This window comes from Caldalkalibacillus uzonensis (assembly GCF_030814135.1).
Taxonomy (GTDB): Bacteria; Bacillota; Bacilli; order Caldalkalibacillales; family Caldalkalibacillaceae; genus Caldalkalibacillus; species Caldalkalibacillus uzonensis.
Map to the genome: position 1 here is coordinate 115,343 of NZ_JAUSUQ010000010.1, position 45,913 is coordinate 161,255.

The window sequence follows — 45,913 nt, forward strand, 5'->3', positions numbered from 1 at the left end:
GGACCGGGTGGAGAATATCCGCCGCATCGGTGAAGTGGCTAAGTTGTTTGTCGATGCCGGCATCATCGCCTTGACGGCCTTTATCTCCCCTTATAGGGCTGACCGGGAGCAGGTCAGGTCGCTGGTGGAAGACGGGGAGTTTATCGAAGTGTATGTCAAATGTCCCTTGTCCGAATGTGAACAACGGGATCCTAAAGGGTTGTACAAAAAGGCACGGGCAGGAGAGATCCCTGAGTTTACCGGGATCAGTTCGCCTTATGAGGAACCTGAACAACCGGAGATCATCATTGAAACAGACCGGCTGTCCGTGAAGGAAGCCGTGGAGCAGTTGCTCAGGCTTTTGAAAGATTGTCAGATTATCTCCTAAACTTATGCCATTTTTTTAAAAAAACATTGGATGGTTGAAATAACTTGGGTGAGGAGGATTAATCATGGCTTATACCAAGGTGTGGGCAGATGATCCCAACTTGAACGAAATGGAGAAAAAGAAACTCCAAAAAGATGGACTGGACATTTTAAATGATATTGAACGCTATGCCCAAGAAGGTTTTGCCTCAATTCCCAAGGATCAATGGGATTATTTCAAGTGGGCCGGCTTGTACTTACAGCGGCCAAAAGAGGACGGCTATTTCATGATGAGGGTTAATATTCCCTCCGGTATTCTTACTTATGCCCAGGCCGAGGTGTTGGCCGGCATCGGGCGTGATTACGGACGAAACCTGGTGGACATTACTACCCGCCAGGCGGTCCAGTTTCACTGGCTGGAGATTGAACACATCCCGGATATTTTCAAACGTTTGGCAAGCGTAGGTCTGTCTTCTGTTGGGGCTTGCGGTGATATTTTGCGTACCATTGTGGGTAACCCTCTGGCAGGCATAGATCCCCATGAGCTGCTAGATACGACGGAGATTGTTCAAGAGGTCTATCACTTTTTCCAGCGCAATTATGATTTTTCTAATCTTCCCCGCAAGTATAAAATGTCCATCTCAGCCAATGTGCACAATGCGGCTAATGCCCATATTCATTGTGTTTCCTTTGTTCCAGCCACCAAGGTCATCGATGGGGAAGAGGTTGTCGGTTTCCACCTGTGGGTCGGAGGGGGACTTTCGGCAAAACCTTACCTGGCTCAGGAACTGGATGTGTTTATCCGTCCGGAACAGGTAAAAGCAGCAGCGATTGCGGTAACCACAATCTTTCGGGATTACGGTTATCGTCACAAACGTCACCGGGCCCGTCTCAAGTTCCTGGTCGCTGACTGGGGAGCAGAGAAGTTTAAGGACAAACTGGTGGAACTGATGGGTGAGTTGCCATCAAAAGGCACGACGCAGTTGAAGGAGTGGAATGCCGGTTACTTCTACGGTGTTCATCCGCAAAAGCAGGAAGGTCTCAATTATATCGGCTTTAATGTGCCAGTCGGGCGCTTGAGTGCGGATGAGTTGTGGGAGCTGGCCCGTATTTCCAAAACGTATGGCCAAGGGGAAATCCGTACCTGCAATTCGCAAAATGTGGTGATCCCCCACATTCCTGATGATCAGGTGGACAAGTTGTTAAAAGAGCCGATCTTTAAGCGTATCACCATTGATCCGCCTTCGTTTACAGCTTATTCCGTCTCCTGTACAGGGATTGAATACTGCAATCTGGCTCTCGTGGAAACGAAGGAGCGCATGAAGCAAGTAGCTGAATATCTGGACAGGGAAGTGGAGCTGGATATTCCTGTTCGTCTGCATATGACAGGCTGTCCCAACTCCTGCGGCCAGCGCCAGATTGCCGATATTGGTTTGCAAGGCGTGCTGATGAAGGGCGAGTCAGGCATGGTGGAAGCCTTTGATATCTATGTGGGCGGTACTTTGGAAGTGGAGCATGCCCAGTTTAACCAAAAGTTAAAAGGACGCATATTAGCTGAAGATGTGGCTCCTGTGCTTAAACAATTGCTGCTGTACTTTAAGGAAAACCGGAAATCACACGAAACGTTTTTCGATTTTGTGCAGCGTATCGGCTTGGAGCAATTGCAGAAAGTCTATGATGAAATCTTGGAGAAAGTGGCGTAAAGATGAGTGCGGAGTACTATCTGTACCGCTTGGAAATGAAAGTGGATGGTCAGCCTGTTGAAGTGATTGTAGCTGCTGAGAATCATGAGCGGGCCTTTGCCATTGCCGAAATTGAGGTGGAGAAAATGTATTTGCGTCTGCCACAGCTTGAAGAAATGGCCATTGTGGAAAAGAAAAAAATCGGCCGTGGCAGCGGATATGTGGTGGCGGACGGTCGTAACCAATAACGATCATAGTGGCCTTAGTGGGTTGAGAAGATGAGGGGGTGGGAATGATGCAACAGTGGATTAAGGAAGTGGCCCGTGGCAAAAAAGGGGCCCGTAATTTGACAGCAAACGAAGCGCTTGCGGCAGCCAAGGCTATTGTTGAAGGCAAGGCTACAGATGCTCAACTTGCCGCTTTTCTGGTCGCTCAGCGTCTCAAGGGTGAAACAGCTGAAGAACTGCTGGCTTTTGTGGATACTCTTCGCAAGGCTGCTCCGACCATTAAACTTCCTGAACTCCTGAGAACAAAGCTGATTGACCTGGCCGGACCGTATAACGGGAGAAACACTTTTGCTGCCACGGTTCCCGTCGCCCTGCTGTTGGCCGATCAGGGCTTGCCGGTCTTGTTACACAGCAGCGACGCTTTGCCTCCCAAGAAGGGAACATCGGTTAAAACCATTGTGCACCGGTTAGGGATTCAGGTGGATCAGTCCACCAGCCAGATTGCCCACACTTTGACCGGGGTCAATATTGGCTTTGCGTGGACGGAGAAATTATGTCCTCCTCTCCAGGCTGTCAGAAGGGTAAGGGAAGAGATTGGGGTACGTACACTGCTCAACACGGTGGAAAAAATACTAAACTTGGCCCAAGCTCAAGCCGTTATGGTTGGTGTTTTTCACAAAACGGTGGTGGAAACCAATGCCGCTGTCCTCCGGGCCATGGGTTACAAACAAGCTTATATTGTGCAAGGGGCGGAAGGTTCGGAAGATTTGCCTGTTCATCGCACCAGTTTCGTGTACGAGGTTGGAGAAGAAGGAATTGAACGTTTCGAGCTCGATCCAGCAGCCTATGGTTTAAAACATCGCAAGGATAACGATAAGGAAAAGTTGAGTGCGGATCAACAAGTGGACATTATTCGTCGCCTTCTTAAGGGAGAACAAAGTGAAGAATTGGCCTATTATCGGGATCAAGTTCTGTGGAATGCCGGTGTCCGCTATTACTTGTTTAGCCACCTTCCCTCAATTGAGGAAGGCATTGAGTTGGCCCGCAAGCAGTTGGCTGAGGGTCGGGGAGAGAAGCGTCTCGCTATCTGGCAGGATCAATTGGCTGCATTACAAATATAGTCTGTGCAATGCGTAAGATTAACACCCAGGTGAGGAGGAGGAATGTACAATGCAAGAGGCGGGAAAAGTGTATTTGGTAGGTGCAGGACCGGGTGACCCTGAACTGATTACAGTCAAGGGAGCGAAGCTGCTGCAGTTGGCAGACGTGATCGTTTACGACCGTCTGGTTAACATGGAACTTTTACGTTATGCCAAACCTGGCACAGAGCTGATTTTCTGTGGCAAATCCCCTGAGCGTCATACCATGCCTCAAGAAGAGATTAACAGAGTGTTAGTTTTTCATGCTCAGCAGGGAAAAACGGTCGTGCGTTTAAAAGGTGGTGATCCCAGCATTTTTGGCCGTGTGGGTGAAGAAGCGGCTTACTGTGCCAAACATGGGATAAGTTTTGAAATTGTGCCTGGGATCACGTCCGGTGTGGCTGCTCCCGCCTATGCTGGCATTCCTCTCACTCACCGTGACCTTAGCTCCAGTGTGGCCATTGTGACCGGTCACAAACGGGTGGATGGTGAAGGGGACCCTGTTCGCTGGGACCAGCTGGCCACCAGTGTGCAAACCTTGGTGATTTATATGGGTGTAGGCAACTTGCCGTTTATACGGGAACAATTGCTGGCCCATGGCCGCCCGTCCGATACCCCGGTGGCATTGGTCCGCTGGGGAACGCTGGCCAAACAAGAGACATTGGTGGGGACCTTGGACAATATTGTTGAACAAGTGCAGAAAGCGAAGTTTAAATCTCCTGCCATTATTGTTGTCGGTGAAGTGGTGCGGTTAAGAGAGCAATTGGCTTGGTTTGAATCCAAACAGACAGCAGGTGAAAGGACTGAACAAACAGAAGACGGTCTGCCTGCACTGAAGACAGTTGTTGTGTAAAGAGACAGCCCTGCATTACAGCAGGCATGACGTATTTATATACAACAGGCGTTGTTCAGCCGCGGAAAAGGAGGACTGAAGGTGCCGGACACAGGTGTATTGGTGCTGGCCCATGGTTCGAGAGACAACAGATGGGTGGCCGAAATTGACCGGGTCGTGCAAGCATTGCCCCTTGACGCACCCGTCACCGTTGGCTTCTTAGAAATGGTGGAGGAACGCAGTATAACAAGAGGCGTACAAGGACTGGAAAAGAAAGGTGTACGTGACATTGTGGCACTGCCATTGTTTGTCTGTTCCGGCAGTACACATCTGGACGAGATTCAGTATGCCTTAGGGCTGAAAAAAGCGCCTGCCGTGGAAACAGACCTTGTGCCGATTCCCAGGTGGGCCAACATAAACTGGTTGTCTCCTATGGATGACCATCCTGTTGTGGCCCGGATCATCACTGAACGGATCACAGCCCTCTCCCTGTTCCCGCCTGAAGAGGTGGTGCTTTTGGTCGCTCATGGCAGTGACAAACCTGGCTTTCAAGAACAGTGGCAACGCACATTAACCTCCCTGTCCCGTTCCATACAAGGGGCTTGCCAATTTAAACGGGTAGAGTATGCCACCGTCCACCCCTATACCATAAGACCTCAGGCTGAAAGGCTGGTGCAGGTAAGCAAGAGAATGATTGTGATCCCCTTGTTTATCAGTGAAGGTTATTACACTAAGACATATATTCCAGCTCAACTCTCCGGTTTAGATTATGTCTATGACGGGAGAACCTACCTTCCTCATCCGTTAGTGAGCCGCTGGATGGAGGAACAAATCAAACAAACTGGGCGATTGCAAGCTCTTTAGGCTTGTGGTTGATGGGGAAGAGAGGGGAGAGCAGGTGCTCCCCTCTTGATTATTCAATGATAGCAGTTGTGCCCACAGACACCTGTTTAAATAACCATTCCACATCAGCGTTGTGCAGGCGGATACACCCCTTGCTGACACTTTGGCCTATGGAAGAAGGGTTGTTCGTGCCGTGAATGCCATAGGTGTAGCCGTTCGTGCCGGGAACGGAGAGGCCCAGCCAACGGGAGCCTAGCGGGTTTGCAGGGTCCCCACCCGGAATATTGTCCGGGAGATACCAGGGGTTTTTCACTTTATTAACGATGGTAAATGTGCCCTGTGGCGTTGACCCGTTTTTTCCTATGGCGATAGGAAAAGTACGCACAAGCTTTCCGTCTTGATACAAGGTAAGAGTCCGTTTTGTCAGCTCAATGTGTATATAATCCCCGGTGTGGGCGGGTTCATTGGGCACGTGTGAGTGATCATCGGGGATGTTCAAGGTTTCTATGATGTGTCGGTCAGGTATGTACAGATTCGTGCCCGCCTTCAACCCCTTGTCTGCGTCGGCCAACTCGTTAAAGTGAGCCAGGAGGGTTTGAAACCGGCCAAGTTGGTAGTAAGCATGACTAATTTGATATAATGTATCTCCGGGCTCTACCTGATGGATGCGGATATAAGGGTGGTAGAGGGACAAAACTTGACCTGCTTTAAGCTCCTTTTCAGGCTCAGTAATGCTATTCCACCGGGCGATATGCTCCTGATAGCGACCCGATTGATAATACTTCAAGGAAATGCTGTACAGTGTCTCCCCTTGTTGAACCGTATGTTCCCACGTCAGAGGGGTGGGAATACGGATGACTTGGCCTGCTAATAATCCTTGAGAAGGGTTAGTCAGCCCGTTAAAGCGGCTGATCAGATCATAAAACCGGCTCGTTTGATAGTAGCTGACAGCCAGTTGGTGCAAGGTTTCTCCCGGTTGAACTTTGTGTGCAAGTGCCCATTGTTCTCCTTTGTGCAGTATGTATTGTCTGATGGTCAGCCTGTTTTCTTGCTTGTTGTGAGGTTGTTTTTGGTCAGCAGCCGGTGATTTTTTCTCCGGAAAGGTGAGTTCTTGCTGATCATTCTGTCTGGCAGATAACGCTCCCTGATCCGCTGCAGGAGGTTTGTGCTGTTGTCCGGCTGGTGATGTTTCCGCAGAAGCGGGAGTTTCCTTGTCCGCATCTGTATCCCTGTCCGTATCGGTGTCTGCTGGATCGTGTTCTGCTTTGGTATCCTCTTGCTTCAATTGATCTTGCAGTTGATTGATATGTCCCATTAGCTCATGATGTTCATCGTGGAGAAACTCCGGCCCCGGGTGTAAGAGACGGTCGGCTGGATTTTTCTCTGGTACAGATGGCGCAAAGGACTGTTCCGCAGGAGTGTCCTCCAACTCCGGTGTGCTGTCTGTTAACAGATGTTGTGTCCATAATGTGCCTGCCCAGTGCAGGAGGTGGAAGGGCTGAAAATCGCCCATGCTCCACCATACTAGAGACAGGCCCGCCACAATGGCAACAAGTAAAAGCAGGATCCAGCGCTTCAGTCTCTTCCGGCGCAAAGCCCGGTATTTTTCCTTTCGTGACAGCGGGGAATGCTGGCTGTTCACAAGCGATTCACTCCTTTATCTTACAAACCACCAGCCTATACATTCCCTGTAACTTTGGAAAATCCTTCTTTTTTGTCGAACAAAGAAGAAAATTGAATCTATTGACCCGGCCGCAAAAAAGGTGGCCAAGTCTTTTGGCATAGCCTGCTGCCTGGTGATGGAAGATTGCTTATTAAGAAAGTAATGAGCCGAAGGGACTAGTCGATTAAGTTGAGTCTTGAGGAGGAAAGAGGAGTTGAACGGTTCGTTATTAAACCTCTTAAGAGTAACTGTCATATGTATTATGATGATCCTCCCGTTCATTACAGCATGTCATTCTGAAGAGGTAGTAGCTGGAGTAGAAAAAATTGAAAAAGAACAACTTTTAACCAAATCTTCGTTAGAGGAGCAAGCATTAAATGAGGATTTGGAAATCATTGATATGCTTCTGCCAGCACAGAATTCCAGACCACGGACCGAGGCAATCACCCATGTCATCATTCACTTTATGAGCAACGTCTCCAGGAAACCCCATGATCCGTACAATATGGAAGACATATATTCTATTTTTGAAGAATATGGATTTTCTGCCCATTACGTGATCGGCAGGGATGGGGAGATTTACCGTCTTGTTCCGGAAGATCGAGTTGCATTTCATGCAGGTTCCGGAAATCTGCCTGATTTCCCGGAATACAAAAATAAGCTCAACGATTATTCCATAGGTATTGAACTTCTTGCTATCGGAACCCGGGAAGAAATGTCTGCTATGATATCAGGAGATACATATGATTCAATTGATCCTTCTTTCATAGGATTTACCGAAGCACAATATGAATCGCTAAATGCCTTATTGGACGAGATTATCGAACGGGATCCGTCGGTAATTAGAGACAGGAAACATATTGTTGGGCACGATGAATATACACCAGGAAGAAAAACTGATCCAGGTTCCTGGTTTGACTGGTCAAAAATCGGATTTTAGAGCATTGCTTTTGGCGACATAATTGCCACTGTTGAGCACTGGTTTTTGCAGTACCGGTGCTCATTTTTATTATTTAAAGATCTCAGTGCTTTACGTTGGTAACAGGCTGTGTTTAGATTCTTTTGTCAAAATACTGTCATAGGTATCCCCCGGTGAGAGGTTCAATGTGCTGTATAATGGGTTAAGATAGAAATGTGCGTACATTTAAGGAGGCTGCAATGATCATGCTAAAAAATAACAAAATGAAAATGCTTTTGCTGACCATCATTGCGGTAAGTGTGATAGCGCTTTCTGCACTCATTTATATTAACCGGGCCAATACCCACACACTGGATGTTTTTGATTCCATCGAACCGTTTAGTCTGGAAAGCACGACAGGGGAGACCTATCATTCAGACAACGGAAAAATTAAATTGATCTCCTTTATTCTGATTAACTGTCCAGATGGGGTTTGTCCCATGACGATGTGGGACTTTTCTCTCTTACAAGATGAATTGAAACAGAAGGGCTGGTTTGGTGAGGAAGTGGAACTCTTGGCCATTACCTTTGATCCTGCACGGGATGATTTGAACGCTTTAAAGGAGTACAGCCAGTACTTTAATGCCGATCCCCGCGGTTGGCACTTTCTGCGTGGGGAAGAAGAGGAAATTGCCGCTATTGCTGACCAATTGCGCTATGTCTATGCCGTACGGAAAGATGGTTCAGCGATGCATGCCACTACCATGTATTTGCTGGACGGGGAGCATCGCATCAGAGCTTATCACAAAATGACCACACCAACTGATGAGATGGATAAGGAGAGCGTCTTGCGGGATATTGAATCTTTAATCAAAGAAAGGTAATGAAAATTGACGAACTATCATGAAGGAGGAACAAAACGGTGCAAAAACGATCCATAATTCTGTTGTTGCTGTCAGTGATGTTGATCTTAGCAGGATGTCAAGATAACCAGAATGCACAAGATGAGCCGTACGTGCCTGGAGCTCCCATTGAAGTTCATTTTGGCACTGATCCCGAGACACCTCACCCAGCTGGACAGCCTCTGATCCTTTATGTGGAAGTGACGCAGGAGGGAGAAGCGGTGGAGGATGCCGATGAGGTGCTGTTTGAAATCTGGAGTGAGGCAAGTGAAGACGATAACCACGGGGATGATCACAGTAACGGAGTGGCTGAACACGGAGTCGGTCATCAGGATCAGCAGGAGGCAGATCAAGAGCAGCAGGATTCTCCAGCCGGGCATGAGCATCAGATGATGAAAGATTATCAAACTGAACATGACATGCTTGAAGCTGAACATGCCGGAGGCGGTATCTATCAGCTGGAGATCAGCTTTGATGAGCCGGGTACCTATTATGTGATGTATCATGTGACCGCGCGAGGTTATCATGACATGGTCACTCATGAACTTGAGATTATTGAATAATAGGCATGAATGATAGTGACGGCGGCTGAGACTAGGGGCGTGACCACAATGATGAAGACAAAGAGAATAGTAAACTGGATCTTGGTGATGATGCTGTTTGCCGTTACTTTGGCTGCTCAGGCGGCGGGCACTGTCCCACATGTGGCTGCGGAGGATAGCGTACCAACGGTTTGGCCAGCGGCTGAAGATGTATGGCAAACGGTTTGGGAGCACCCTTTGTCCCCCTGGTTACGCACGGCTGATCTTGTGGGACTGGGACTGGCCGGTGGCTGGTTGTTTGCCCGGCTTTTTTTCCGATCAGGCCGCTCTCATTTCACATGGTCAGCTTCCGCCCAGCATTTTCTCCAATTAACTGTGTATGGTTTGTCCGCTTTGTTAATCATCATGGCTGCAGCAGGCCAAACTGTGCTGCTCAGTACAGTTGTGGCCCCTGACAGTGCAACCGGGTGGCGGGAGCTGCTTCTGGCCACTTTCAGCATGGCTGCTGGGTGGGCCACGCTCATCTGGTTAAAACCGCTGCTTATGTTGGGCTTACTTTTCTCCTCCTTCTCCCGTCATCCCTTGGGCATACTGAAGTCCGCTTTTGTGTCAGGGGTGTTGGTGTGCATCGTCTTGAGCGGAAGGTATGGTTACTCAACTCTGTTTGTCTCTCAGCTTATTCACATCCTGGCGTCCATCCTTTGGCTGGGAGGGGCGCTGGGCTTTTTTATCTACAGCTATATACTGAAAGACAACGAGACAGCCTATCACTTTATATTTAACAAAGTGTACACGTTTGTCACCCTCAGTTTGGCCATCATGTTCATGCTGGCGGTTTCCGGTGTACTGCTTAGCATTTCTCTGCTGGAGGCATGGTACGATGTGTTGCGTACCGATTTTGGTTTGAAGCTGCTGTTGAAGTTCTTGCTCTTTTTTATACTGGCCGGCGTTATGGTTTGGTTGCGGTGGGAATGGCTGGCTGGCACTGCAGCTCAACCTGCTCATCAGCCAAGACTGTTTTACACCGCTGTGCGGCGAATGTTTGCCATCCAAGCGATTGTACTCTGCACAGGGTTCATTTTGACAGGACTTATGTCTGGGGTAGCGCCGCCTGAACAGGTGGACCCCCACCATGCGCGAGGGGAAGTTCAGTTCCATTTTACCTCTGCCCAGAGTGGCCAGGGAGAGTACAACCTGGTGGCTTACGTGATGCAAGACAGGCAACGAGTGAGTGGTGCTGACGTCTATTTTGACCTGTGGAAAAAAACAGATGACGGTCATGTCCGCAGGCTGTATGACTATATTTGTATTGATTTGGAGCTAGGGCTGGATGCCTGGCGAGATGAGCTGGTGAGGCAGGGATATTTAACCAGTGTTAAAGCTGAAGAAAAGGAAGAGCATGTCTATATCGGTTCAGCTCTACTGGAAGCAGGCAGTTGGTACGTGAGAGTGCATGCTCAAAAAATGGAGGAGGAGATAGATGCGTATCAGGACTATCAGCTGGAGGTGCGCTGATACGCTTCTCACTCCTCCCCTTTTTTACATGAGCCAATTAATCACCACGACGGGCAATAGCTTCGGCAATCTTGGGACCGTGAAAACGGCCGTTTTCAATAAAGATCTCGTTGGCATTGTTTCCGGCGGCAATGACGCCGGCCACAAACAGGTTAGGAACATTGGTTTCCATGGTGTCTTCGTTATAAAAGGGTCTGCCGGTAGCCTGATCGATCTTGACCCCTATGCGGGTTAAAAAGGAATGGTCTGGATGATAGCCCGTCATGGCAAAAACGAAGTCGTTTTTGATTGTCTTCAGCTGGTCTCCAACTTGATAAACCACCTCATGAGGGCGGATTTCCTTTACTTCTGCATTAAACTCCATCGTAATTTTACCATGGCGGATCAAGGAGAGGAACTCGGGCAACACCCAAGGCTTAACGTCCTGAGAAAACTCTGATCCCCGGTATAGCACCGTGACGCGGGCTCCTGCTTTCTCCAGCTGGAGGGTGGCGTCAACAGCACTGTTTTTGCCGCCGATCACCACAACGTCCTGGTCATAGAAGGGATGCGCTTCTTTAAAATAATGAAACACTTTATCAAGATCAGCACCAGGCACATCGAGCAGGTTGGGATGATCGTAATACCCCGTGGCCACGATCACATACTTAGTCGTATAGTGCTTTTTCTCTCCGCTTTTGCCTCTGCTTTCCACGATAAAGCTGCCGTCCGTTTGGCGAATCACTTCTTCTACTTTTTCATAACTGTTGATGCGCACTTGTTTCAAGCGGGCCACTTCCCGGTAGTAGGCCAAAGCCTGACTGCGGCGGGGCTTACGCTCTTCTATGATAAAAGGTACGTTACCTATCTCCAGTTTCTCCGGTGTGGAAAAGAAAGTTTGGTGGGTGGGGTAACGGTAAATAGAATGGACTACATTTCCTTTTTCGATGACAAGGGGATTGAATCCTTTGTCCTGCAAAGCAATAGCAGCAGCAAGCCCGCAGGGGCCAGCTCCCACGATGATGGCATCTTCTGTCATTTATGCTTCACTCCCATAAACTCAGGATGTCATACCGAATGGTTTCATAGATTCGTCTCTATTCTACTATATTTATGCCTCACTTAAAAAAGATTTGCAGTAATTGTCAAACCGTAGCCAAGGTTTTTAGGTTATAATGTAAGAGATTTAGAAATTAATCTGTGAAAAAAGAGGATTTTTTAGGATAGATGTCGAATATACTACATGCCAAAATAATGGAGTGACACCCCATGATTGAATTGCAAGATGTATCCAAAGTATATCCTAACGGAGTAAAGGCGTTACATAATGTGTCGGTTAAGATCGAGAAGAGTCAGTTTGTATATCTCGTGGGTCCCAGTGGAGCTGGTAAATCAACGTTTATTAAATTGATGTACAGGGAGGAAAAGCCGACCTCAGGTGATATCTATATCAATGGTCAAAATATTACCCGTATTAAGAACCGGCATACGCCCTATTTGCGCCGGTCTGTTGGGGTTGTCTTTCAAGATTATAAACTGTTGCCCCGGCTGACATCTTATGAAAATGTCGCCTTTGCTCTGGAAGTGACAGAACGTCCAGCACGTGAAATTAAAAAGCGTGTGATGGAAGTACTCGACCTGGTTAATTTGAAACACAAAGCCCGTTCCTATCCTCACGAGTTGTCAGGAGGGGAGCAGCAGCGGGTGGCCATTGCCCGTGCATTGGTGAACAAGCCGAACATATTAATTGCGGACGAGCCTACTGGCAACCTTGATCCCGACACCTCGTGGGAGATTATGCAGCTTTTTGAGAGAATCAATCTGAACGGAACGACAGTTGTTATGGCCACGCATGACAAAGAAATTGTCAACGCCATGAAAAAACGCGTGATTGCCATAGAGGGTGGACAAATCGTTCGAGATCAGCTTAGAGGGGATTACGGTTATGAAGATTAGAACACTCGGACGGCATATCCGCGAAGGTGTTAAGAATGTTGGCCGCAATGGATGGATGACTGTGGCTTCCATCATTTCAGTCTCCATTACACTTTTGGTCTTGGGCACCTTACTGATTTTGGCTTTTAACATTAATCATATGGCTGGCAATATTGAAAGTGAGGCGGAGATACGGGTACTGCTTGAGTTGGAAGCTTCTGATGAAGAGGTTCAAAGGATAGAGGGTGCCATCAAGCAGATTCCCGAGGTTGAGAGTGTCACCTTCATCTCCGGTGAAGAAGCTTTGGATGAACTGATTGAAAACATGGGCGAAGAAGGGCGGCATTTTGAGGAGTTTAAGGGTGAAAATGTATTGCCTCACACCTTTGTGGTTCGCACGACCAACCCGCAAGATGTTCATCAGGTTGCCGCTGATATAAAAGGTATGGAGGCGGTCTACAAAGTGAACGATGGTGGAGAAACCACTAGGACATTATTCAGTGTCACCCAAACGATCCGCAATGTGGGGCTGGTTTTCATCATTGGCTTGGCCTTTACCGCCATGTTGTTGATTGCCAATACCATTAAAATGACCATTACCATGCGCAAACCGGAAATCGAAATTATGAAATTGGTAGGGGCTACCAATGCTTTTGTCCGCTGGCCATTCTTTGTTGAAGGGCTGATTTTGGGGATAATTGGTGCTTTGATTCCCATTGTGATTTTGACTTTTGGTTACTATCAATTGCTTGAGAGAGCCTACCAGACACTGAAGCTGCCATTTTTTGAGCTGTTGCCGCTTGTGCCGTTGATCTATCAAATTGCCTCGATTTTGTTGGGGATCGGTGCTTTTATCGGTATTTGGGGCAGTATGATTTCCGTGCGCCGCTTCTTAAACGTTTAGGTTAATAGGGATAAACATAGAGAACATAGAGGTTGATAGAGGAAAATGAGAGTCTGCCATAAGGGGTCATTACGCCTGTCTTTTCATGTTAAGCACGACTAACCCGGGCTTAACTGGACAAAGGGATGGAGGAGAGGAGGACAACGACGTGCACAGCAAAGTGAGGACGATCACACTAATGGCGATGCTGGTGAGCGTGGCCCTGGTCATAACCAGCATCGCGGGGGAAACAAACCTGATTACCCCTGTGGCCCATGCTTCAACAGATGCTGAAATCAAGAGGCTGAAAGAGGAAATCAAGCAGATTGAACAAAATGAACAAGATGCTGAGCAGAAGCGCCAAGAGCTGCAGCAGCAACTGAAAGATCTGGAGACGCGCCAGGCTAAGGAAGAGCAGGCACTGAAAGAAATTGAAAGCCGCATCAGCCGCACCGAAGAACGGATCAGACAGAAAGAGAAAGAAGTGGAAGCAACAAAGGAAAAAGCCCACCAGACCGCTTTGGAGCTAAAAGAAGCTGAAGAGCGCGTGGAGGAGCGGCGGGAATTATTGAAAACCCGTTTGCGTTCCATATATGAATCTGGTGGAACAGTTTCCTATCTTGATGTGCTCATGGGTGCGGGCAGTATCGGTGATTTCCTTCAGCGCCTGGACTTGCTTAGCATTATTATGGAAACAGACCAGCAAATCTTGACAGAGTTTATTGAGGAGCAAAAACGGATTGAACAAAAGAAACAAGAGCTGGACCAGCTTTTGGCACAGTTGGACGAGCAGCTGACCGAACTGGCAGCCTTGCAGAGCCGTCTGAGAGCGGAGAAAAAGGAACAGGAGGTTAAGATTGCCTCCCTCCGTGAGGAACAGGAACAAGTAAAAGAATATGATGAAAAAGAACAGCAGAGATTATTGGAGTTGGCGAACCAGAAATCCCGCTTGATTCGGGAGAAACATGCTGCTGAACTCAAGAAAATGGAAGAAGAGAGAAAACGACAAGAGGAAGAGAGAAGGCGCCAACAACAGGCAGCAAGTGGTGCGTCTCCGGCAAATAACTCCGGTTCATCAGCCAGCGGCAATCAAGCGGCAACTGGTGGAGGACAACTGGCCTGGCCTGTATCGCCCTACTATCCGATCAACTCCGGTTACCGTCCGCCGCATCGCCCCAACCATAACGGTGTTGATATGGCTGCTCCACGGGGCACCAATATTGTCGCTGCTGAAGCCGGTATCGTCTCCCATGTTGTCAGCGGCTGCCGGGAAGGCGACAGCAGTTGCGGAGGGGGATTTGGCAACTACGTTGTCATTGCTCATCCAAATGGTATAAACACTCTGTATGCCCATGCTTCAAGCATCCTCGTTTCCGTAGGCGATCCAGTCTCCCGTGGCCAGGTGATTGCCAAAGTGGGAAATACTGGTCGTTCTACTGGACCGCACTTGCACTTTGAAGTGCATAAAAATGGTCAACGTGTCAACCCCACCCCATATCTGTGGTAAAAATAAGCATAGTGCGTACAGGCTTATCATACACATAAACAGAGGCTTCACACATGGACAGTGTGTCCTGTGCAGAAGCCTCTTACTCAATCTGGCCAAGGGTGGTGGGAACAATGCATTTTAGAGGTCGTACAGTACTGATGATGATCATTCTAACCATCATTGCCAGTAGTTCGGTCACGATGCTGGTGGCCGGAGGGAATGGAGAACAAGCTGCCCCTCCTGAAGAACAGGCTGGCGACATAGGAGGCGTTCATAACACACAGTATGACCTGGATAAAATATACGAAGCCTTTGAAAAAATCCAGGAAAATTATGTTCTGGAAGTAGATGAAGAAGAATTAATTGAAGGTGCCATAGAAGGCATGCTGAACAAGCTGGGTGATCCTTACTCCGTTTACATGGACGAGGAAGCTGCACGCCAATTGCATGAGAATCTAAGCTCCTCTTTTGAAGGAATTGGGGCTGAGGTGACTATCAAAGATGGAAGGGTCACCATCATTGCTCCTTTTAAAGATTCACCGGCGGAAAAAGCAGGACTTAGACCTCTTGATCAGATCATCAGTGTCAATGGTGAAAATATTGAGGGGATGGATCTCTATCAGGCCGTGTTGAAAATCCGCGGCCCCAAGGGCACGGAAGCAAAATTGGAGATTGTCAGGTCTGGGGTGTCCGAACCTTTTACCGTAACGGTCATCCGTGATGAGATTCCCCTTGAGACCGTGTATACACAAAAAATTACAGCTCAGGGAAAAACATTCGGCAAAATCCAGATTACATCCTTTGGACAAGATACAGCCGAACGCTTTAAAGAAGAGCTGGACCGCTTCGAACAGGAAAACATTGACGGTCTGATTATTGATGTGCGTGGCAACCCGGGCGGTTATTTAGATACCGTGCGGCAAATCGGCCAATTGATTGTTCCTTACGAGAGTATCATTACGGAGATCATGGACCGTTCTGGCGAAAAAATGGTTTATCGCTCCACATTAGACAATCCTAAGCCGTACCCCATTACCATTTTAGTGGATGAAGGCAGTGCCAGTGCCTCCGAAATTTTAGCTGCAGCCTTGCAAGAGGCAGGAAATTACAAAGTGATTGGCGAACCTACCTTTGGAAAAGGAACTGTACAGAGTACCATTGACCTGGAGGATGACAGCCAGATCAAACTGACCATTGCCAAATGGTTAACCCCTAATGAAAATTGGATCAACGAAACAGGAGTACAACCTGATGTACAGGTTTCCCAGCCAGAGTTTTTCAGAGCGGCCTACATTACAGCTGATCCGGAATTGAAACGGGATATGAATAATGAACAAGTACGCAACTTGCAAATCATGCTTGAAGGTCTGGGATATCATCCGGGACGTAAGGACGGATATTTTAACTTGGAAACCGAACAAGCGGTCAGAAGCTTTCAAGCTGATCATGATCTCTCTGTGACAGGGGTTGTCGATGAAAAGACAGCTCAAGTGATCCATGAACAGATTTTTGAGCTGGTCCGGGATCCGCGTTATGACCGGCAATTGCAGAAAGCGGTTGAAGTTTTGCTGGAAGAGCTTGGGGATAAAAAGTAGAAGAGACCATCTTAGTAAACAGTGCCAGAAGAGGAGGGGGGATGGAGATGATAGCAGACTGGGGGATAGCTATTGTTCAGGCAGTTCCGGCGCTCGTGCTCAACCCTTTTACCTATTTGCTTATTTTCTTAATTGTGATGCAGTGGAGAAGGCAAATTGCCATTGAACGGAAATTGTTTGGTACTAAACTTCATGCTTGGGGAGAAGAGCTTCTCTTTGCTGTGGGTATGGGCGTGCTGGGAGGACTGCTGATCTCCCTTCCCCTCCTGATTCTGGGGGTTGTTCTGCCCCTGGACGCTTTTGTTTATCTGTGGCTGATTGCCCTCCTGCTGATGGCCGTGCGGGTGCGATACCTTTGTTTTGCCTATGCAGGCAGTGTGTTGGCTCTGTTCAGTTTGGCAGCGCGGTGGTTCCCTGCTCCCGGCAGTGGGTGGATCGCTTCAGTTTGGGACAACTTGCAAGCGCTCCCCCTTCCTGCATTGTTTGCCATGGTAGCCTTACTGCACCTGGCCGAAGCACTTTTAATTTATCTCAGCCGCTTCAGAGCAGCCACTCCTATTTTTGTCCGCAGTAAACGGGGCCGGATAGTTGGTGGCTATGAGTTGCGCCACCTCTGGTTTGTACCTTTATTCTTGGTGACGGAAAGTGGACAAGGCACCTTAACGCCATTGTTTCACAGCTGGCCCATATTCGCGCCGGATGCCTCACTTTCCTTTGGATTGGTGTTACTGCCCGCTGTGCTTGGATATTCGGAACAGGCGGTCGCCTCCACACCTGAACAAAAAATGCGTTTTTCCGCCCGGTGGCTCATGTTGTATGCCTTGACTCTACAGGGGTTAAGCTTGGCCGCGGTATACATGGAATGGTTTATTTGGTTAGCTATATTGTTCGCTTTTATGGGTCATGAAGCTCCCATTGTGTACAGCCGTTACAGGGAAGAGAGCCGGGCACCTATCCATGTCCATCCCCGCCGGGGGTTAAAAATATTGGCCGTGATTCCCTACTCACCTGCCGCTAAGATGGGGCTTAGGGCAGGCGAAGTGATTATTAAAGTGAATGGAAAAGTTGTCAATAGACGGCAGGATTTGTATGAGGCGTTGATTGGCAACAAAGCCTTCTGTAAATTGGAGCTGCTCAACACGGAGGGGGAAGTGAAATTTGCTCAATCTTCCATTTATGAGCATGATCATCACCAATTGGGCATTATATTAGCTCCCGATGAAGAGGTGCCATATTACATAGATTATCTGGATATCAACTTGCTCCGTCTGCTCAAAATAAAGTTCAAACGCAACACCCAGTTCGTCCCAACATTGCGAGAGGAGCAGGAACATGCCTAAATTGTTAATTGCCGACCGTGATGCCACAGAGCGTACCGGGATTAAATGGTTTGTGGCTTCCCATCATTTGCCCTTTACCCAGGTAGATGAGGCGGCTGATGTGGATCAGTTGATCCAATATGTTGAAACATATTGCCCTGATGTGGTTGTTCTGGAGTTGGAGATGATCCCAGATGCGGCTCTTGCTCAAGTCACCCATTTATTGAAGACCTATGTGCAGACGGTGATTTGCCTGACCACGGAATCCGTTTTTGAGCGGGCCTTGCAAGCGATTGAGTTGCAGGCCGCTTCATTATTAGTGAAGCCTCTCGAGCTTGGGCGTCTGCAACAGGCCCTTCGACAAGCATGTGTTGAGCGCTCGACTGACGTTTCCATTCTCCGTCAAACAGCAGTGCAGAATGATGCTTTAGCCCATCAAGAAGCATTAACTTCTACTGCTTTGTTCATCGACCATGCCTTGGAATATTCCCCTGCATGTCTACTCGTTCAACCGGAAAAAGCAGCGTATAACAAGGAGCTGTATCACTGGCTGCAAACGTTCCATTTTCCCGTGCAAACTTTTGTTTATCCGCTAAGTGACATGGTGGCCTGTGTACTTTCATTCTCAGCAGAAGATGAGCACAAGGAAAATGAACAAGAACTATTGCAGCAGGAAGGACAACGGCTGTTGCAGCAATGGTGGGAGCATCATCAGTCACGGGTGAGCATCGCCATTCATCCCTCTTACTTGCCTGCTGCCAGTTTGCATCAGATTTATTTACGCACCAAGGAGGCCCTAAAACTGCAGTTTTATAAAGGCCATCAGCAGTTGTTTTGGGTGGATGAGCAGCCCCCTTTCATCACCATTGATCCTTTCTTGACCCCAGATGAGCAACGGACGTGGATTCAGCATTTGGAACAAGGCAGTAAGCAAGAGATTAAGCGTTGGCTGTATGCTGCCTTTACCCAGTTTTCCCATGGTTTGCCCGAACCGGATTTGCTGCGCATTCGCCTGACCAGTATTCTGGCCCAGTTGCGCCGCTTTATGCAAACGTATCATCTGGATCAAGACCCATCTCTGGACACCGCCTATCACAGTGTCTTTCAATCCATCTTGTACGCTCCAATATTATTTAGTATTGTACAGGATATGCTGCTGTTCTGTTTTGACCTCATTGACGGAGCAGCCCGTCACAAACAAAGCCAAACTTATGATGTTGTGGAGAAGGCATTACAAGTCATTGAAAGTCGTTATGGTGAACATGATTTAAGCTTGCAAGCAGTAGCCAAAGAGGTTGAGCGCAGCCCTGGTTATCTCAGTGCCCTATTAACCCGGCGCAAAGGCAAAACATTCCGGCAGCTCCTGACCGAACTGCGTATGGAAAAAGCCAAGCGGCTATTGGCAGAAACTGATCTTTCTGTACGGGATATCAGCGAACAGGTCGGTTACGGGGACCCCAACTATTTCAGCAGGGCTTTCAAACAACACCTGGGTCTGTCTCCGCGTGCTTTCCGTTTTTGGAGGTGTGATAAATGAAGAAAACAACTACAACCATCATAACTCTATTGTGCAGTTTCCTTTTATTTGCTTTTGGAATATATAGAATATTAACCGGAACACTTTCGTCAACTCCTTTAATAGTGGCGTATATTTTCGCTATTACAGGTTTTTTTGGAATAGTAGTAAATATTGTCAAGCTGAGAAAAATACGAGCGACTTAAAAACTCGTGGAGTAGAACTTTTTGTTTCAAAATCGTGAAAAATATAAGCTAACATATCTGAGACATAAAGAAAAGTAAGTTTGGAAGGGCTTACTTTTCTTTTTTGTCTATTTCACCTTTGATAAGTCCAGTTTTTTGTGGGGCTGCTTTCTGTTTTTAGAGCCGCTTTCCACCTAAAATGAAGTTAAGCAATGATCTGAACTTGAAAGGGAGAGAGCGGAATGGAGCTTGATTTAAAGCAGATTAAAGCACCAAGAGGGAACACATTACGGACGAAGGGCTGGATTCAGGAAGCTGCATTGCGCATGCTGCTGAATAACCTGGATCCGCAAGTAGCCGAACGACCAGAAGATTTGGTGGTATACGGGGGAATCGGTAAGGCCGCCCGCAACCGTCAATGTTTTGAACGCATCGTGCAAACATTGCAAGAGCTGGAGTCTGACGAAACATTGCTCGTCCAGTCCGGCAAACCTGTGGCTGTCTTTAAATCCCATCCCGACGCGCCGCGGGTGCTGTTGGCCAATTCCAATCTTGTTCCGGCTTGGGCCAATTGGAAACACTTTAATGAGTTGGAGAAGAAAGGTTTGATCATGTACGGGCAGATGACGGCTGGCAGCTGGATCTATATCGGCAGCCAGGGGATTGTGCAGGGCACCTATGAAACGTTTGCTGAATGTGCCCGTCAACATTTTGGCGGCACACTAAAAGGCACCGTTACCGTCACGGCAGGTTTAGGAGGGATGGGTGGCGCTCAACCGTTGGCTGTCACCATGAACGGCGGGGTTGTCATTGCCATCGAGGTGGATGAGACCCGCATCAAGCGCCGGCTGGATACCAAGTATTGTGATACCATGTGCACAGATCTGGATCAGGCCATCGACATGGCTGAACAAGCCAAACGGGAAGGCAAAGCATTGTCCATAGCTTTACTGGGCAACGCGGCTGAAATTTTACCGCAAATGATTACGAAAGGGTTTATCCCTGATATTGTCACCGACCAGACCTCAGCCCATGACCCATTAAACGGCTATCTGCCGGCCGGCATGAGTTTGGCAGAAGCTCATGAACTGCGGCAAAAGGATCCTGATGCCTTGGAGCAAAAGGCCAAAGAAAGCATTGCGGTGCATGTAAAGGCCATGCTCCAGATGCAAAAACAGGGGGCCATCGCCTTTGACTATGGCAACAACATTCGTCAGGTAGCAAAAGATATGGGGGTTGAGAACGCCTTTGATTTCCCCGGTTTTGTCCCGGCCTATATCCGGCCCCAGTTCTGCGAAGGAAAAGGTCCCTTCCGCTGGGTGGCTTTATCTGGGGATCCGGAGGACATTTACAAAACAGATGAGGTCATTTTGCGTGAATTCAGTTACAATGAAGGATTGTGCCGCTGGATCAAAATGGCCCGGGAAAAAATCACCTTCCAGGGGCTTCCGGCCCGCATCTGCTGGCTGGGCTATGGAGAACGGGCTCGCTTTGCCAAATTGATCAATGACATGGTAGCCAGTGGTGAACTGAAAGCCCCTATCGTCATCGGTCGCGATCATCTTGATTCAGGCTCAGTGGCATCTCCCAACCGGGAGACAGAAGCCATGAAGGACGGCAGTGATGCCATTGCCGACTGGCCCATCCTCAATGCCTTGATCAATGCCGTCGGGGGCGCCAGCTGGGTATCCGTTCACCATGGCGGAGGCGTAGGTATGGGATATTCCCTGCATGCCGGCATGGTCATTGTGGCTGATGGAACGCAGGAGGCCGAACAGCGTTTGCAGCGCGTTTTGACCACTGATCCTGGCATGGGTGTGGTCCGCCATGCGGATGCCGGGTATGAACTGGCCATTGAAACAGCCAAACAAAAAGGGATCAAAATGCCCATGTTGGACTAGGGGGATACACTTTATGGATGGTCAATTTTAGTGAAGGAGGCGGTGGGAGATGACCCGTCAGCACACCAAACAACCGAAACCGCTCTTGATTCGCCGGGCTGGACAGCTGGTCACCTTAAAGGGAAGCTCAGAGCGGCCGCTGATTAAGGGACAGATGCGGGAATTGGGGATTGTGGAGAACGGTTCGGTCTGGATTGAGGACGGTAAAATCATCATGGCTGATACGGATGAAGCGGTGCTGAACCGTTTTGGCGACCGCCTGTCTGAAGCAACTGTGATCGAGGCGAACGGCAGGCTGGTCACACCTGGGTTAGTGGACCCCCATACCCATTTGGTCTTTGTTGGCAGCCGGGAAGATGAGTTTGAAATGCGGCTGAATGGGGCGACATATATGGAAATTATGGCGGCGGGGGGCGGCATCCACCGCACCACCCGGGCCACCCAGGCTGCTGGCGAAGAAGAACTGTATAGAGAAAGTTACAAGCGTCTGGATCAATTCTTAAAACATGGCGTGACGACCATTGAAGCCAAAAGCGGCTATGGCTTGACTGTGGAACATGAACTGAAGCAATTGCGCGTGGCCAGTCAATTGAACAAGGATCATCCTGTGGATATTGTCTCCACGTTTATGGGGGCGCATGCTGTTCCGCTGGAATACAGGGACAACCCAGATGAGTTTGTGCGTATCGTTATTGAGGAGATGTTGCCTGCTGTGGCAGAAACAGGCCTGGCTGAATTTAATGATGTGTTCTGTGAAAAAGGGGTCTTTACCCCTGAACAGTCAGAACGCATTTTGGAGGCGGGCAAACGCTACGGACTGAAGCCCAAAATTCATGCCGATGAGATTGAGCCCTATCAAGGGGCTGAAGTGGCCGCCAGAGTGGGAGCCGTCTCTGCTGACCATCTCCTGCGGGTTTCTGATGAAGGCATCCGTCAGATGGCGGACAAAGGGGTTGTGGGTGTGCTCTTGCCTGGCACCGCATTTTTCCTGATGGCTGAGTTTGCCAATGCCCGCAAAATGATTGACGCTGGTGTGCCTGTGGCTTTGTCCACGGACCGCAACCCGGGCTCCAGCCCCACTGAATCGCTGCCCTTGATCATGAACCTGGGCTGTTTAAAAATGGGCATGACACCGGCGGAAGTTCTGGCCGCTGCCACGATCAATGCGGCCCACGCCATCAGCCGCGGGCATGAAATCGGCAGCCTGGAGCCGGGCAAACAGGCTGATGTTGTCATCTGGGATGCGCCCAACTATGCCTATCTGCAATACCATTTCGGAGTCAATCTGGTGGATACCGTCATTAAACGGGGCCAGGTGGTGGTGAAAGGAGGCCAACGGGTATGACCTATCCCTATCCCCAGCTTAATCCCCCACCGTTCCGCTGGATGGCACGAAATACCACTGAGCCTAAAGTGCATGAATGGATCCGCACCATCGATCCCGAGCAGGCAGCTGAGTATGACTGGAGCCAAGTGGACGTGACGATTGTGGGTATCCCCTTATCCCGTTCTTCCATCAGCGCTTCAGCGGCCAGTGAGAATCCGGAAGCCATGCGGCAGGCTTGGAAAAGTTTTGTGCCCTACTCCATTGATGAAGATGTGGATCTCACGCCCTTGCATGTGGTCGATGTGGGGGATGTGCGCCAGCATGTGACAGATATCCCTTACTGCCACCGGCAAATCAAAGAGGCGATGATCAGCATGCGCCGCACCCATCCCCATGCTTTGCCCATCATGCTGGGAGGCGATCATTCCGTCACCGCCATGTTGGTCAAGGGCTGGAAGGAGGCCCATCCCGAGCAGCGTATCGGGTTGTTGCAGTTTGACACCCACTTTGATTTGCGTTCGGTAGTAGAACTGGGCCCAGCGAACGGAACCCCTGTCCGCCAGCTGATTGAGAGCGGAACCGTCAGGGGGGAAGATGTATGGAACATTGGCCTGCATGGCTACTTTAATGCCCTGTCCTTAAAAAAATATGCCGATGAACATGGTGTAAACTATGTCACCTTAAAAAAAGCGAGACAGCAAGGCCTGCAGGCCACTTTGCAGGAAGCACTGGCTGATCTGGAGCGTAAGGTGGATGTGATCTACCTGACCGTGGATATGGATGTGCTGGATATGGCCGATGCGCCCGGCGCTCCGGCTGCCACCCCGGGGGGCATGCGCACGGATGAGCTGTTTGAACTGGTGCTTCAGGCCGGACAGCATGATAAAGTACAGGCGATGGATATCGTTTGCCTGGATCCCCACAAGGATGTGCGCCAGGTGACGGTGAAAGCCGGGGTGTATGTTATGTTGACGTTTTTAACAGGATTTATGCTGAGGAAACAACACAACAGGATATGACAAAAATAACATAGCATCCATTTTAAGCCACATGAACCGAACAGAGCCATTTGCTCTGTTCAGCAACAAAAATGTCTGAAAAATACCAAAACTCATAACAGGAGGTTGAAACGAAGATGGCGATGAATGAAATGAATGTAGGCCAGGAGCATAAGCCCCTTCAGCCTGCTCAACAAACGGCACGGCTCAAGTTCTGGATCACTTTTTTGCTGGGCATGTTTTTCTTCCTGATCCCTTTGAAAGTGTCCGGCAATTGGACCATTGCCTTTGATGTGGTGGTCAGCTGGATACGTACCAACGCACCGGGGTTAGTCGCCCTGTATTGTCTGCTCATCATCTGTATTTCGGCGCTGTTAAGTGTGTTGGCTGTTTTACAGCAACAGCAAAAAATCCGTTTAAGCATGGATTTATCGTATTTTGCCACCAAACCTGCATTTTTGGGCTTTCGTGTGCTGGGGGCCGTGTTTGCTGCTCTGATCTATTTCACCATTGGACCTGACTGGTTCTTGTCTCCGGGGGCGGGAGGACTGATGTTTAACACTTTGGTTGCTTCTGTTGCCATGATTGTGCCCATTGGAGCGATATTTATCACTTTGTTTGTTGCGTTTGGCGGATTGGAGTTTATCGGTACTCTGGCCCGTCCGCTGATGCGGCCGCTGTTTAAAGTGCCGGGACGTTCAGCGTTGGATGCCGTTGCATCTTTTGTGGGCAGCTACTCCGTGGGCATCTATGTAACTAATAAAATGTATCTGCAGGGACGTTATTCGGCCAGGGAAGCGACCATTATCGCCACTTGCTTTTCAACGGTCAGCATCGGCTTTTTTGCTGTAGTGGCCAACACGCTAGAGTTATTGGGTCATTTTCCACTGATCTTTTTCTCGACTTTGTTGGTCAGTGCCATTTTAGCTTTTATTCTGGTGCGCATTCCGCCTCTATCGCGCCTTCCAGATGAATATGTGGGAGAACCAAAGCCGGAAGAGGAGCGTACTGAACAGTCTATTCTTAAACAAGCGGTAGAAGCCGGAGTGAAGCAGGCGGCCCAATCAAGCGCCGTGCATAAAGAATTGGCACAGGGATTTGTGGATGGCTTGAAATTGTCTATGGTCATTCTTCCTTCTATTTTGTCTATTGGCTTACTGGCCATTTTGCTGGCCAATCATACCCCCTTGTTTACTTGGCTGGGAAAGCCCATGGAACCGCTTCTGGCCCTGTTGGGCTTGCCTGATGTGCATATTTTGGCTCCGGCCACGTTAATCGGCATCACGGAAATGTTCTTGCCAGCTTTGCTTGTCACAGAAGCGGCTGTAGCCGGCAAGTTTTTTATCGCTGTTTTGTCGCTCAGTCAGATTTTGTTCTTCTCAGCTGTTATCCCTTTGTTGCTAGAGGTGGATATTCCAATTAAATTGCGTCATATATTGGTTTTGTTTGTGCTGAGAACCTTGATTGCTATGCCGATTATTGCCGCCATTACCCACCTGTTCTTTTAAAATATTCACGCGCGGCTGTCTCATCTGGATGAGGCAGCCCTTTTTGTAAGCTGACATGGGTGCACTCCAAGTAAATTAGAAATTAGAATGTCCAGTCTTTTGTTCGCGTTTTAAAATCGCTTGAATTCGTCAGCATTCGTCCCCATTGGCGTCTTGATTTCGTGTAAACTGATATAATAAAAATAAAGAGGTGATTTAAGATGGCAGTCGATCCATCCACATTCAATGTTTCTTTACCGAAAGAATTAAAAGATTTTATTGAATACACGGATGCTGGAGAAGACCTTGAGGAAAAGGTGAAAATTTCGCTAGTCATTGGGTTGTGGGCCAGTAAAAAAATAACCTTGGCTCGTGCAGCTCAGTTAGCAGGAAAAACATTAAGTGATTTTATTGACATCCTCCGCGCCAATGATTTGCACTGGATGAACTATTCGGAAACTGAATGGCGAGAAGATGAGCGAGTCATTCGAGAACTAACCAAGGACGATGAGGAACGGGCATGAAACAAATAGTGGCAAACGCAACACCTATCATCGCATTATCCATGATTGGCAAACTAGATTTGCTTGGTGAGTTGTTTGATGAAATCATCGTCCCCCAAGCGGTTTATGATGAAATCATGGCCGGAAAGGGGCACCGTGCCTATGGAAAAGCGGAACTTAAATACGCTATAGATCATTGCAACATAAAGATTTATCAAGTGAAAAACCAAACTATGGTGCAGGAAATGTTTGGCCGACTTCATAAAGGTGAACTTGAAACAATTGTGAGTGCAAAAGAGTTGAAAATACCCTATGTACTGATTGATGAGCCTGATGCGAGAAAATTAGCTAACACCTTGCTTCTGAAACCGATAGGGACCGTTGGATTTCTGTCTCTTGCCAAGCAAAAAGGTAAAATGCAAGTATTAAAACCTTGCCTTGATGAATTAATAGCTAAGGGCTTTAGACTTTCAAAGCCATTATATAAAAAGGTACTGAATAGTGTTGGAGAATCTGTATATGGTCAATAGTTTAGCTCTCATTTGCTGATGCCATGTTGGTTGGCTGGAAGAAAGCCTGTAAGATGTAAAACTATCCAGGGCTGTTTCACCCGCTTGAGGCAGCCCTGTTTTTCTAGTTATCTTTTGTTCTGGTAAAGGTTCCAGACGAATGCCTGTGGAAAAAACTACATCATTGTATATAAAAAATACCCGGCGTACACCCGAGCAACTTATCAATCCCCCTTTAAAAATTTCCAATGCTATCACAGTTTCATCCCCATAAATATCCCCGTAGATGATTTTGGCCAAACGTTCTTCTTCCCATGAAGTTTTCATTTCTTCGTCCATATCCCATTCTTCATTGATGTGCTGTTCAATCTGTTGCGCCTCAGATAAGCCTGGGCTACAGCCCGCTTCGAGACCAAATAGGAGTATTACTTTACAAGTTAATAATTTCGTCATGCTAACCCACCCACCTCTTTTAGAGGGGTGACTTAACCAACCACAGGTTCTGGCTGCGTATCCAGGCACATTTATGTTAGCATATTTATTAAAATTTTGTTAGTGATAGTTGCAGGGATTTGAGTACCAGATTCGTCTGTATAAACAGAAACCCATACTAGAAATGTTCAGGTGCATCTTGCTGAGCACTAAGCAGAACGGGCAGTGATGCATTGACAGGGTGGCCGAAAGCGTTTACGATTAAGATAGAAATGTTTGATGAGAGGTAAGGAAGCGAGCCAATGAAAGAGGAGTCGCATGAGCTTAAACGCAGGTAGAAGAATCGGTAAATATGCCCTGCAGCTTGTTTTACTGGAGGGCGATGAACAGTCCCTCTTGATTGACCGTATTGAGCAATTAGGATTTAAGTGCTGTTACGGTCATGTCGGGGCGATGGATACGCAAAAAATTGTGGCTGCTATCGAAACAACGAGTAAAAAACATGGACTGATTCAAACCGGGCTATACCGTGAATCCCATGCCTTATATCACGCCATTATGGAAGCCCTGTATGGGGTGACCCGGGGGCAGGTGCAGCTGGGAGCGGTGCTGCGCACTGTAGGTTTAAGTTTTTCAGTCGTGCGCGGCCGGCCCTATGTCACTCAAGCAGAAGGCGACTGGATCGCCGTCGCTTTGTATGGAACCATCGGGGCCCCGGTCAAGGGCCTGGAGCATGAAACGGTTGGTTTGGGAATCAATCATATTTAAGTTTAAGGATGTCATTTGAGCTTACATTGATCAGTACAGTGCATCTGGATGCTGACCCTTCTGGATTCCGACACTTAAGAGAAAATTGAATCTGTGACAGCCCAGAGCGAGCAGTTGTCAGGGGGCTATATCGGACAGATCTGTCTGTGCAGATGTGTCCGGTGTAGCCTCCTTTTGTTTTTTAACAGATACCAAGTTTAACAAAAGGAGGAGACGGGCATGATCGTTCTTGATGGTCATTCTTTAACGCTGGAACAAGTGGCTAAGGTGGTTGATGAAGGAGAAATGGTCACCGCCTCACCTGCCAGTATTGAACGGGTCAAAGCCAGCCAGCGGGAAGTGGAAAAGATTGTGGAGGAAGAGCAGGTGGTGTATGGCATCACGACCGGCTTTGGCAAGCTGAGCGATGTCTATATTCAGAAAGAGGATGTGGAAACACTGCAATACAACCTTATTCGCAGCCATGCCTGCGGGGTGGGGGAACCATTCCCGGAACAGGTGAGCCGTGCCATGTTGTTACTCAGAGCCAACGCTTTGCTCAAAGGCCATTCCGGGGTGCGGCCTGAAGTGATTGAGCAACTGCTCACATTGTTAAACCGTCACATCCATCCCGTGATTCCGCAGCAGGGATCATTGGGAGCCAGCGGCGATCTGGCACCCCTTTCCCATCTTGCCCTGGTGTTAATCGGTGAAGGAAAGGTGTTTTACAAAGGAAAGATCGCAGCGACCCGGGACGTGTTCCAGGAAGAAGGGATTGATCCGCTGCGCTTATCAGCCAAAGAAGGATTGGCTTTAATCAATGGCACCCAGGCCATGACAGCGCTGGGGGTGATGGCTTATTTGGAAGCGGAGAAATTGGCTTATCAGGTGGAAGCCATTGCTGCGCTAACCTTTGAGGCCTTGCGCGGGGTCGTTGATGCCTTTGAACCGGAGATTCATGAAGCGAGGGGTTATCCGGAACAGATTGAAGTGGCCAGGCGCATGCGCATGTTTTTACAAGGGAGCAAGCTTGTGACCAGACAAGGACAATTGCGTGTACAGGATGCTTATACGCTGCGTTGTATTCCTCAGGTTCATGGGGCCACCTGGCAAACGTTAAATTATGTTAAAGATAAGCTGCAGATTGAGATTAATGCCGCTACAGACAATCCCCTTATTTTTAAGGATGGAAAAGTCCTGTCTGGCGGCAACTTCCATGGACAGCCCATTGCCTTGGCCATGGATTATTTGGGGATTGCCATGGCTGAGTTGGCCAACATCTCCGAACGGCGCATTGAACGGCTGGTTAATCCCCAGTTAAGCGGTTTGCCGCCCTTCTTAAGTCCGCAACCTGGTCTGCAATCAGGAGCGATGATCCTGCAGTACACTGCAGCTTCGCTTGTCTCTGAAAACAAAACCCTGGCTCATCCCGCCAGTGTAGACTCTATTCCCTCCTCAGCCAATCAGGAGGACCATGTCAGCATGGGCACCACAGCTGCCAGACACGCCTATGCGATCATCACCAACGTCAGAAGGGTGCTGGCGATCGAGCTGATCTGTGCCCTGCAGGCGGTAGAATTTAACAATCCTGATGCATTGGCTCCCCGCACCTATGCCATTTACAAGGCAGGAAGAGAGATTGTGCCGCCCATCAGGCAAGACCGGGTGCTGTCCGAAGATATCGAACGGCTGAATTTGTGGTTAAAAAAAGGAACGTGGACACATTTGCTGGGCGAAAGTAACGTGTCTGTTTGCTGATTATTCGTCAATGTAGTGAGGGGGGACCATCCAGCAAAATGGTCTCCTCTTGTGTTCTGGCAGTGGGATTGTCAAGGTTTTAATGTTATTGACGGAATAAACATATAATTTATAAAATTAATACATAATAGGTGAAGGAGGCATAACCATGTCCCTGGTTGAAGAGGTGTTAAGGGAGCAGCAGGGAAAGGCAGGGCCTTTTTCAGATAAGGATATAGGGACGACCATGCTGGCCCCTGGCTACCGGGTCGATTTGCGCAACCCACAGGGCCGGGAGCTGGACAAATTTATCAAGGCCAACCAGGTCTCAGACTGGTCAATTCTGACGTGGAGAGAGGTTGGTAAGCCGTATCAGGTGAACATGATGTCCCGCGACCGCAAAGCATGGGAAAAAGAACATCAGCAAGAGATGCCCCTTAAAACTTCGTGGGCATATTTTAACCGTCATTTCCACCAGTGGTTTGTCAAAGATGTGCCGGAAGAATTACAAAAAACCAGGCAAGAGGTTAAAACTTATCTGAGCCGCTTTAAGGTCAAGCAGGTGGTTCAGGCACTGGGGGACGTGATGCGCCTGTCGTTGTGGAACTATGTGCACCGGGTGGAGGATGCCATCTGGGACCCCCGGGGCAAACGGGCACTTTTTGAAGGATTGGATGTGCAAAAGCCAAGGATTTTGTTTTTGGGAGCGGCAGAAGGATACGAAGCCATGCAGCTGTATGCCATGTACCCTGGCGGTGAAGTGGTGCTCGTTGACTATGATGAATTTTGTAAAACGGACCGCTTCGGCCAATTTCCGGAAACCTATCCTTTTTTGGGGACCAACCCGGCCACGGGAAGTCCCAAGGTATGGTACAAACACGAGATGAATATTGAGTATCTTGTGGAGGATATTCGCAACCTTCCCTTTGGCAAGGAGTTTGATATTGTGATCAGCGTGGGCCTCTTGGAACATTTTCCGGACGAGTATAAGCCAATGGTGCTGGAGTGGCATCGTCAATTTTTAAAACCGGGCGGCTATGCGCTTATGACCACGCCCCGTGACCAGGTGCGTTCCAGACTGTTTTACATGATTATGGCCGATGTGATGAATCATACCTACCGGGAGTTGATGACCATTCGACAGATGGGGCTGTATGTGTATGAAGGAGGCTTTAACATTTTGCGCCACGGCTTTATTAAAGCCCATAACGGCATTGTAGCCCAACCGCGCTGAGAAGGATACTGGCAGCTGTCCAACATTGTGCCTGTTAAGGGGATCGATGGATTCGATCCTCTTTAATATTTGCTCAAATCAAAGGAATGGCTGGTGGCTGGTTGCTTTTTCTGGTGTACAAAACGGGGGTGATCTAGTAAACTATAAAAATGTGTGCCCTTTATTTTAGCTCGATAAAGTGCTAAAGAAGCAGAGAATTAAAGGGGGAAGCTTTTTTGCTTAATGGTGTGGTGATCTCTATCCTTGTCCTCATCGTATTAAGTTTATTACGGATCAACGTCATCCTGGCCTTATTAGCTGCAGCCATCACGGCTGGCTTGGTAAGTGGACTTTCCCTGCAAGAGACGGTTGAAACATTAGTCTCAGGGATGGGCGGACAAGCCAATACGGCCTTGAGTTACATTCTGCTAGGGATGTTTGCCGCAGCGGTCAGTATGACGGGTATCACTGAGTTGCTCGTACGGCGGTTGCTGCAATTCTTAAAAGGAAAAAAGGGAATGTTGCTGCTCACCATCGCCGCTGTGGCCAGTTTATCCCAGAATGTGGTCCCTGTGCATATTGCCTTTATTCCCATTTTGATTCCTCCCTTGTTGCATCTGTTTGACCAACTAAAAATAGACCGGCGGGGTGTGGCTTCAGCCTTGACCTTTGGCTTAAAAGCTCCTTACATCATGGTTCCGGCAGGCTATGGCCTAATTTTCCACGGGATTATTGCCGATGAAATGACCCGTAACGGGATGGCTGTTGCTGTTGGTGACATTCCTTTAGCCATGTTGATTCCGGGGTTAGGGATGGTGGTGGGCCTGTTGGTCGCGATTTTCTTCACTTACCGTCGTGAGCGGGGTTATGCCTCGGACAGCACGAATGCTTGGCCAGGTACGCCGGAGCAAGAAGAGGTGCACTTTTCATTCCGGCATGGACTGACCATTACGGCCATCATTGCTGCTTTTGGGGTTCAAATTGTGACCCAGTCCCTTGTGCTTGGGGCTCTTACCGGACTCACCATCATGTTTGTGGCCGGCGTAGTGCGTTTACAAGATGGGGATGAACTGGCCAACCAAGGCATTCGCATGATGGGGATGATTGCTTTTGTCATGCTCATTTCCTCCGGATATGCAACTATTTTAAAAGAGACTGGCGCGGTGGACGGTCTTGTGGCCGCCACAGCGGAGGTGATGGGTACCAATCCATTGTTGATTGCCATTGTGTTCTTAGCCGTCGGCCTGTTGGTCACCATGGGGATCGGAACATCTTTTGGCACAGTGCCTATTCTGGCTGCCTTGTATGTGCCCCTTTGTACAGCAGCGGGCTTTTCACCCCTGGCCACGGCAGCGTTGATCGGAACGGCTGCAGCAATCGGTGACGCAGGTTCCCCGGTATCTGACAGTACTTTGGGGCCTACGGCCGGACTCAATGCAGACGGCAGGCATGATCATATTTGGGACACTTGTGTGCCCACTTTCATCCATTACAACATTCCCCTGTTTATTTTCGGGGTGATTGCTGCTCTGGTGCTGTAAATCTCTTATTGAGGTTGGCTCTCAACCTTCATCTCGTTTGCTATCCTTAGCATCAATTCCTTCAGATTATACGCAGCTGTCCCTACCCCAAAAATGACAATGCAAACGTGGCACAAAAGAACTGCCAATTCGTTTGGCAGGATCTTTTTATGAGTTGACACGGAGTTTCAAAACATCATATCTTAGTTATGATAGTACAAATTTAGGACATAAGTTATAATTTGAGCGGCGAGAGGTGGTAATTTGTGAGTAAAGAAAAAGAAGATTCAGTAATAAATTTTTTAAATAGCAGCGTAACTAATGCTATAAGTATAACCAAAGTTAGAAGAAGCCTTCGAATGAAAACAATGATAGCTATTATCATTAGCTTACTTATCAGTTCTCCAATCTCATCGTACATAAATTCTTATGTCATACGATTGATTGATGGAAATTATGGAGTATATGTTAATACAGCCGTAACACTTATTGTCACAACAATTATAATAACGGTGTTTATCCAATTGATTGTTATTAAGCCTTTAAATAAACTTGTTGAAGCAACAAGAAAGGCGGCAGAAGGTGATTTAACTTCCATTGTTGATTACAAATCTGGTGATGAAATTGGCCAATTATCGGATGCTTTTAATACCATGATTGAAAATTTAAGAGGACTCGTCCACAAGACGAATGAAACTGTTTTACAAGTTGCTTCATATTCCGCTGAGCTTAAATCTAGTGCTGAGCAAAACAGTAAAGCCATTGAACAAATATCGGTAGCCGTACAAGAAGTGGTATCCGGTGCTGAAAATCAAGAGCAAAGTGCTCACGAATTAACTCAATCGGCACAAGAAATATCAAAGGATATGGAGCGTTCCTCGAAATCGATTCAGTCAGTTGCGGATGCTTCAAACACAGCAAGCCAAAAAGCAGACAAGGGCATTAAAATTGTTACGGATACAATTGAACAGATGAATCTTGTTCAAGACTCTGTTAAGGACACTTCAAGATTGATAAATGCTCTCGGTGATAAATCTAATGAGATTGGCAAAATTGTGGATATTATTACTGAAATAGCAAATCAAACTAACTTGCTGGCATTAAACGCTGCAATAGAAGCAGCTCGTGCAGGTGAGCATGGTAAAGGTTTTGCCGTAGTTGCTGATGAGGTCAGAAAATTAGCCGAACAATCAGGTATTGCTGCCAGCAATATACAAGAGCTGATTAAAGAAATACAATCTGAGACGAAAAAATCTGTTGAGTCGATGAACGCTGGCAAAGATACAGTTGAAAAAGGGATTGTTATGGTAAATGAAACAGGTAAATTCTTTAAAGATATTGTTAAGGATATACAAGAAATATCAGCACAAACTCAAGAAGTTTCTGTAATTGTGGACCAGGTAAACCAAAGTTCCCAAAGTATGGCTAAATTGATTGAAAATATAGCAGCGATTACTCAACAAACTTCTGGAAATACCCAGAATGTAGCTGCTTCAATTGAAGAACAAACAGCGTCTATGGAGGAAATAGCCTCATCATCAGCGAAGCTGAATAAATTGGCTCAAGATTTGCAAGAAGATATAAACAAATTTAATATCAAGTAATTTAAAGGAAAGTGAGACCAGTTTTAACCAGAAGGGCTCTTTAACCGTTATTCCCTATTGTTTGTTACTTCAAAAGGATCAGTAAAGTCACGCGTGACTTGCGCGTGACTTTTATTTTAATCAGCATTTTCTGTTTGGCCATGTAAGGCTTTTAAGGCCAGTTTGACAGCCCCGTATGCAGCATTAACTTTGAGTTTTTGCACGCGGGCCAAGGGATGGTTCTCCTTTACATAACGGAAGAACTTTTCATAGATAAAGGGGATGTTCAGCAGTATGCTTCCATTGACCACCACGGAGAAGGGACGGTCATGAACGTGTAATTGTTTTAGCAGGGCATCGGCCAAAAGGAACAGTTCCCAGGCAGCCTCTTCCAGGATTTCTTTCGCTATGTCATCCTCCGCTTGATAGCACTGGTGAACCAATCGGGCGATACTGGCCACTTCTTTTTTGTCGGCCGTATGACAGGCATACCGGATAAAATCCTCTGCCGTCTGCAAGTTTTTCTCTTCCCTAATAAGAGACAGCAGTTTGGTCGGTTTTCCCCGGCCGTCCATGCTGCGGACAGCCGCTTTTAGCGCTTTGACACCCAGATCATATCCGCTGCCTTCATCCCCGATGATATGCCCCCATCCTCCACAGCGCGCTTTCCGTCCCTCCTTTGTTTTGCCAAATCCTATGGATCCGGTGCCGGAGATGACGATGATCCCTTCGCCATCCTCAGTTCCTGCTTCCAGTGCTGTTTCAGCATCATGGGTTAACAGGATGGTGCCTTGGAAACCCAAAGACCGGATCATTTCCGTCATCATTTGCCGGTCCCATGGACGGTCAAGTCCTGCACTGCCCAGACACAGGGCGGCGCAATGGTTCAGTTTTAGTCCTGTTTTGTACATGGCCAGGTCGAATAGCTGTTTTAGTTCTTCCATCACGAAGTCAGGACTGTACGCATAAATATTGGTGGGTCCCCCTTGTTCAGTCAAAAGGACTTTACCCTTCAAGTCAGCTATGACTGAAGTGCTTTTTGTTCCTCCTCCGTCAATGCCTAACACAAATGACATGATTGTACCCCCTCCGGTCATGGATCATTCATTTACACTATCTAAAAGTAACATCAGTTCATATCTATAACAAAAATTAAACTTTTATAAAATGATTGGAATATAATTTCCTATAAAATATAATATATTTAAAATTTAGTTTCAACAGAAAGGGGGTTCATTTTTCTGTCTCTTATATGAAGGATGGCTGGTTCGACTTGGTATGATGGTAGTATTTACTGAATTCATTTAAAATTATGGAGGAACTGGGGGTTAATACTTATGCCTAGACAGGTACGCATATTTTGGGTTTGGGCACTTGTGTTTGCTTTCTTGCTTGTCGGTTGTTCCGGTGAAACGGACTCAGGTTCCGGAGAGGATCAAAATGGACAGGAGCAGGAAACTACGGCGGGAGAGACGGTCAAATTGACTATCACCAGCTGGCGGACAGAGGATACGGAAGCATACAATCGGATCATTGAGGAGTTTAACAAAGAATATCCCCACATTGAAGTGGAGTTTCGCCCTCAAAAAAACACGGAGTATAATACGCTGTTAAACACTGCTCTGCAAAGTGGCAGTGCAGCTGATATTATTCAGTTGCGGCCTTATCAGGCTGGGATGCAATTGGCTGATGCAGGTTATCTGGAGCCTTTAGATTCCATCATTGCTCTACAAGACTTTCCGCCAGAGATTCTGGAAGCGGCAACAGCCAGTGATGGCAAGATTTACGGTGTGCCTCTATCCATTAACTCGGCTCAAATTTATTACAATACACGCCTTTTTGACGAGTACGGCTTAGAGGAACCTAAAACTTGGGATGAGTTGCTCGATGTGGCTGAGACTTTGCAGCAAAAAGGCATTATTCCTTTTGCCATCGGCTCCATGGAAGGATGGATTTTGTCTCTCACCCATGCTGTGTTAGGACCTGCCTTTTACGCGGGCAATGATTTTGTGGAAGACATTTTAAGTGGAGATAAAGATTTTACGAGTGAAGAATTCGTTGCTTCCATTGAAGCCATGAAAGAGTTGGCCAAATATTTTCCCGACAATTATGTAGGTTTAAGTGGTGATGATATGCGCACCCTATTTGTCACCGAGCAGGCGGGCATGTATGTGATGGGCAGTTTTGAGTTGGAAGTGATTACCCAGTTAAATCCTGACCTGGAATTTGATTTCTTCCCGACACCGCCTGCATCCGGAGGTGAAGCGACCATTACGACCTGGGTGGATGGTTCCTATGGCGTCAATGCCGATTCTCCCCATAAGCAAGAAGCTTTGACATTTATCGAGTTTATGACCAGTGAGCAGTTCGGGACACTATTTGCCAATGAATTGAAACGGATCAGCGCCGTGCCTAACGTTCAAACCGATGATCCCATGGTGCAGAAAATGGCTGATCTTGCTGCTGAAAATTCCACTCCGTATATGATCCTGGTCTATTTCAATGAGGGAAATCCGACAACAAAACAGGAGTTGGAGGCCGCATTACAAGGGATGTACCTGGATGAATTAACGCCGGAGGAAGTGGCAGACAAGGTACAGCAAAGTGTGAATACATGGTTTGAGCCGAACAAGGAATAAGGGTGACTTGCATGAAAATGGAAGCTGATATCAAACAGAAAACAGATATTGTAGGGAAATTCAGGGGAAATTGGAAAAGGTGGTTAATCCACCTTTTTCCAATCCCCGCATTGTTAGTGTACGTCAGCTTTGTTGTCATTCCTATTTGTTCTGCTTTTGCCTACAGTTTGTTTGAGTGGCGGGGTATTCAGCGCGGTCAATTTGTCGGTTTGGACAATTTCGTGCGTTTGTTTACGGTTGAACCGTTTAACTGGATGTTTTGGAATGCCTTTAAAAACAATGTTACCTACTTTGTGATTGAAATGATCGCCCAGAATGGCATTGCCTTTATATTGGCATACATTTTGTATACCAAAATAAAAGGGGCCGAATTTTTCAAAGCGGCGTTTTTTCTCCCTCGAATTCTCTCAGTTATCATTGTTGGCTTTCTATGGAAACTCATCTTGAATCCCAATTTTGGTGCCTTAAACGTATTGCTGTCCAAGGTTGGATTGGGGGATTGGGCCAGACCCTGGCTGGGGGATCCTCACACCGCCCTTATTGCCATTATTCTCGTTAACAGTTGGTTTGGCCTGGGATTTGCCGTGTTGATTTTCCTGGCTGGCTTACAATCCATTCCCCGCGATGTGATTGAGGCCGCCCGTCTGGACGGCGCCAGAGGACCACGGCTAATCTTTTTCATTATTCTGCCGCTGATTGTCCCCTCTATCACGATTGTGACAGTGTATACCTTTATCCATGCCTTCGAAGCGTTTGAGTTAATTTATGCCATGCAAGGTTCTCAAGGTGAGCCTTATTATTCCACCGATACCTTGGCCGTCTATTTTTACCGCTTGGCTTTTGGGGGGTCAGCGGGTGATTCGGTGGCCATTGGGTTAGGGTCGGCACTGGCAGTGGTGCTCTTTTTGATCATTGCCAGTATTTCAGCGTTATTCCTTTATTTGGTCCGTAAAAAGACGGTCACCTACTGATTTAGCAAGGGACCAAGAACCGAAAGGAGGGATGTCAACGTGACAGGCAGTCATTACTCCCGGCCGTTTCAATATTTGATCGTCTTTATTTTTACCCTTATCTGTTTATATCCGATTGTGTTAATGATTATGTCTTCGTTTAAGAAGAATATGGAGATTTTTCAAAACCCGTTTGCCTTGCCCCGTTCCTTTAATCTTGAGCCGTATATGAAACTGTTGGAGCAACTGCCCTTTTTCACGTATTTACTGAACAGTTTAATTGTTAGTACTGTCTCTGTCCTATTAATTCTGTTTTGCGGCGGTTTAGCTTCTTTTTACCTGGCCCGCTTTAAGTTCAGTTGGACCGGAATCCTGTTCTTCTTCTTCCTTTTGGGATTAATGATCCCTATTAAATTGGGGATTGTACCCCTGTTTATGTTGATGCGTAACCTGGGCCTGACCAATTCCTTGTGGTCACTCATTTTTATGTATACAGCAACAGGTATTCCTATCTCTATCTTAATCTTAACTGAGTTTTTCAAAACGCTGCCCAAAGGATTGGAAGAGGCCGCCCGTATTGACGGTTGCTCGGATTGGAAAATTTTCTGGGTTATAGTTCTGCCCTTGATGAGACCGGCCTTGGCTACTGTGGCTATTATTAACTTTATCCAGGCCTGGAACGATTTCTTTTTCCCTTTGATTTTTATTCAGGAAGAAGCCAAAAAGACCATTCCCGTCGGCATGCTCAGTTTGTTTGGAGAATACGCCACGGACTGGAGCATGTTGTTTGCTGGCCTGACGTTATCTTCTTTGCCCATGATTATAGTTTTCCTGCTGGCTTCCAAGCAGTTTATGGAGGGCTTAACGTCAGGGGCGGTGAAATAAAGGGTGAAGACTGGCCGGTGCTTGACTTAAACAGTAAAATCAAAACAGAATGGTTGGTGTGAGAATGGATATGGATTTGTCAACTTTAACCACTGAGCAGCGCAATAAGCACAGCATGCAACTGGATCAGATGACAACGGCGCAAATTTTACAAGTCATCAACAGGGAAGATCAATCCGTAGCCCAAGCGGTGGGAAAGGTTCTAAACAAGATAGAAACAGCGGTTGAGCTGGTGATTGAAGGACTGAAAGCTGGCAAGAAGCTGATCTATGTGGGAGCCGGAACAAGTGGCCGTCTAGGTATTCTTGATGCAGCTGAATGTCCCCCTACTTTCAGTATCTCTCCGGATCAGGTGCAAGCCTTGATTGCCGGAGGGCAGGAGGCGATGGTCAAGGCTGTTGAAGGAGCGGAGGATGATGTTCGGCAAGGGGCTGAAGATGTGGAAGAGTGCCCAGTCAACCCTGGTGATGTGGTCATTGGTTTATCCGCCAGCGGGAGAACACCTTATGTGCTTGGCGCCTTGAATGCCGCCAAGCTGCGGGGAGCGCAAACAGTAGCCATCTCTTGTAACAGGGATGCAGAATTAAGCCGAATCGCTCACCATGCCATTGAAGTGGTGGTGGGGCCCGAAGTGTTGGCCGGCTCGACACGGATGAAAGCCGCGACAGCTCAAAAGATGATTCTCAATATGATTTCAACGACGGCCATGATTAAGCTGGGTAAAGTATATGAAAACCTGATGGTGGATTTGAAAGTGAGTAACGTCAAGCTGAGAGAGCGAGCCCGGCGTATACTCATGGCCACGACAGGGATAACATATGAGGAGACCGTTGCTATTTTGGAAGCAACCGGTGGAGAGGTGAAACCGGCCATTGTAATGGTTGAGACCGGGGCCACGCTGGATGAAGCCAAGAGAGCCCTGCAGGCGTCCGGAGGATTTGTACGCCGGGCCATACAACTGGTTCAAGAGGAAGGAAGTGAGTGTTATGACAGCAAAAACTAAGTCCCTTTCTCCAACGTCAGGCGGACTGGTGATGTTGAAGGAAATGCTGCCCCATCTCCCACCATCGGAACAGAAAATTGCTCGCTATATCCTTGATCATCCCCGGGAAGCGGTGGGCTTCACAGCTGCTGAATTGGGAGAAAGGAGTCAGACCAGTGGGGCAGCAGTGATCCGTCTATGTAAGTCTCTGGGCTTCAAAGGATTGCAAGAATTGAAACTGCGGGTGGCAGGAGATTTGCGCACAGAAGAGGTGGAGGGATACCGGGATATTCAACCTGGGGAATCACAGCAAAATGTGATTGAAAAGATGACCAGCAACAGTATTCAAACCTTAAAGGAGACAGCCCAGATTTTAAGTCCGGATGAACTGGAGCGGGCCACCGAAGCAGTTCTTGCGGCACGACGGATCCATTTTTTCGGGGTGGGTGCCTCTGCCATTATCGCTCAGGATGCCCAACAGAAATTTTTACGTATCAATAAGCAGGCGACGGCCTTTCCCGATCTCCATATGGCGGCCACATTAACGGCCAACGCCAGCGAACAAGATGTGGTGATGGGGATCTCATTTTCAGGTCAAACCAAAGAGGTGCTTAAAATTTTACAACTGGCCAACAAAAAAGGAGCTGCTACCATTAGTTTGACACGGTACGGGGCGTCTCCCATTGCTGATGAAGCGGATATTAGGTTGTTCACCTCCACTTCAAAGGAAGCTACCTTCCGCAGCGGTGCGACGTCATCCCGCCTGGCCCAATTACATGTGATCGATATTCTGTTTATGTGTGTGGCTGCCAGGCAGTATGATCAGGCGATTACCCATTTGGACCAAACCAGAGAAGCGATCGCTTTTATTCAAGGTCGGTTCAATCCAAAATCATAATATGTTCATTGGACTAGAAAGTGATCAGGCTCAGGGCTGGTTCCCCGTGAGCCTTCTAGTTATTTTACCCATCGGCTTCTGCATTCCACAAATCCATAACGTATATTTGAAAAGTTCAAAATTAATATTGAATTATCATTTTTAAATATATATAATTTATATAAAATATTATTTCAGAATGGTTGGGATATGATGGAGTTTAATTTAAGCAATTTAACTACCGAGCAGCGTAATAAACATTCTCTGCAGATTGACAAGATGACCACATATGAAATCTTAACAATCATGAATAGCGAGGATTCATCTATAGCTCCAGCAGTCAGGCGAGTGCTGCCTCAAATTGAAAGGGCAGTTGAGCTTACATATGAGGCCCTCAACAGAGGAGGAAGACTATTCTACATCGGTGCTGGTACCAGCGGACGTCTCGGTGTGTTGGATGCGGCGGAGTGTCCCCCGACGTTCAGTGTGGACGAGCAACTCGTTCAGGCCGTTATTGCAGGTGGGCCCACTGCTATGTATAAGGCGGTAGAAGGGGCGGAGGATGACGGTGAAGAAGCAGTTAATGCCCTGCTGGAAAGGGGATTATCAGCTCAAGATGTTGTTATCGGCATTACGGCCAGTGGAAGGACTCCTTTTGTGATTGAAGGTTTGAAATACACAAGACAAAGGAAAGCCTGTACCATTGCATTAACTTGCAATAAACAGGCACTGGTAAGTCAGTATGCAGATCACACCATTGAGGTGGTGGTCGGTCCTGAAGTGTTAGCAGGATCGACGCGTCTCAAAGCTGCCACTGCACAGAAGATGGTCCTGAACATGATTAGTACTGCCGCGATGATTAAACTGGGCAAAGTTTATGAGAATCTCATGGTTGATTTACATGCCAGTAACCGGAAATTACGCGAGCGTGCCCGGCGAATCCTGATGGCTATTACCGGGGTGACTTACGAGGAAGCAGTGTTGGTGCTTGAACAGACCCAACAAGAAGTAAAGCCGGCTATCGTCATGATCAAAACGGGTTGTACTTACCAACAGGCAGTAGAATCCCTTCAACAAAGTAAGGGGTTTGTGCGGGAAGCAATTACCCGTTTGTTACATTTTTAAACCGTTGAAACAAGGAAAGGTGGTGATAAATTGCAAATAATTTATTCTAAAAATTTAAACTATTAATGCTAAAGCAGGGTTTGGTCATGAAAGGATGCCATGACTGGGAGGTTATAGAGTGATAATGTTTAAACTTAAAAAGGTGATAATGATGGGGATCTTTACAGTTTTAGTGATAGGCGCAGTGCAGGTTGAAGCACATCCAACCGATGCCCAGCATAATGAGGAAGGTTATTATCGTGCCTTTTGGGTGCAAGCTTTCGCACCTGGGTTAAAAACCCCTGAGGAAATTGACCAGTTGGTTGAAGATGTCAGCCAGGCCAACATGAATGCCATTGTTGCTCAAGTGAGCCGGAGACATGATGCTTACTACCGGAGTGACGTATTGCCATTTACTGAAGACCCTGCAGTTCCACAAGGATTTGACCCGCTTGGTTATCTGATCGAAAAAGCGCGGGAAAAAGGCATTGAGGTCCATGCCTGGGTAGTGGTCGGTCCGATGTGGCACCCCATATACGGAGGAGAACCGCAAGATCCCAATCATATTTGGAATCTCCACGGACCGGATGCAGCTGATGATCAAACCTGGGTGACCAGGGGCTATGATGGTTCTGTTGGCAACCGTATGCAACCCTATCTCGATTTAGGGCATCCTGATGCAAGGGATCATGTGGTAGAGATGGTGACAGATATTGTTAGGAACTATGATGTTGATGGTGTTCATTTAGATTATATCCGCTATCCGGAAAATGCTGCAGGAAACCCAAAGGGTTGGTATGGTTATAACCCCACATCACTACAACGCTTTCAAGAAGAAACAGGTCGTACAGACCGTCCCGATCCAGCAGATCCACACTGGCTGGAGTGGAAAACAGAGCAAGTGAACACACTGGTTAAACGCGTCTATCTGGAAATGATGGCGATTGATAGCGCTGCCAAGCTGACCGCTGCGGTTGTTTCGTGGGGGTTTGACGATCCAAGGCACACCGAGTGGTGGGCAATGGATCCGGTTCAGCGTGCCCATCAAGATTGGAAACGCTGGGTACAGGAAGGGTATTTGGATTACGCATTCGTTATGAATTATGATCCAGATGCTGATCCTACCCGGGCAGCAAGATATGATGCTTGGATTGAGTGGCAAAAGGATTTGCCCCGCAACAGGGGGATCGTTATTGGACCAGCTCTTTATCTTAACGCACCAAAAGACAGTTTATCGCAGATACAGCGGGCGCTGCAACCGTCCCCGGCTGGCCGTCATGCAGAAGGCATAAGCCTGTATGTTTACAACGTATGGAGTAATGATAGTACGCCACGCGGGGAGATTATTCAAATGCTTCACGAAGCGACGGACCTAAACAACCATGAACCTCCGTTTGCTGCACCCGTTCCTGTACCGGAACCTGCCTGGAAAAAGGCGCCTCATGGGCACCTTTTAGGACAGGTACTGCAAGGGGAAGGAAAGATGCCCCTTTCGGGTGTCCATGTCCTGTTGCGCAGAGGAAACAATGGACCTGTTGCGGCTGAACTTTTAACAGACGCAAATGGTTATTTTAGTGTTACAGATCTAAAACCAGGGAATTACCGGGTAGAGATAAATGGACACAAACATGCCCAGCAGCTTACCATTAAACCACGGCAAGTGACTAGAGCGGAGCTAACCCAGTAAAAAGATATCTTAGTGATAAATATTTGCCAGGTTTTTCCTATTTCAGTCTGGTGTGGAGTTTAACATGTAAAACAGATAAGGGGGGCATTTCTGTGAAAAAGCGTTACTGTTACTTTGGTTTAAGTTTGTTATTGGTATTCGTCCTCTTAGCCGCCGGATGCACTTCCGAACAGACCGGTGGTGATAACAGCGCTCCTGAGACAAATGAAGGGCCGGCCGATTCAGATAGTAGCCCCGACCTTGAAGCAACTTTAAGGGTGTGGATTATGGAAACCGGTTCACCAGAGGAAGCGCAGGCTTATTTTGAAAGGATTAATGCCCAGTTTAATGAACGATATCCCAATGTTCAGGTCGATGTACAATTTATTCCCTGGCTTTCCGCCCATCAAAATTTGATCACAGCCATTGCCGGGGGAAATGCCCCTGACGTATCAGAGCTGGGGACCACCTGGGTTCCGGAGTTTGCCGCCATGGGAGCTTTGCTGGAAATGAATGCGTATATTAATGATTGGGGATTGGCAGACGGCTGGGTGCCTGCCTTGGAAGAAGCGGGCACTTATATGGAGAATTTATATGGCATACCCTGGTACGCTGGTTTGAGGCAGTTGATTTACAACAAAGACATTTTTGAGCAAGCTGGCGTTGAAGTGCCCGAGACATATGATGAACTTCTTGCCGTGAGCGAAGCGATTATGCAGAACACTGATGCCTACGCCTTTCCTGCAGTGGGGATATCGCAGCACTTTGTTTTACCTATGGTATGGCATTTTGGAGGTGAGTTGGCTGTATTGGAAGAAGGGGACGATAATGAATTGCGCTGGGTTTCCAAGATAAATGAAGCTGAGGCAGTGGAAGCCTTTAAGTTCTACACGGACCTGTATAAAGCAGGATATGTTCCTGAAGGGGCTGTCAATTGGTCTGTGCTGGACACACGGCAGGCTTTTGCTCAGGGAGACCTGGCCATGACCATTGACGTGGCCCCGGGGATTAATGCCATGATCAACGAAAATTCGGAGATCGCCGATAAGATTGGTGTGGCCCCGTTGCCATCCAAAGCCAATAATGCCAGTTTTGTGGGTGGATCAAATCTTGCCGTATTTAAACAGTCCTCCCACCCGGAGTTAGCTGCGGCCTATGTGAATGTCCTGTTACAGGAGGATAATATTGCTGAATGGGCACAACTGACTGGGTTTTTCCCGGGGACACTGGCAGGATTGGATAATCCGGTTTTTCATGAAGATGAACATTTAAAAGTGTTTGCTGATGCATTAGTCCACGGACGTTCCTATCCAGCCAGTCCATCTTGGGGGCAATTTGAGGGTGATAACCTGTTTGTTACTGCTGTGCAAGAAATCATGTTGGGCAATAAAACGGCTCAAGAGGCCCTTGACGAAGTAGCTGAAGCCATGAATAACGCATTTGAGAAGGAATAAGTAAAAAGAAATGGGTAAAACAAAGCAGGTTGGCAGCTGAACTGCCAGCCTGCTAGCTGAAATGGGGTTTGAACGATGAGAAATAAATGGCTGCCTTGGCTGTTATTGTCACCTGCCTTATTCCTTATTGTAAGTTTGACTGTTTATCCACTGCTCAACACCTTCTTCATTTCATTTCGTGAATATAATATGTATTCTCTGGTCACCGGGATGAGTGAATGGATAGGTTTTGAACACTATAAACAAGTTTTAAGCGATCCGTTTTTTTGGACTGTTTTACGCAATACGGTTATGCTCGGTTTTGCATGTGTGTGTGCCACCATGCTGGTTGGTCTGCTGGTTGCTTTATTACTGAATACAAATTTCAAGGGGAGTAAACTTTTGGGTATTGTGATTCTGATTCCCTGGGTTTTTCCTTCTATTGCAGGTGGGATAGTCTGGCGTTGGATGTTTAATGATCAGTACGGTGTGGTTAATTACGGGCTGACACGTTTGGGGCTGGACATGTTTGATGGTTTTGCCTGGTTTAATCAGCCGTTTACGGCCTTCTTTGTTATATTTTTAATGGTAGTATGGCAGAGTTTCCCTTTTATCGCTGTTTCCCTTTTGGCTGGGTTTCAGTCTATTTCCAGCTCGTTGTATGAAGCAGCAGAGATTGACGGTGCCAACAGCTGGGTGAAGTTAACCCATATTACCTTGCCTCTATTAAAGCCGCTGCTTTTAATCTTGTTTATCCTGTCCACCATCTGGAATTTCAAAATTTTTGATCAAATTTATGTCATGACTGAAGGAGGACCGGCGCGGGGCACTTATGTGTTGTCCTTATATTCTTGGAGTGAGGCCTTTAATGTTCTAAACTTTGGCAAGGCTTCGGCCATTGCTATGCTAATGTTCCTAGTGTTAATGGCGTTTATTATTTCTTATATTCGCCTGTTTAGAGAGGATAAGGAGGTGAGAGCATGAGCAACAAAAGCCCTTTGCAAAAAGTGCTGATTTACTTGTTTGCACTCATTGTATTTATTGTATCCGTGTTTCCTTTTTGGTGGATGGTTGTTAGTTCTTTAAAACCTGCTGCTCATATTTTCAGTTCCACGCCTAGTTTGTGGCCCGACACCATGACGCTGGAACATTATCTAAAAATTTTTTTGCGAGCCAACTTTTGGGTCTATTTTACAAACAGCTTAATCGTGGCCGGAATCGTTACTCTAATGGGCACCATGATCGCCTGTTTAGCAGGATATGCCCTTGGAAGGTTTAACATTAAAGGCAAAAACTTAATATTGTTGACCATTCTCAGCGTGCAAATGTTTCCTGTGGTTGTTCTGCTTATTCCTCTGTTTATTGTGCTGAGCAAGTTAAATCTGGTCAACACTCTGGTGGGGTTGGTCATCACCTATTTGACCTTTGCTCTTCCTTTTTGTATCTGGATGATGAGGAGTTATTTTTCCTCTATTCCTGCTGAAATTGAAGAGGCAGCATTAATAGACGGTTGCACGCAAATGCAAGCTTTCCGCAAGGTGGTTCTACCCTTGGCTTGGCCAGGCATTTCAGCAACCAGCGTGTTTGCCTTCATCATGGCCTGGAACGAGTTTGTTTTTGCTGTCACCTTTATTCAGGATGATCGTCTCCGCACGCTTCCCTTGGCTTTACAGCAGTTTTTCAGCCGTTTTACCGCCGATTATGGTGGGGTGATGGCTGCTTCCACGATCGCCACCATTCCAGTGTTGTTATTCTTCATTTTGTTTCAGCGCAAATTAACTAAAGGGCTGGTCCAAGGATCGGTTAACACTTAAGTGTTAAACGGAGTGCTTTTTTAAAAAGAGCAGCGGTATGATGTCAAGAGACTAATTTGAACAAAATCGCTGCTTTAACGGAGGTGTAGCGAAAAAAGGCAATAGGAAACTAAGCCC

Annotated in this window: 41 protein-coding genes (1 of these 41 only partly in view); 37 read left to right on the plus strand and 4 right to left on the minus strand. The window is 47.5% G+C overall.

The genetic code is table 11. The features are described from left to right. From cysC to J2S00_RS13680, 6 genes are all read left to right on the plus strand, one after another. Positions 1-367, plus strand: the 3' portion of a protein-coding gene (gene cysC / locus J2S00_RS13655) for an adenylyl-sulfate kinase (RefSeq protein WP_307340815.1). Its footprint begins 233 nt before the window's first position; the window shows 367 of its 600 coding nt (coding positions 234-600); its start codon lies beyond the left edge, outside the window; its stop codon occupies positions 365-367. A 64-nt stretch (positions 368-431) separates the two neighbouring features. Continuing rightward, positions 432-2,048 carry a nitrite/sulfite reductase gene (locus tag J2S00_RS13660; protein ID WP_307340818.1) on the plus strand — a complete coding sequence of 539 codons (1,617 nt, stop codon included), beginning with the start codon at positions 432-434 and terminating at the stop codon, positions 2,046-2,048. Between the two features lie 2 nt (positions 2,049-2,050). Further along, positions 2,051-2,275 carry a DUF3906 family protein gene (locus tag J2S00_RS13665; protein WP_307340823.1) on the plus strand — a complete coding sequence of 75 codons (225 nt, stop codon included), beginning with the start codon at positions 2,051-2,053 and terminating at the stop codon, positions 2,273-2,275. A gap of 47 nt (positions 2,276-2,322) precedes the next feature. Next, positions 2,323-3,375 carry an anthranilate phosphoribosyltransferase gene (locus tag J2S00_RS13670; protein WP_307340826.1) on the plus strand — a complete coding sequence of 351 codons (1,053 nt, stop codon included), beginning with the start codon at positions 2,323-2,325 and terminating at the stop codon, positions 3,373-3,375. A 49-nt stretch (positions 3,376-3,424) separates the two neighbouring features. Next, positions 3,425-4,246, plus strand: coding sequence for a uroporphyrinogen-III C-methyltransferase (gene cobA, locus J2S00_RS13675; RefSeq protein ID WP_307340829.1), 822 nt, complete (start codon positions 3,425-3,427; stop codon positions 4,244-4,246). Positions 4,247-4,327: 81 nt separating this feature from the next. Beyond that, positions 4,328-5,089, plus strand: coding sequence for a sirohydrochlorin chelatase (locus tag J2S00_RS13680; RefSeq protein WP_307340832.1), 762 nt, complete (start codon positions 4,328-4,330; stop codon positions 5,087-5,089). 49 nt (positions 5,090-5,138) lie between these two features. Here the strand turns inward: J2S00_RS13680 and J2S00_RS13685 are convergent, their stop codons facing one another. Beyond that, the gene (locus tag J2S00_RS13685; protein WP_307340835.1) at positions 5,139-6,710 is read right to left on the minus strand and encodes a L,D-transpeptidase family protein; all 1,572 of its coding nucleotides are present in this window, start codon (positions 6,708-6,710) and stop codon (positions 5,139-5,141) included. A 235-nt stretch (positions 6,711-6,945) separates the two neighbouring features. On the opposite strand from J2S00_RS13685, the gene J2S00_RS13690 reads away from it, so the two are divergent. The 4 genes from J2S00_RS13690 to J2S00_RS13705 all read left to right on the plus strand — a co-directional run bounded on the left by J2S00_RS13690 (position 6,946) and on the right by J2S00_RS13705 (position 10,588). Then, positions 6,946-7,671 (plus strand): N-acetylmuramoyl-L-alanine amidase, encoded by a 726-nt coding sequence (locus tag J2S00_RS13690; RefSeq protein ID WP_307340837.1) that lies wholly within the window; start codon positions 6,946-6,948, stop codon positions 7,669-7,671. Positions 7,672-7,895: 224 nt separating this feature from the next. Beyond that, complete coding sequence (locus J2S00_RS13695) at positions 7,896-8,513, plus strand: SCO family protein (protein WP_307340841.1); 618 nt, start codon at positions 7,896-7,898, stop codon at positions 8,511-8,513. 38 nt (positions 8,514-8,551) lie between these two features. Beyond that, the gene (locus J2S00_RS13700; protein WP_307340843.1) at positions 8,552-9,094 is read left to right on the plus strand and encodes a hypothetical protein; all 543 of its coding nucleotides are present in this window, start codon (positions 8,552-8,554) and stop codon (positions 9,092-9,094) included. A 48-nt stretch (positions 9,095-9,142) separates the two neighbouring features. Next, complete coding sequence (locus J2S00_RS13705) at positions 9,143-10,588, plus strand: hypothetical protein (protein ID WP_307340846.1); 1,446 nt, start codon at positions 9,143-9,145, stop codon at positions 10,586-10,588. Between the two features lie 37 nt (positions 10,589-10,625). On the opposite strand, the gene J2S00_RS13710 is transcribed toward J2S00_RS13705, so the two are convergent. After that, entirely contained in the window at positions 10,626-11,606 is a 981-nt protein-coding gene (locus tag J2S00_RS13710; protein WP_307340848.1) for a YpdA family putative bacillithiol disulfide reductase, read from the minus strand. Positions 11,607-11,836: 230 nt separating this feature from the next. Between J2S00_RS13710 and ftsE the strand changes: the two genes are divergently transcribed. From ftsE to J2S00_RS13770, 12 genes are all read left to right on the plus strand, one after another. After that, positions 11,837-12,523, plus strand: coding sequence for a cell division ATP-binding protein FtsE (ftsE, locus tag J2S00_RS13715; protein WP_307340851.1), 687 nt, complete (start codon positions 11,837-11,839; stop codon positions 12,521-12,523). Further along, positions 12,513-13,406: a permease-like cell division protein FtsX gene (gene ftsX / locus J2S00_RS13720; RefSeq protein ID WP_307340854.1), complete on the plus strand. Its 894-nt coding sequence runs from the start codon at positions 12,513-12,515 to the stop codon at positions 13,404-13,406. Before ftsE ends, ftsX begins: the two co-directional genes overlap by 11 nt. A 148-nt stretch (positions 13,407-13,554) precedes the next feature. Next, positions 13,555-14,892 carry a murein hydrolase activator EnvC family protein gene (locus tag J2S00_RS13725; protein WP_307340857.1) on the plus strand — a complete coding sequence of 446 codons (1,338 nt, stop codon included), beginning with the start codon at positions 13,555-13,557 and terminating at the stop codon, positions 14,890-14,892. Positions 14,893-15,005: 113 nt separating this feature from the next. Beyond that, positions 15,006-16,469, plus strand: a complete 1,464-nt coding sequence (locus tag J2S00_RS13730; protein WP_307340859.1) for a S41 family peptidase — start codon at positions 15,006-15,008, stop codon at positions 16,467-16,469. A gap of 47 nt (positions 16,470-16,516) precedes the next feature. After that, a complete protein-coding gene (locus tag J2S00_RS13735; RefSeq protein ID WP_307340862.1) occupies positions 16,517-17,809 on the plus strand; it encodes a PDZ domain-containing protein in 1,293 nt (430 codons plus the stop codon). Further along, positions 17,802-19,325 (plus strand): helix-turn-helix domain-containing protein, encoded by a 1,524-nt coding sequence (locus tag J2S00_RS13740; protein WP_307340865.1) that lies wholly within the window; start codon positions 17,802-17,804, stop codon positions 19,323-19,325. Before J2S00_RS13735 ends, J2S00_RS13740 begins: the two co-directional genes overlap by 8 nt. A gap of 406 nt (positions 19,326-19,731) precedes the next feature. Next, on the plus strand, positions 19,732-21,390 hold the full coding sequence (gene hutU, locus J2S00_RS13745; RefSeq protein ID WP_307340868.1) for a urocanate hydratase: 1,659 nt from the start codon (positions 19,732-19,734) through the stop codon (positions 21,388-21,390). 49 nt (positions 21,391-21,439) lie between these two features. Next, positions 21,440-22,735: an imidazolonepropionase gene (gene hutI, locus J2S00_RS13750; RefSeq protein WP_307340872.1), complete on the plus strand. Its 1,296-nt coding sequence runs from the start codon at positions 21,440-21,442 to the stop codon at positions 22,733-22,735. Beyond that, entirely contained in the window at positions 22,732-23,736 is a 1,005-nt protein-coding gene (locus tag J2S00_RS13755; RefSeq protein WP_307340874.1) for an agmatinase family protein, read from the plus strand. The genes hutI and J2S00_RS13755 overlap by 4 nt, the downstream gene beginning before the upstream one ends. A 116-nt stretch (positions 23,737-23,852) precedes the next feature. Next, positions 23,853-25,223, plus strand: coding sequence for a YjiH family protein (locus J2S00_RS13760; RefSeq protein ID WP_307340876.1), 1,371 nt, complete (start codon positions 23,853-23,855; stop codon positions 25,221-25,223). 200 nt (positions 25,224-25,423) lie between these two features. Next, a complete protein-coding gene (locus J2S00_RS13765; protein WP_307340877.1) occupies positions 25,424-25,726 on the plus strand; it encodes a UPF0175 family protein in 303 nt (100 codons plus the stop codon). Beyond that, positions 25,723-26,235, plus strand: a complete 513-nt coding sequence (locus J2S00_RS13770) for a PIN domain-containing protein (protein ID WP_307340879.1) — start codon at positions 25,723-25,725, stop codon at positions 26,233-26,235. The genes J2S00_RS13765 and J2S00_RS13770 overlap by 4 nt, the downstream gene beginning before the upstream one ends. On the opposite strand, the gene J2S00_RS13775 is transcribed toward J2S00_RS13770, so the two are convergent. Continuing rightward, entirely contained in the window at positions 26,185-26,667 is a 483-nt protein-coding gene (locus tag J2S00_RS13775; protein ID WP_307340882.1) for a hypothetical protein, read from the minus strand. The two genes, J2S00_RS13770 and J2S00_RS13775, sit on opposite strands and share 51 nt — an antisense overlap. A 297-nt stretch (positions 26,668-26,964) precedes the next feature. Here J2S00_RS13775 and hutP point away from each other — a divergent pair, with 297 nt between their 5' ends. The 5 genes from hutP to J2S00_RS13800 all read left to right on the plus strand — a co-directional run bounded on the left by hutP (position 26,965) and on the right by J2S00_RS13800 (position 33,467). Next, complete coding sequence (hutP, locus tag J2S00_RS13780) at positions 26,965-27,414, plus strand: histidine utilization transcription antiterminator HutP (RefSeq protein WP_307340885.1); 450 nt, start codon at positions 26,965-26,967, stop codon at positions 27,412-27,414. 219 nt (positions 27,415-27,633) lie between these two features. Next, a complete protein-coding gene (gene hutH / locus J2S00_RS13785) occupies positions 27,634-29,151 on the plus strand; it encodes a histidine ammonia-lyase (RefSeq protein WP_307340889.1) in 1,518 nt (505 codons plus the stop codon). Positions 29,152-29,299: 148 nt separating this feature from the next. Beyond that, positions 29,300-30,364, plus strand: coding sequence for a class I SAM-dependent methyltransferase (locus J2S00_RS13790; protein ID WP_307340892.1), 1,065 nt, complete (start codon positions 29,300-29,302; stop codon positions 30,362-30,364). A gap of 215 nt (positions 30,365-30,579) precedes the next feature. Further along, on the plus strand, positions 30,580-31,884 hold the full coding sequence (locus J2S00_RS13795) for a Na+/H+ antiporter family protein (protein WP_307340895.1): 1,305 nt from the start codon (positions 30,580-30,582) through the stop codon (positions 31,882-31,884). 245 nt (positions 31,885-32,129) lie between these two features. Further along, entirely contained in the window at positions 32,130-33,467 is a 1,338-nt protein-coding gene (locus J2S00_RS13800) for a methyl-accepting chemotaxis protein (protein ID WP_307340897.1), read from the plus strand. 116 nt (positions 33,468-33,583) lie between these two features. Here J2S00_RS13800 and J2S00_RS13805 read toward each other — a convergent pair whose 3' ends face one another. Beyond that, a complete protein-coding gene (locus J2S00_RS13805; protein ID WP_307340900.1) occupies positions 33,584-34,522 on the minus strand; it encodes a BadF/BadG/BcrA/BcrD ATPase family protein in 939 nt (312 codons plus the stop codon). 261 nt (positions 34,523-34,783) lie between these two features. Between J2S00_RS13805 and J2S00_RS13810 the strand changes: the two genes are divergently transcribed. From J2S00_RS13810 to J2S00_RS13855, 10 genes are all read left to right on the plus strand, one after another. Then, positions 34,784-36,085 carry an ABC transporter substrate-binding protein gene (locus J2S00_RS13810; RefSeq protein ID WP_307340903.1) on the plus strand — a complete coding sequence of 434 codons (1,302 nt, stop codon included), beginning with the start codon at positions 34,784-34,786 and terminating at the stop codon, positions 36,083-36,085. A 17-nt stretch (positions 36,086-36,102) separates the two neighbouring features. Beyond that, positions 36,103-37,056, plus strand: coding sequence for a carbohydrate ABC transporter permease (locus tag J2S00_RS13815; RefSeq protein WP_307340942.1), 954 nt, complete (start codon positions 36,103-36,105; stop codon positions 37,054-37,056). A gap of 39 nt (positions 37,057-37,095) precedes the next feature. After that, positions 37,096-37,920 (plus strand): carbohydrate ABC transporter permease, encoded by an 825-nt coding sequence (locus tag J2S00_RS13820; protein WP_307340906.1) that lies wholly within the window; start codon positions 37,096-37,098, stop codon positions 37,918-37,920. 49 nt (positions 37,921-37,969) lie between these two features. Then, positions 37,970-38,923 carry an N-acetylmuramic acid 6-phosphate etherase gene (murQ, locus tag J2S00_RS13825; RefSeq protein ID WP_307340908.1) on the plus strand — a complete coding sequence of 318 codons (954 nt, stop codon included), beginning with the start codon at positions 37,970-37,972 and terminating at the stop codon, positions 38,921-38,923. Continuing rightward, entirely contained in the window at positions 38,907-39,800 is an 894-nt protein-coding gene (locus tag J2S00_RS13830; RefSeq protein WP_307340909.1) for a MurR/RpiR family transcriptional regulator, read from the plus strand. The genes murQ (J2S00_RS13825) and J2S00_RS13830 overlap by 17 nt, the downstream gene beginning before the upstream one ends. A 192-nt stretch (positions 39,801-39,992) precedes the next feature. Continuing rightward, entirely contained in the window at positions 39,993-40,904 is a 912-nt protein-coding gene (gene murQ / locus J2S00_RS13835) for an N-acetylmuramic acid 6-phosphate etherase (RefSeq protein ID WP_307340912.1), read from the plus strand. 124 nt (positions 40,905-41,028) lie between these two features. Continuing rightward, positions 41,029-42,570, plus strand: coding sequence for a family 10 glycosylhydrolase (locus J2S00_RS13840; protein ID WP_307340916.1), 1,542 nt, complete (start codon positions 41,029-41,031; stop codon positions 42,568-42,570). Positions 42,571-42,662: 92 nt separating this feature from the next. Further along, positions 42,663-44,003: a sugar ABC transporter substrate-binding protein gene (locus J2S00_RS13845; RefSeq protein ID WP_307340919.1), complete on the plus strand. Its 1,341-nt coding sequence runs from the start codon at positions 42,663-42,665 to the stop codon at positions 44,001-44,003. Between the two features lie 75 nt (positions 44,004-44,078). Continuing rightward, positions 44,079-44,966: a carbohydrate ABC transporter permease gene (locus J2S00_RS13850; RefSeq protein WP_307340922.1), complete on the plus strand. Its 888-nt coding sequence runs from the start codon at positions 44,079-44,081 to the stop codon at positions 44,964-44,966. Further along, positions 44,963-45,796 carry a carbohydrate ABC transporter permease gene (locus J2S00_RS13855; protein ID WP_307340925.1) on the plus strand — a complete coding sequence of 278 codons (834 nt, stop codon included), beginning with the start codon at positions 44,963-44,965 and terminating at the stop codon, positions 45,794-45,796. The genes J2S00_RS13850 and J2S00_RS13855 overlap by 4 nt, the downstream gene beginning before the upstream one ends. Positions 45,797-45,913 lie beyond the last annotated feature (117 nt).

What these genes read in the sequence shown, in the direction of transcription:
- J2S00_RS13840 (WP_307340916.1), top strand. Translation starts at nt 41,029, where the DNA reads ATGTTTAAACTTAAAAAGGTGATAATGATGGGGATCTTTACAGTTTTA.
- J2S00_RS13665 (WP_307340823.1), top strand. Translation starts at nt 2,051, where the DNA reads ATGAGTGCGGAGTACTATCTGTACCGCTTGGAAATGAAAGTGGATGGT.
- J2S00_RS13775 (WP_307340882.1), bottom strand. Translation starts at nt 26,667, where the DNA reads ATGACGAAATTATTAACTTGTAAAGTAATACTCCTATTTGGTCTCGAA.
- J2S00_RS13770 (WP_307340879.1), top strand. Translation starts at nt 25,723, where the DNA reads ATGAAACAAATAGTGGCAAACGCAACACCTATCATCGCATTATCCATG.
- J2S00_RS13855 (WP_307340925.1), top strand. Translation starts at nt 44,963, where the DNA reads ATGAGCAACAAAAGCCCTTTGCAAAAAGTGCTGATTTACTTGTTTGCA.
- J2S00_RS13850 (WP_307340922.1), top strand. Translation starts at nt 44,079, where the DNA reads ATGAGAAATAAATGGCTGCCTTGGCTGTTATTGTCACCTGCCTTATTC.
- hutI (WP_307340872.1), top strand. Translation starts at nt 21,440, where the DNA reads ATGACCCGTCAGCACACCAAACAACCGAAACCGCTCTTGATTCGCCGG.
- J2S00_RS13790 (WP_307340892.1), top strand. Translation starts at nt 29,300, where the DNA reads ATGTCCCTGGTTGAAGAGGTGTTAAGGGAGCAGCAGGGAAAGGCAGGG.
- J2S00_RS13695 (WP_307340841.1), top strand. Translation starts at nt 7,896, where the DNA reads ATGCTAAAAAATAACAAAATGAAAATGCTTTTGCTGACCATCATTGCG.
- J2S00_RS13710 (WP_307340848.1), bottom strand. Translation starts at nt 11,606, where the DNA reads ATGACAGAAGATGCCATCATCGTGGGAGCTGGCCCCTGCGGGCTTGCT.
- hutP (WP_307340885.1), top strand. Translation starts at nt 26,965, where the DNA reads ATGAGCTTAAACGCAGGTAGAAGAATCGGTAAATATGCCCTGCAGCTT.
- J2S00_RS13815 (WP_307340942.1), top strand. Translation starts at nt 36,103, where the DNA reads ATGGAAGCTGATATCAAACAGAAAACAGATATTGTAGGGAAATTCAGG.
- ftsE (WP_307340851.1), top strand. Translation starts at nt 11,837, where the DNA reads ATGATTGAATTGCAAGATGTATCCAAAGTATATCCTAACGGAGTAAAG.
- J2S00_RS13760 (WP_307340876.1), top strand. Translation starts at nt 23,853, where the DNA reads ATGGCGATGAATGAAATGAATGTAGGCCAGGAGCATAAGCCCCTTCAG.
- hutH (WP_307340889.1), top strand. Translation starts at nt 27,634, where the DNA reads ATGATCGTTCTTGATGGTCATTCTTTAACGCTGGAACAAGTGGCTAAG.
- J2S00_RS13810 (WP_307340903.1), top strand. Translation starts at nt 34,784, where the DNA reads ATGCCTAGACAGGTACGCATATTTTGGGTTTGGGCACTTGTGTTTGCT.
- cobA (WP_307340829.1), top strand. Translation starts at nt 3,425, where the DNA reads ATGCAAGAGGCGGGAAAAGTGTATTTGGTAGGTGCAGGACCGGGTGAC.
- J2S00_RS13805 (WP_307340900.1), bottom strand. Translation starts at nt 34,522, where the DNA reads ATGTCATTTGTGTTAGGCATTGACGGAGGAGGAACAAAAAGCACTTCA.
- J2S00_RS13740 (WP_307340865.1), top strand. Translation starts at nt 17,802, where the DNA reads ATGCCTAAATTGTTAATTGCCGACCGTGATGCCACAGAGCGTACCGGG.
- hutU (WP_307340868.1), top strand. Translation starts at nt 19,732, where the DNA reads ATGGAGCTTGATTTAAAGCAGATTAAAGCACCAAGAGGGAACACATTA.
- J2S00_RS13765 (WP_307340877.1), top strand. Translation starts at nt 25,424, where the DNA reads ATGGCAGTCGATCCATCCACATTCAATGTTTCTTTACCGAAAGAATTA.
- J2S00_RS13660 (WP_307340818.1), top strand. Translation starts at nt 432, where the DNA reads ATGGCTTATACCAAGGTGTGGGCAGATGATCCCAACTTGAACGAAATG.
- J2S00_RS13705 (WP_307340846.1), top strand. Translation starts at nt 9,143, where the DNA reads ATGATGAAGACAAAGAGAATAGTAAACTGGATCTTGGTGATGATGCTG.
- ftsX (WP_307340854.1), top strand. Translation starts at nt 12,513, where the DNA reads ATGAAGATTAGAACACTCGGACGGCATATCCGCGAAGGTGTTAAGAAT.
- J2S00_RS13735 (WP_307340862.1), top strand. Translation starts at nt 16,517, where the DNA reads ATGATAGCAGACTGGGGGATAGCTATTGTTCAGGCAGTTCCGGCGCTC.
- J2S00_RS13670 (WP_307340826.1), top strand. Translation starts at nt 2,323, where the DNA reads ATGCAACAGTGGATTAAGGAAGTGGCCCGTGGCAAAAAAGGGGCCCGT.
- J2S00_RS13730 (WP_307340859.1), top strand. Translation starts at nt 15,006, where the DNA reads ATGCATTTTAGAGGTCGTACAGTACTGATGATGATCATTCTAACCATC.
- J2S00_RS13755 (WP_307340874.1), top strand. Translation starts at nt 22,732, where the DNA reads ATGACCTATCCCTATCCCCAGCTTAATCCCCCACCGTTCCGCTGGATG.
- murQ (WP_307340912.1), top strand. Translation starts at nt 39,993, where the DNA reads ATGGAGTTTAATTTAAGCAATTTAACTACCGAGCAGCGTAATAAACAT.
- murQ (WP_307340908.1), top strand. Translation starts at nt 37,970, where the DNA reads ATGGTTGGTGTGAGAATGGATATGGATTTGTCAACTTTAACCACTGAG.
- J2S00_RS13830 (WP_307340909.1), top strand. Translation starts at nt 38,907, where the DNA reads ATGACAGCAAAAACTAAGTCCCTTTCTCCAACGTCAGGCGGACTGGTG.